Consider the following 56,299-nt stretch of genomic DNA (forward strand, 5'->3'; position numbering starts at 1 on the left):
GCGCCACGCCAATGCGCAGCGCTTGCGGCAGGATCACATAGCGCAGTTGCTCGTAACGGCTCAGCGCCAGGCTCGAACTGGCTTCCCACTGGCCACGGGGAATCGACTCCACGCAGCCGCGCCAGATCTCGGCGAGAAAGGCGCTGGTGAACAAGGTCAGCGCCACCGCCGCGGCCACCCAGGCCGAGACATCGATGCCGAACAGGGCGATGCCGAAAAACACCATGAACAGTTGCATCAGCAGCGGCGTGCCCTGGAACAGCTCGATATAGCCGCGGCTCAGCACCCGCAGCGTGGTGTTCTGCGAAATCCGGCCGACCAGCATCAGCAACCCGACCGCGCCGCCACAGACAAAGGCCACCAGCGACAACAGCAGGGTCCACTGCAAACCGGTGAGCAGGTTGCGCACGATGTCCCACAGAGTGAAATCCATCAGCCTCTCCTCACGATCAGGCGGCGGCCCAGCAGGTTGAGCAACTGCCGCACGCCGATGGCCATCAGCAGGTAGATCAGGGTGGTCAGCAGGTAGGTTTCGAAGGCGCGGAAGTTGCGCGACTGAATGAAGTTGGCGGCGAACGACAACTCCTCGGTGGCGATCTGCGAACACACCGCCGAGCCGAGCATGACGATCACGACCTGGCTCGACAGCGCAGGCCAGACCTTGGCCAAGGACGGGCGCAGGATCACGTAGCGGAACGTCTCGAAGCGACTCATGGCCAGCGCCGCCGCCGCTTCCAGTTGCCCGCGCGGGATCGCCTGGATGCCGGCGCGGATGATCTCGGTGGAGTAGGCGCCGAGGTTGATCACCATCGCCAGCACCGCGGCCTGCCATTCGCTCATGCGCACGCCGAGGGCCGGCAGGCCGAAGAAGATGAAGAACAACTGGACGATGAACGGGGTGTTGCGGATCAGTTCCACATACACCGCGAACAGCCAGTTGAACGGTCGCAGGTTCCAGGCGCGGACCGCCGCGCCGACGATGCCCAGGGCAACGCCGAACACGGTGCCAATCAGCGTCAGCTCCAGGGTGAACGCCGCGCCCTTGAGCAGCAGGTCACCCTGGGCCAGTACCGCGGCGAAATCGAATTGATAGGCCATGCGCAGGGGCTCACTGGAAATCGGCGGGCAGCGGCTGTTTCAGCCATTTCTCGGCGTTGCGGTTGAGGCTGCCGTCGGCGACGGCTTCGGCGAGGATGCCGTTGACCTTCTCCAGCAGCGCCGGCTGTTCCTTGGCCATGCCGACGTAGACCGGGGAGTCCTTGAGCTTGACCTTGAGCACCGGGACTTTCTTCGGGTTCTTCTCGGCGATGGCCGCCATCACCACGCTGCCGCTGGCGATCAGGTCGACCTGGCCGGAGAGGTAGGCGGCGATGGTCGAGTTGTTGTCCTCGAAACGCTTGATGGTGGTGCCTTGCGGGGCCACGGCGCTCAGTTCCATGTCCTCGATGGCGCCGCGGGTGACGCTGATGGTCTTGCCGGCCAGTGCCTCGACGTTGTCGACGCTGCTGTCTTGCGGGCCGAACACGGCGAGGTAGAAGGGCGCGTAGGGTTTGGAGAAGTCCACGACCTTCTCGCGCTCGGGGTTCTTGCCGAGGCTGGAGATCACCAGGTCGACCTTGCCGGTGGTGAGGAAGGGGATGCGGTTGGTGCTGTTGACCGGGGTCAGGGCCAGCTTCACGCCGAGCTTGTCGGCCAGCAGTTGCGCGGTGTCGATGTCCAGGCCGCGCGGCTTGAGGTCGGGGCCGACCGAGCCGAACGGCGGGAAGTCCTGGGGCACGGCGACTTTCAGGACGCCGCGCTGGGCGATGTCGCCCAGCACATCGGCCTGGGCGCCGACGGCGCTGCCGCACAGGAGGGTGGCCAGCAGAAGGGTGCGCAGTTTACTCATGGTCAGTACCTCAGGGCGGATCAATGGGCTGAATCGTTTCGAGCCCATTGCAGCCGGCGTGCCATGCGCGGAAAAATCTTGAAAAATTACCTGGAAGCCCGGTTCTGCGCGGTATTACTGGTCTGAACAGTTGGCCCACCGGCGACCGCCACGCAAACGCATTTTGCCCCGAGAAAAGGCAATGTTTACGGGCTTGCGCCAGGATGGGGCCAAACTTGCGTGGTACAGGGAAAAGGACGTAAAACAGCGCATTCTTCGTTCTGACCGGTCTGAACACATGCTCGACATTCCTACCCGCAGTGCCGTTCCCGAGCAGGCCTTGCAGGCCATCCAGCGACTGATCCGCGAGGGCGACTACCAGCCCGGCGATGCCTTGCCCTCGCAGCGCGACCTGGCCGAACAACTGGGGGTGAGCCGCGCGTCATTGCGTGAAGCCTTGTCGTCGCTGAGCGCTTTGGGCGTGGTCAGCGTGCAGCCGGGCAAGGGCGTGTTCGTGCAGGGCGCCAAGAGCGAACAGGCGCCGGAATCGTCGTGGTTTTCCTGGCCGTTCGCCCAGCAGATCGGCGCGGCGGACACGTTCCAGCTGCGCTATGTGCTCGAAGGCTTCGCAGCAGGGCAGGCGGCCAACGCCCTGACCGCCGACGACCTGGACGAACTGGCGGTGAATGTCGAAGCCATGCGCGAGCAATTGCGTGCCGGCCACTTCGAGGCGGCGGCGAAGCTGGACTTCGCCTTCCACCGGCGCCTGCTCGAAGCCAGCGGCAACCGGGCAATGCTGCACATCGTCACCGCCAGCGAAGCAATCTTCGCCGAGAGCCAGAAGCTGCCGTTCATCCGCCCGGAGCGGGCGATGGAGACCTGGCAGGAACACCGCAAGATCCTTCGCGCACTGAGTCGCCATTCAGCGAGCGCGGCACAGAAGGCGATGCAGGAACATATCCGCAATGCGGCGGCGCGGACCGGGATTGTGTTTGGCGGCTGATCTGTGCGATTACCGGCGAGTGTGTTGCACGACATGTCTGAAAAGGTGCGACAATCGCGCCCGCTTTCGTGCGTGACTCCATCGAGCGTTGCCGGCGTCAAGGCTACGTTCGTCGTGCATTCGCATGCTGAGCGATTGATCCCGTGCAATCCCACTTGAGGTAGCAAGCAAGATGGCCAAGGCCGCCGATGTCGTTGTGCAATGCCTGGAAAACGAAGGTGTCGAGTATGTGTTCGGCATTCCCGGTGAGGAAAACCTCGACCTGCTGGAATCCCTGCGCAAGTCGAAGATCAAGCTGGTTCTGACCCGCCACGAGCAGTCCGCGGGCTTCATGGCCGCGACCTATGGCCGCCTGACCGGCAAGACCGGCGTCAGCCTGGCGACCCTCGGCCCTGGTGCGACCAACCTGGTGACCGCCGGCGCCTACGCCTACCTGGGCGGCATGCCGATGCTGATGATTACCGGCCAGAAGCCGATCAAGAAATCCAAGCAGGGCCGTTTCCAGATCATCGACGTGTGCGGAATGATGGACCCCATCACCAAGTACACCCACCAGCTCGCTTCCGCCGACAACATTCCTTCGCGCATGCGTGAAGCCTTCCGTCTGGCCGAGGAAGAGAAACCGGGCGCGGTGCACCTGGAACTGCCGGAAGACATCGCCGCCGAGCAGACCGACGCCATGCCGATCCCGCCGAGCCTGCACCGTCGCCCGCTGGCCGAGCACGTCGCCATCGACGCCGCGATCGACAAGCTGCGCACCGCCCGCAGCCCGATCCTGGTGATCGGCGCCGGCGCCAACCGCAAGATGACCGCCAAGGTCCTCAAGCAACTGATCGACCAGACCGGCATCCCGTTCGTCACCACCCAACTGGGTAAAGGCGTGGTCGACGAGCGCGATCCGCGCTTCCTCGGCAACGCCGCGCTGTCCTCCGGTGACTTCGTGCACCGCGCGGTGGAAGCGGCCGACCTGATCATCAACATCGGCCACGACGTGATCGAGAAGCCGCCGTTCTTCATGGTCCGTGGCGGCACCGAAGTCATCCACATCAACTTCCGCTCCGCCGAAGTCGATGCCGTGTACTTCCCGCAGATCGAAGTGATCGGCGACATCGCCAACGCCGTCTGGCAGATCGCCGAAGGCCTGGGCGACACCTCGCACTGGGACTTCACCCGCCTGCTGGCGATCCGCGAAGCCAACGAACTGCAGATCGCCGAAGGCAAGGACGACGACCGCTTCCCGGTCTACCCGCAGCGCCTGGTCGCCGACATCCGTCGCGCCCTGCCGTCCGAAGGCATCGTTGCCCTGGACAACGGCATCTACAAAATCTGGTTCGCCCGCAACTACAAGGCGCACAAGCCCAACACCGTGCTGCTGGACAACGCCCTGGCGACCATGGGCGCCGGCCTGCCGTCGGCCATGGCTTCGCACCTGGTGTACCCGGACCGTCCGGTGATCGCCGTGTGTGGCGATGGCGGCTTCATGATGAACAGCCAGGAGCTGGAAACCGCGGTACGCCTGGGCATGCACGTCACCGTGGTGATCCTGCGTGACGACGGCTACGGCATGATCCGCTGGAAGCAGGCCAACATGGGCTTCACCGATTTCGGCCTCGACTACGGCAACCCGGACTTCGTCAAATACGCCGAAGCCTACGGTGCCAACGGCCACCGTGTGGAAAGCGCCGAAGGCCTGCTGCCGCTGCTGGAGCACTGCATCAAGACCCCGGGCGTGCACGTGATCGACTGCCCGGTCGACTACAGCGAGAACGATCGCATCCTCAACATCGAACTGCGTGAGCGCGCCCTGGCGGTCTAAGGGTTCGTCGTTGTTTTGCTGTTGATGAAGAACCGCCGCGTTCCGGGTTTTCCGGAACGCGGCGGTTTTTTTATGGGCTGGAGAAACGGGCTAAGCGCTTGATGAAGCTCGCACCCCGGCCCAAGCGTCGTCGCTGGCAAGCCAGGTTCTGCGGCTGCCACCAACCCTGTGGAAGCTGGCTTGCCAGCGATAGCGTCCTCAAGAACACCCGAATCTCGCGTTCCATAGGCCCAGGTTCGGGTGAGATCAGCCGGCTTTTTGAGCTGTCTTGCGGGCCTTCGCGAGCAAGCTCGCTCCTACAATCAGCGGGTTTGCTTCACTCCAGCACCGGCCGCAACAACGCCTGCGCCTCATACAACGGTGTCAAAAACCGTTTCCTCATGTCTTCGACGCTGATCCGCGACGCATGGCTGGTGATCGCCAGCGTCGAGCGCAGCACGCCGTGCCGGTCCTGCAGCGGCACACCAAGCACGCGCATGCCCACTTCGAATTCCTGATCCACCTCGGCGTAGCCGTGGCGCGCAATAACCCGCAATTCCTCGCGCAATGCCTGCTCGTCAACGCAGGTGTAGGGCGTCAACGCGCGTAATGGGGTGCGGGCGAAATAGGCATCCAGCGCCTCGGCGCCCAACGCCGCCAGCCACAGCCGGCCGCTGGCGGTGCAGTACATCGGCACCCGCGAGCCGGGGCGGATCGACAGCGAGGCGACGTGGCTGTAGCGGCTGCGGACGATATGCACCATCTCGTCGCCGTCGCGGGTGCCCACCGAGACGTGCTCCTGGGTGGTCCGCGCTACCTGTTCCACCACCGGGCGCAGCATGCGCGGCAGTTGCGCCGAATCGACGTAGGCCTGGCCGATGCGCAGCGCCTTGGGGGTCAGCCAGTAATGGCGGCCATCGGTCTCGATGAACGCTTCGTGCACCAGCGTCAGCAAAAAGCGCCGCGCGGCGCTCTGGGTCATGCCCGACAGCGCGGCGGCCTGGGGCACGGTGAGTTTCGGCTGATCGACGCTGAACAGTTGCATCAGCGCCAGACCCTTTTGCAGGCCGGCGATCAGGTCGCGTGGGTGGATGGTGGGGTGGGCCATGGCGATTCCGGGGAATATCGACGAAGAGTGCGATTATCGCAGTCATGCTGCGAATAACAACCAGAAAGCCGATCGCCGCGATTGGCCCGTCTGGCGCCAGGACGCACCCTTGGCGCACAACAAAACGGACCCTTCTGGAGGTCAGCATGCTGCACGGATCCACGGAACTGGTGGCGATCGTCGGGTCGCCCATCACCCAGGTCAAATCCCCGGAAAACTTCAATCGCTGGTTCCAGGACAACAGCCGGAACCTGGCGATGCTGCCCATCGATATCCGCGAGGACGCCCTCGACGCCTTTATCGACACCCTGCGTGGCTGGCAGAACCTGCGCGGCGTGGTGGTGACCGTGCCGTACAAGCAGGTGCTGGCCGGGCGTCTCGATGAGGTCAGCGAGCGCGCCGGCGCGCTGGGCTCGGTGAACGTCATCCGCCGCCAGGCCGACGGCCGTCTGCTGGGCGATAACGTCGATGGCGAGGGCTTTCTCAATGCCGCTTGCCTCAACGGTTTCCAGGCCCGCGGCAAGCGTGCGCTGGTGATCGGTGCCGGGGGTGTCGGCAGCGCCATCGCCTGGTCGCTGTGCCAGGCCGGGGTGGCATCATTGGTGCTCAGCGATGCCAGCCTGTCGCGCTGCGAGACGCTGGCCGCGCTGCTGCGCAAGGCGTTCGGCGAGGTCCGCATCGACATCGGTTACGACACGCTCGCCGGCTTCGACCTGTTGGTCAACGCCACCCCGGCCGGCATGGGCGGCACCGGTGAACTGCCGTTGCCCGCGGCGCAACTGGACGGGCTGCAGGCCTCGACCCTGGTCGCCGACGTGGTCACTTCGCCGGAAATCACGCCGTTGCTGGCCGCCGCCCGCGCACACGGTTGCCGCATCCAGACCGGGCCGCAGATGGCCTTCGCCCAACTCGGCAACCTTGGCCATTTCATGGGCGTCACGCCCTTGCAGTTGTGAGGGGCGGGCGATGAATACGGCAACCCGTTTTCCCGCTGACGGCGATGCGCTTGTCGACCTGATCGTGCTCGGCAGTGGCGCCGCCGGTTTCGCCGCCGCCGCGACTGCCGCACGCAAGGGCCTGAAGGTCGTGCTGGTGGAAAAGGCCGCGCAGTTCGGCGGCACCTCGGCGATTTCCGGTGGCGCGGTGTGGCTGCACGGCACCGACCAGGCCCGCGCCACGGGCATCGAAGACAGCCCGGAAGCCATGCGCCGCTACCTGCAAAAAACCATCGGCCCCGGCTACAACGCCGCGCTGGTGGACGCCTATATCCGTCACGGCCATGAAGCGCTGCGCTGGCTCGAAGCCCAGACCGAACTCAAATACGCGCTGCGTCCGCTGTCGCCGGATTACTACCCGGATGAAGAGGGCGGCACCGACCGCGGCCGCGCGCTGGAAATGCTCGAATACGATGGCCGTCGCCTCGGCGCGCACTTCAAGGACCTGAAGATGCCGCCGGCGGGCATGCTGCTGTTCGGCGGGATGATGGTCAACCGCGTCGATATCCAGCATTTCCTCAGTTTCCGCCGCTCGCCGCGTTCGTTGTTGCACTGCCTGAAACTCATGGGCCGCTACGCCATCGACCGTCTGGGACACCCGCGTGGCACGCGGCTGACCACCGGCAACGCACTGATCGCCCGGCTGGCGACGAGCGCGTTCGCTAATGGTGTGCAGGTCTGGCTGAACAGTCGCACCGACTCGCTGATCGTCGAGAACGGCGCGGTGGTCGGCGCAATGATCACCCGCGACGGTCGCCAGCAGCGGGTGCTGTCCCGTGGCGGCGTGGTCTGCGCCACCGGTGGTTTTGCTGCGGGGCCGGATGCGGCGGCGCAGCGTCCGCACAGCGATGCAGCGCATTTGACGATGTCGCCGGAGACCAACGTCGGCGACGGCCTGCGCCTGGGTCAGGCGGCCGGCGCGGTGGCGGGCGAGAAGCTCGCCGCCAACTTCTTCTGGGCACCGGTCTCCGAGGTGCTGCACAAGAACGGCGTGCGCGAGCGGTTTCCGCACCTGGTGACCGATCGCGCCAAGCCCGGTGTGATTGCGGTCAACCGGGCCGGCGAGCGCTTCGTCAATGAATCCAACTCCTATCACCACTTCGTCCAGACCATGTTCGCAACCGGCAACACACCGTGCTGGCTGATCTGCGATGCCGAAGCGCTGAACAAATACGGCCTCGGCCTGGCCCGGCCAAAGCCGGTGGACAACCGCGCGCTGATCGACGCCGGCTACCTCTACCGCGCCGACACCGCCGAGCAGTTGGCCACGCGCATTGGCGTCGATCCCCAAGGCCTGCGCCGCACCCTCGAACGCTACAACGGCGATGCCCGCGACGGCCTCGACCGCGAATTCGGCAAGGGCGGCAACAGCTACAACCGCTACATGGGCGACCCCGACCACCAGCCCAACCCGTGCAACGCGCCGCTGCTCAAGGCGCCGTGGTACGCGGTCCGCCTGCACACCGGCGACCTCGGCTCGGCCCGCGGCCTGGCCACCGATGGCCAGGCGCGGGTGCTGGACGCCAGCGGCGCGCCGATTCCCGGCCTGTATGCCGCTGGCAACGACATGAACTCGCTGATGGACGGCACCTATCCCGGCCCCGGCATCACCATCGGCCCCGGCCTGACTTTCGGCTGGCTCGCGGCCTGCCACGCCGCCGAGCGGCTGGCGAATCTTCCCTCACCTGTCCTGGAGCAATAACCATGTACTACGAACTGCGCACCTACACCCTGAGCCCGACCCGTATGGCCGACTGGCTGGCCCTGTACCAGAGCGATGCGCTGGCGGTGCAGACCGAGCATCTGGGCAACCTGGTGGGGTTCTTCACCACTGAATTCGGCGAGGCTAATCAGGTCGTGCACATCTGGGCCTACGAGAGCCTCGACGACCGCGCTGCCCGCCGCGCCAGCATGGCCGCCGACCCGCGCTGGGCCGAGTTCGGTCGCAAGAACAAAGAACTCGGCGCGGTGCTCAAGCTGGAATCGCGGCTGATGCGCCCGACCGCTTTCTCGCCCCTGAAGTGACCCCGCGAGCCGGCCTCGCCTCAACAAAGGCAATACGCAATGCAACAGCTTGAATGCGACGTGCTGGTGATCGGTTCCGGGGCTTCAGGCCTGGCGGCGGCGGTTACCGCGGCGCACTGCGGACTGAAAGTGATCGTCGCGGAAAAAACCGCGCTGCTCGGCGGCACCAGCGCCTGGTCTGGTGGCTGGTTGTGGGTGCCGCGCAATCCGCTGGCGCTGGCCGAAGGCACGGTTGAAGCGGAGCAGGGGGCCGAGCGTTATCTGCTGGAGCAGGTGCGCGGCGAAGCATTGACCGCGCAGCAGCAGGTCTACCTGCGCCGTGGCCCGGAAATGGTCGAGTTCTTCCAGCGTCACACCGCCGTGCAGTTCTACTCCGGCAGCACAATGCCGGACATGCGCGACGGTGACGGCGCGGCGAAGGGCGGGCGTTCTTTGTGTGCGCAGCCGTTCGATGGGCGAGCGCTCGGGGCGTGGATCGACACGCTGCGCCCGCCGCTGGATATCGTCAGCCTGTTCGGCATGGGCATTGCGGGCGGCGCCGATATGAGCGCGTTCTTCAATGCCCGGCGTTCGGTGAAAGCCGCGTGGCATGTGGGCAAGCGCCTGCTGCGACATGGCGCTGACCTGCTGCGCTATCGGCGCGGCATGCACCTGGTCAACGGCAATGCGCTGGTGGCGCGTCTGCTGAAGAGCGCGCTCGACCTGCAGGTCAACCTGCTGACCGACAGCCCGGCGCTGCGCCTGCTGCGTGAAGGTGGCCGGGTGAGCGGGGCGGTGCTGCAGCGTGATGGCGTGGCGTGCGAGGTGCGCGCCCGGCGGGGTGTGGTCCTCGCCTGTGGTGGTTTCGCCCACGACTCGCAGCGCCTGCAACAACGCCTTGGTCATGATCATCACTGCGCGGCGCCCTTGAGCAACAGCGGCGACGGCTTGCGCCTTGGCGAACAAGTGGGCGGCCTGATGGCCGACGACCTCGCCCACGACGCCGCCTGGGCACCGGTATCGCTGGTGCCGCGGCGCAAGGGGCCACCCGGACGTTTTCCGCATCTGATCGACCGGGGCAAGCCCGGCTTTATCGCCGTGGGGGCTGATGGCCGGCGTTTCACCAACGAGGCTGACTGCTACCACGACTTCATGAACGACCTGTTCGCCCGCACTCCGGCCGGGCAGGCGCCCGAAGCCTGGATGATCTGCGACCACCAGGCGCAGCGCCGCTTCGGTATCGGCTGGGCCAAGCCGTTTCCGTTTCCGACCGGGTATTACCAGCGTCGTGGCTACCTCATCAAAGGGCGCGACCTTGTCGAACTGGCGCAGCGTTGTGGCATCGATGCGCCGCAACTGAAATCCACCGTCGACCGCTTCAACCAGCATGCGCGGGTGGGGCATGACCCCGAATTCGGCCGCGGGCAGTCGGCGTACAACCGTGCTTCGGGGGATCCCTCGAACCAGCCCAACCCGTCATTGCGACCGCTCAGCGGGCCGTTCTATGCGGTGCGACTGGTGCCGGGCAGCCTTGGGACTTTTGCCGGGTTGAAGACGGATGAACAGGCGCGGGTGCTGGATGGCGCCGGTGCGGTGATTCTGGGGCTGCATGCTGTGGGCAATGATATGAACAGCATCATGGGCGGGTACTACCCCAGTGGTGGGATCACGTTGGGGCCGGGAATGACCTTTGGGTATCTGGCGGGGGTGGCGTTGGCTGGGGGGGAGTGATTGGAGAGAAGGGGGTTGGCAGAGGATCTGGTCATGGCCGGCAGGTGCTAGCCGACAAGTTTCTCGCGTTCTTGAGACCGAGCGCCGCCCGCGCGGCGCATCGCGACGGTTCGGCGCCCCGACAAGCTCGCTCCTACATTTGTTGCAACGTGCCTATGTCTGTCAGGCCATGGTTTACCGCCTTGTTTGTACGACGCGATATCGAGTCGGCCTCAACAGCCTCCACGCGATCTATCGCGAAACACCAAGGGCTGGCGGCCTAACTCTCATAGGCCATGGCACGTTGCAACAAATGTAGGAGCGAGCTTGCTCGCGATGCGCCGCGCGGGCGGCGCTCGATCTCAAGGACGCTAGAGATCTGTCGACTAGCACCTGGTGGCCATGACCGAATCCTCTGACAGGCACTCATGGTCTTTGCCCAATATCTCTCCCACCCAAACACCTTTCCTAACCCCCACAAACCTCATCTAAACTGCCCACCCCACCGCCGCCCACGGACCCCGCGCAATGCTCGAAGAAGGACTTTCCCGCCTCAGCGCCTACCTGCTCTACCTCACGCCCGGTTTCCTGCTCTGCGCCCTGTGGTTCTGGCTAACGCCAAAGCACCAGGCCGGCATGCGCATCCTTGTCCTGCTGCTGACCTTCGTACTGCTTCGCGACGCAATGACGCCGCAAGGCCTGTGGTCGCTGTCGGATCAGGTCCAGATCGCCTTCATTGCCAACCCGCTGGTGCTGGCCGCGCTGGGCCTGCTGTCACTGGTGCTGATCGCTCTGCTGGCGAGGGTGGCGCCGGAGTTGTGGGCGCTGTTGGTCTGGCGCAGGGGCAATGTTGGCCTCGGGTTGTTCCTCGGCCTGCTGGCCGGGCTCGCCATCGGTCTGCCGTTGCGGCTGTATCAGGGCAACGGACTCGACGTCAGCGGCCTCTGGCTCGGCGGACTGCTGGTACTCGCCTACGGCGGCAACGCGCTGGAAGAGGTGCTGTTTCGCGGGATGCTGCAAGGTCACCTCGAGCAGCACACCAGCGCCCTGCGCGCCGCTCTCGGCGGCGCCGTCGCCTTTGCTGCCTGCCACGCGTTCCTGGCCTTGAGCGTCACGCAAGTGGGCTGGCCGATTCTTGCGTTCACCTTGATCGAGGGGCTGGTGTGCGCGCTGCTGCGGATGCGCTACGGCATCTTCGCGGCCATCGCGGCGCACGGCACGGCGATCCTGTTGATCGCGGTACCCATGAGTCAGGGCTGAATCGCCTCCCGCAACCACTGGCTGAACGCCCGGGTCATCGCGCTTTTTTCGCTGTCCTGATGAATCAGGCACGCCCAGATCGCGCCGGCCACGCTGCGTTCGCTCAGCGGTTGCAGCAAGCCTTTTTCCCGCGCCCGCGCCGCCAGCAACTGGCTGACCAGGGCGATCCCATGACCCTCGCAGGCGGCATCCAGCAGCAACCCCGGATCGGAGAAGTTCAGGCCGTTGCCGCGCTGGCCGACATCCTCGCCGCCCAATACCTGCCAGCGGCTCCAGTCCATGTTGCGTTCGCCATGCAGGGTGGTGCGCTGCGCTGGCGGCTGGTCGATCAGGTCCGGGTGGCAGGCCGGATACAGCCGGTCGTCGAACAGCGGCTGATAGCTGCATTCCACCTGCGGTTCGAGGTCATCGCGCAGGCTCAGGTCGATGGTCTGGGTGGCCATGTCCGGCGCTTCGAAGGTGGTGAACAGCCACAAATCCACCTCCGGGTGCTGGCGATGGAAATCACCCAGGCGCGGCAGCAGCCAGTGGCGGGCGAAGGCCGGGGTGGTGTTGACCACCAGTTGGTTGGGTTTGCGGTATTGCTCCAGCCGGCGGATGCCCACCGACAGATCCTGCAGCAGCGCCTGGGTGGTGCTGAGCAGGTCGTGGCCGGCATCGGTCAGGCTGACGCTGCGCCCGATGCGGAAGAACAGCGGTTGTTCGAGGAAGGTTTCCAGGCTGCGGATCTGCTGACTGATCGCCGACTGGGTCAGGTGCAGTTCGTCCGCGGCCTTGTGGAAGCTGCCGAGGCGGGCAGCGGCTTCGAAGCCGCGCAGGGCGTTCAGCGGGGGCCAGTGTTTCAGCATTATCGATAAGCTCGGCTAATCAGTTGTGCGCTAAATCTATCGTTTGTTGCGCCGTAGTTGAAGCCATAGCATGAACTCCATTCCGCACTCAGCGGATTTCAGTCATAAAAAATACTTAACTGAAAGGTGACAGACATGCTGTGCAATGGCGTTGGAACGAGCGGCTGGACGATGCCCGCGGAGTGGGCCCCCCATGCGGCGACCTGGATGGTCTGGCCGCACAACCAGGCTCTGTGGGAAGGCATCTGGGGTGTGACCCTGGCCGATGTGCAGGCGGACTTCGCCCGGGTCGCCAATGCCATTGCCCGTTTCGAACCGGTGAAGCTGGTGGTGGACCCGAGTGGCCGGGCCAGCGCCGCCGATCTCTGCGGACCTAACGTCGAGCTGATCGAGCACGCGGTCAACGACAGTTGGTGCCGGGATTCCGGGCCAAGCTTCGTCTGCCACCCGACACACGGCCTGGCCGGGGTCAGTTGGCGCTTCAATGCCTGGGGCGGCAAGTCGGCCCATGACCTCGACGAAAGCCTCGCCCGGCGCGTGCTCAACCCGCTCGGCCTGGACTGTTTCGGCACGCCGCTGGCCAACGAAGGCGGCGCCATTCATGTCGATGGCGAAGGCACCCTGATCACCACCGAGTCGGTGCTGCTCAACCCCAACCGTAACCCTGGGGTGAGCAAGGCCGAGATGGAAGAGATCTTCAGCCGCCTGCTGGGGATCACCAAGACTATCTGGCTACCGGGCGATCCCGACTACGTGACCGGCGACATGACCGACGGCCATGTCGATGGCGTCTGCGCCTTTGCCCGCCCAGGCGTGCTGCTGGTGGACGCGACCCGCGAGCAGGATTCGGTGTACGCCGAGGTGGTGCGGGAAAACCGCCGCGCCCTGGAGCTGGCGCGGGATGCCAAAGGTCGCCCGTTCGAACTGATCGAGCTGTACGAAGCCAGCGCCGCGGTGGATCCGAAGGCCGAGGTGTTCTGCGCCTCGTACACCAATTTCTACATCGCCAACGGCGCGATCATCATGCCGGCCTACGGTATCGACGCCGACCGCGAAGCCGCCCAAGTACTGGCCGCCGCATTCCCGGGGCGCGAAGTGGTGCCGGTGCAGATCAACCACCTGGCCCACGGCGGCGGCGGGGTGCACTGCATCACCCAGCAGCAGCCGGCCTGGCCGGTAGCGGGGGTGAAACCATGAGCCTGTTGACCGTCGCCACCACCCAGATGCCCTGCACCTGGAACCTGCAGGACAACCTCGACCGCGCCGAACAACGGGTCCGCGAAGCCGCGGCGCAAGGCGCGCAGGTCATCCTGTTGCAGGAGCTGTTCGCCACGCCGTATTTCTGCATCGAGCAGGACCACAAGCACCTCGCCCTGGCCGAGGAGTACCGCGACAGCCGCGTGCTCCAGCGCTTCGCCGCGCTGGCCCGGGAGCTGGGGGTGGTGCTGCCGTTGAGCTGGTTCGAGAAGGCCGGCAACGCGTTCTTCAATTCGCTGAGCGTGGCCGATGCCGATGGCCGCCTGCTGGGGGTCTACCGCAAGACCCATATTCCCAACGCTGTCGGCTATCAGGAGAAGGAATATTTCAGCCCCGGCGATACTGGCTTCCGCGTCTGGGACACCGCTTTCGGCCGCCTCGGCGTGGGCATCTGCTGGGACCAGTGGTTCCCCGAAACGGCGCGTTGCCTGGCGTTGATGGGCGCCGAGGTGCTGCTGTTTCCCACCGCCATCGGCTCCGAGCCCGGCGCCGCCGCGCTGGACTCCCGCGACCACTGGCAGATGACCATGCGCGGCCACGCGGCGGCCAACCTGCTGCCGGTGGTGGCGGCCAACCGGGTCGGGCGCGAAGTGGCGACCGGTGACCCGGAACTGCACATGGATTTCTACGGCTCGTCCTTTATCAGCGACCACAAAGGCAAGCTGCTGAGCGAAGCCGATCGCCAGACCTCCGGTGTCTGGGTGCAGACCCTCGACCTCGCCGCCATGCGCGACGAGCGCCTGACCTGGGGCATCTTCCGCGACCGTCGCCCGGAAATGTACGGCACCTTGCTGGGCCTCGACGGCCGCCAGAACAGCGTCTGGGGTCAGGGAGGTGCGCGATGAATCGCCACTGGCTATGCGCCGCGTTTCTGGGTCTGGCGGTTGGCACTGCCCAGGCTGACGACCCGGGCAAGACCCTGCGTCTGTACAACTGGGCCGACTACTTTGCCGAAGACACGCTGTCGCGCTTCACCGCCGAAACCGGCATCAAGGTGATCTACGACGTGATGGACGGCAGTGAGGTGCTGGAGGCCAAGCTGATGACCGCCGGCAGCGGCTACGACCTGATCTTCCCCGGCGACACCGTGGCCGAGCGACTGATGCGCGCCGGCAGCCTGCAGGCCCTCGACCCTGCGCGGATCACCGCGCTGGCGGATATCGAGCCGGGCCTGCAGCAACTGCGCAAGCACTATCCTCATTCCGCCAGCGCCACCGTGCCCTACACCTGGGGCACCATCGGCCTGACCTACAACGAGGAGATGGTCCGCCAGCGCCTCGCCGACGCGCCGGTGAACAGCCTCGATCTGCTGTTCAAGCCGGAGCTGGCGGCGAAGTTCGCCGACTGCGGGATTTCCATCATCGATTCGCCCGACGAAGTGCTGGCGGTGGTGCTCAATTACCTGGGCCGCGAGCCGCGCAGCGCCAAACCGGAAGACCTGGCCGCGGCCAGCGAACTGCTGCTGAAGCTGCGACCGTATATCCGCAAGTTCCAGTCGCAGCCGGTCACCGACCTGGTCAACGGCAACCTGTGCCTGTCCCTAGGCTACAGCGGCGACATGACCCAGGCCCAGCGCGCCGCCGATGCCGCCGGCAAGCCGGTGCGTTTCCAGTACCGCATCCCGCGCGAGGGCACCACGGTGTGGATGGACAACATGGCGATCCCGGTGGATGCCAAACACCCGGAGTACGCCTACGCCTTCATCAACTTCGTCATGCGCCCGGACAACATGGCGGCCATCAGCAACTTCACCGGCTACCCGACCTCCAGCGCCAAGGCGCGACCGCAGGTCGATCCGGCGATGCGCGACAACCCGGATATCTATCCTGATGAAGCGGGCTTCCAGCGCCTGATTCCCGGCAAGGACATCGCGCAGTCGGCGATGCGTGCACGGATGCGCACCTGGACCAAGTTCAAGACCGCCAGCGGCGGTTAGCCCCACGTACCCCCAACTCGAAGTGAGAGACAAAGAAATGCCGACACGCCGCCAGTTCATCCGGCAGGTTTCCGTGGCCAGCAGCCTGGGACTGATCGCCAGCAGCGGTTTGCTGCCGTTGCGGGCCTTTGCCGCAGGAGACGACGACTGGTTCATGCCCGACGAGGGCGAACGCCAGCGTCACGCCTTCATCGCCTTTGGTGCGCATGAGGCGATCTGGGAAGACTTCACCGCCGATGTGCAGGCGGCCCTCGGCCGTATCGCCCGCGCCATCGCCCGTTACCAGCCGGTGACCGTGCTGTGCCGTGAAGACGAGCGCGAACTGGCCGAGGAACTGTGCGGCAGCGACAACACCCGGTTCCTGGTCACCGAACTGGATGACATCTGGATGCGCGACATCGGCGCCAACTTTCTCACCACCGGGGAGGGCGGCCTGACCGCGCTGGACTTCAACTTCAACGGCTGGGGCAACAAACAACGGCATTCCAAGGACGCGCGGATCGCCGCGTTATTGGCCGGGCAAAGCGGGGCGCGGCATCTGCGCAGCGAACTGGTGGGCGAGGGCGGCGGGATCGAAGTGGACGGCCACGGCACCGGGATCATGACCGAGAGCTGCTGGGTCAACGGCAACCGCAACCCCGGCTGGAGCCGGGACGACGTGGAAGCGGAACTGAAAGCCTGCCTGGGCCTGCGCAAGATCATCTGGCTGCCGGGTATTCGCGGCAAGGACATCACCGATGCCCATGTGGATTTCTACGCCCGCTTCGTCAGCCCCGGCGTGGTGATCGCCAACCTTGATACCGACCCGGAGTCCTATGACCACGAGGTGACCCGCGCGCACCTGGAGATTCTGCGCAACGCGACGGATGCGGAGGGCCGCAAGCTCACCGTGCACACCGTGTCGCCACCGCTGAAACCGCGCAAGAGCCCGTTCAGCCGCAACAACCCGGATTTCGCTGCGGGTTACATCAACTACTTCGTCATCAACGGCGCGGTGATCGCGCCGCAGTTTGGGGATCGTGAGGCGGACAGGGCGGCGTTTGAATTGTTGTCGGGGCTGTACCCGGGCCGGGACATCGTGCAGGTGGAGATCGACGCGATTGCTGCGGGTGGCGGGGGGGTTCATTGTGTGACGCATCAGATGCCTTGGGTGTAGGTTAACGTATCGATGCGCTATCCACCCTGCTCCAACAACCACTCCAACAACGCCCCCACCCGCGCCGGCAACACCCGGCAAGGCGGATGCAGCAGGTAATAACCCAACGCCCCCGGCTGCGCAAAACCACCAAAAGGCGTCACCAGCAACCCCTCATCCAGATAACGCTGCACCAGACGCTGGCGCCCCATGGCGATGCCGGTGTGATGGATCGCGGCATTGGCGCAGAGGTCGGAACGGTCGAAGGTCATGCGCCGTTCCGGCAGGCAATGCACCAGGTCGCGGGCCTCGGCCCAGCGGCGCCATTCGGCATCGAACGGCGCGTGTTCCCAGGCCAGCGCATCGTGCAGCAAGGTGCACTGGCGCAGGTTGTGCGGGGCGTCGTGCAATCCGTGCTCTTCGGCATAGCGCGGGCTGCACACCGGGGTGACGGCCTCGTCCATCAGGTGATGATTGACCAGCCCGGCCGTCTCGCCGCGGGCGTAAACCAGCGCGAGGTCGAGGTTCTGCGTGCGGAAGTCCACCGGGTCATTGCCGACCCGTACATCCAGGGCGATGCGCGGGTAACGCCGGTGGAAGTCCGCCAGTCGCGGCACCAGCCAGTCATTGGCGATGGACGGGCGGGCGTAGAGCGCCAGCGGGCCGCTGAGGTCCGCGTCGGGGCTGTGCAGGGCGGTGTCCAGGGCTTCGACGGCGTCATCGAGGATGGCGAAGATTCGCTCGCCCTCGGCGGTCAGGCGGATGCGTCGGGTCAGGCGCTCGAACAGGCGCAGTTCCAGCGCCTGTTCGAGCCGGGCGATGCGGTGGCTCACGGCGCTGGGCGTCAGGCACAGTTCTTCCGCCGCCAAGGCGAAACTCAGGTGCCGGGCGGCGACGAGGAAGGTGTGCAGGTTGGCGAACTGGCTGCTGCCCAGTCGCGTCGCCAGCCGCGGCGGAAGGTTGAGCATCAGTGCGCGCCCAGGTACTGGCGGCCGGTGGCGAGGTAGGTGGCCATTTCTGCCTCCGGCACCATGCTGCCGCCGGTGCCCCAGACCAGGTGGGTGGCGTTGGCCAGGTGCCGCGCAGTCAGCCCGAGGCGTTCGCGATAACCCTGTTGCTCATGCAGCACCCGCAGGATGCCCGGCACCCCGGCCAGGGCCGAGGGTTCCAGGCGCCGGCCTTCGCTGGCGTGCAGTTGTGCCAGCAGGCGGTAGAGGTTTTCGTCGCTGACGGTGTAGTAGCCGTCGATCAGGCGCTGCATGGCCCGGCCGACGAAGCCCGAAGGGCGGCCCACCGCGAGGCCGTCGGCGGCGGTGACGTTGTCGATGCCGAAGTCGTACACCGACACCGCGTCATGCAGCCCGGTGTAGATCCCCAGCAGCATGCACGGCGAATGGGTCGGTTCGGCGAACAGGCAGTGCACGGCGTCGCCGAACACCTGCTTGAGGCCGAACGCCACGCCGCCAGGACCACCGCCCACCCCGCACGGCAGGTAGACGAACAACGGATGCTCGGCATCGACGCGGATCCCGGCCTGTTGCAGTTGCCCGTGCAGGCGCAGGGCGGCCACCGCATAGCCGAGGAAGAGCTGATGGGAATTCTCGTCATCGACGAAGTGGCAGTACGGATCGCCCTCGGCCTGGCGGCGGCCTTCGGCGACGGCGACGCTGTAGTCGGTGGGGTACTCCACCACGGTCACGCCGTGGGCGCGGAGTTTGTCCTTCTTCCACTGGCGGGCGTCGGCGGACATGTGCACCGTGGCCTGAAAGCCCAGCCGCGCGCTGATGATGCCGATCGACAGGCCGAGGTTGCCGGTGGAGCCGACGGCGATGCGGTACTGGCCGAAGAAGGCCCGGGCGGCGTCGCTGTCGAGCTTCGCGTAGTCGTCGCCCGGTTGCAGGAAACCGGCCGCCAGGGCCAGGCGCTCGGCATGGGCCAGCACCTCGTAGATGCCGCCGCGGGCCTTGATCGAGCCGGAGATCGGCAGTTCGTTATCGGCTTTCAGCCAGAGCTGGCCCTGGTCGGCGCCCAGCAGTTTCTGCAGGGCGGGCAGTGGATACAGCGGTGATTCGATCAGGCCGCCGGCTTCGCGGGTCTGCGGAAAGGCGGACTGGATAAAGGCGGCGAAGCGTTGCAGACGTGCGCTGGCGTCATCCATGTCGGCGCGGGTCAGCGGCACATCGCCCAGCGCTTCGGCGCTCGGGGCGATGGCGGGATTGAACCAGGTGCTTTCCTTGAGGGCGACCAGGTCGGCGAGCAGGGGGTGTTCGTTGCACCAGTCTTGAGCGGGTTTTTCCAGGGGCATCAGTGGCTCTCCGGGCTGGGTGTCGGGGCGGCAGCGGGCCTTATCGCTGGCAAGGCAGCTCCCACAGAGCTGCGGGGCTGGCGGGTGGGAGCCGGTCTTGCCGGCGATGGCGCCGGTCAGAACAACGCTGTCTGTGAGGGCTTCAGGGTTGCCATTTAGCGCCAGTGCGCCGCCAGAGAACAAGGGATATCCCGGCCGCGGACAGGTGATTTCAAATCATCTGTCCGTCGCAAAACACCCTCAGGCCAGTTCCGCCTTCGGCACCGGCGCCGAGCGCGGTGCACACAGTGGTTTCAGCCGCGAGCCGCTGTATTGGGTATTTCGGAACAGCTTCCAGCGTCCGAACAGTCCGTACACGTGCACCACGCGTCCCTGTTCGTGGTAGCCCATGCGCAGGTGCAGCTTGAGCGCCGGCACGTTGTGGGTTTCCACCACGTCCACCACCCGGGTGCAGCCTTTGGCCTGCATGGCGTTCCACAGGTTGACCTGGGCATCCACCGACAGCCGGCTGCCGAAGAATGCCGGGATCATTTCGCCGCCGAATTCGAAGAAATCCCCCGGCGCCACGGGAAAGGTGCAGCCGTAGTAATGCCGGTCGTGATAATCGCGGGTGCTGGCCCAGATGAACGCGATCGCGTCGCCGGCCTGGTCCAGGTACATGTGCCCGGTGTGGCCTTCGCGGGCCAGCTCGCGCATGGTCTCGACGCGGTCGCCGAAATGCCGGGCGAAGGCGTCGGCGTTGGCTTCGGTGATCAGCGCAAGGTTTACCGGCGGGTGGTCCTTGAGGTTGTGCGGGCCGACCGGGGTGGTCAGGTCGCGCTCCATCCACAACAGTTCCCAGTGAAAGAACACGTAGCGTTGCCACAGGGTGGCAAGGGTCCGGCGCAGGCCTTTTCGTTTGATGTGGTTCAGTGCACGCATGTTGCCTCCTGTCCTGCTCTAGGGCGGTTCGGGTGTGTCGATGCGGGCAATGGCGGCGTGCTGGCAAGTCAGCGTTGGCGGTGGCCCGGCAAGTGAACGCGGCGAAGATGAAACTTTTTTCATGGTATAGCGCAGCGTTTTGCCATCGTGTCAAAAAGCCAGCGTGGTAGTTGTATCAAATTATGTAAATTGTTATTAACCGCTCTGTTTAGCGGGTTGCGGTAGCGTTACAGGTGATCGGAAAGTGATGGCGGTTTTTTGACGAGATTCTGGCGCCTGTTTTCCCTCGCCACTGACGGATCGCACCGCAAGCGTTTGCGACGCGGGTTCGGCTCACGTAGACTGCCGCCTATTCACTTTTCCTTACAAAGCCCGCTTGGCACACCCGAACCACCGGTTCATGGGTGCTTTTGTCACGTCCGTGTTTTGCCCAGCTTTCAGGAGTTCCAGTCACCGCATGAATAGCCCCGTTGAACCCCGTAACGGCAGTTGGCTCAGCGTTTTCGCGCTGGCCCTGGGTGCCTTTATTTTCAATACCACCGAGTTTGTCCCGGTCGCGCTGCTCAGCGATATCGGCCGCAGTTTCGACATGCCCAGCGCCCAGGTCGGGCTGATGCTCACGGTGTATGCCTGGGTGGTGTCGCTGACGTCGCTGCCAATGATGCTGCTGACCCGCAATATCGAGCGCCGCCGGCTGCTGGGCTTTCTCTTTGTGTTGTTCATCCTCAGCCATGTGATGTCGGGCCTGGCCACCAGCTTCGGCATGTTGCTGGTCAGCCGGGTGGGGATTGCCCTGGCGCATGCGGTGTTCTGGTCGATCACTGCGTCGCTGGCGGTGCGCGTCGCGCCGCCGGGCCAGCAGGCCAAGGCGCTGGGGCTGCTGGCCACCGGCACCACGCTGGCGATGGTGCTGGGTATTCCGCTGGGACGGGTGGTCGGTGAGGCGCTGGGCTGGCGCACGACGTTCTACGGTATCGCCGGCGTGTCCGTGCTGACCCTGCTCTGGCTGCTGCGCTCGTTGCCGCTGCTGCCGAGCCAGAATTCCGGCTCGCTGCGCAGCCTGCCGGTGCTGCTCAAGCGTCCGGCGCTGATGTCGGTGTATGCGTTGGTGGTGCTGGTGATCACCGCGCAGTTCACCGCCTACAGCTACATCGAGCCGTTCACCCAGCAGGTGGCGGCCATGAGCGGCGAGATGACCACGGTGCTGCTGCTGGTGTTCGGCGGTGCCGGGGTGTTCGGTTCGATCCTGTTCAGCCATTTCAGCGAGCGTTTCCCCCACGGCTTCCTGATCGCTTCGATCGCCGCGCTGGGTTTCTGCCTGCTGATGCTGCTGCCGCTGGCCGGCGTGCCATGGCTGTTGTGCGCGCTGAGTGCGCTGTGGGGCATGGGCATCATGTGTTTCAGCCTGGCGTTGCAGTCGAAAGTGCTGAAGTTGGCGTCGGATGCCACCGACGTGGCGATGGCGATGTTTTCCGGGCTGTACAACGTCGGCATCGGCGGCGGCGCGCTGCTGGGCAGCATGGTCGCGACCCATGTTGCTCTCGGCGATATCGGCCTCTTCGGCGGCGCGCTGGCGGTGGCCGGGCTGCTGCTGTGCCTGTATGCCACCCGGCGTTATTTCGTCGTGGCGGGCGCGCCGGCTCAGCAGGGCCTTAGCGAGCGCTCGGCGAAGTAACGCTCCAGCACCGCGGTGGACGATGACGTCTCGGCCAGCGCCACGTAGCTGTCCGGGCGCAGCAGGTACAGCGCGTTGCGAGCCAGCCCGGCGGCTTCATGCGCCGGGCTCCAGGCGAACACCTGCAACGGGATCTGCCGCGCCGCGCACCAGCCCACCAGGTCCTTGCTGGCCAGCCCGTAAACCTGCACCTGCCAGCATGGCCGTCGCAGTTCGGCGAAGTTGTCTCCCGTCTCGTTACTCACCCAGGGCATGCGGTCGCCGCCATGCACATGGCCGGCGCTGCCGAAACTCAGCGGCATCAGCCGGTAGTTCAGGCCGATTTGCGAGACGGTGCGGAACATGAAGTTGCGCACCGTGGCCATTGCGGTCAACCGCGACAGCAGCGCCGGCGCGAAGCGGGTGCGCAGCAGCGTGGCCAGGCGGCTGTCGGCGGTGATGAAGTTGAAGACCTGGTCGGTGGTCGCCACCAGCCGTTCGGCGAAGGCCTTGCGTTCGATCTCGTAGCTCCCCAGCAGTTCTTCGGTGGCCTTGCCGTGCAGCACGCTGGCCAGTTTCCAGGCCAGGTTGATGGCGTCGCCGATGCCGGTGTTCATGCCCTGGCCGCCGGCCGGGCTGTGGACATGGGCGGCATCGCCGAGCAGGAAGGCGTTGTGGCGGCGGAATTGCTGGGCGACGCGGTGATGGACGCGGTAGGTGGAAAACCAGTTGACCTGCTCGACCGTGACTTGCATGTGCTCGATGGCGCGGCGGCTGATGTCTTCGAAACGCAGCTCTTCAGGCTGTTCGGCGCGCTCGTCGCGCACCGTGCCGATCAACCGCACGCGCCCGTTGTCGGCCAGCGGGAACACCGCCAGAAAGTCCGCTTCGTCCAGGTCGACATGCAGCTCGCCATTGATCGCCGGCCCCGACGCCTGCACATCCGCGACATAAAACACCTGCTCGTAGGTGCCGCCGGGAAAACCGATGCCCAGCGCCTTGCGCACCGTCGAACGGGCGCCGTCGCAGCCGCTCAGGTAACGCGCTTCGCAGTCTTCTTCGCGGCCGTCGGCCAGGCGCAGGCGGGCGCGGACCCGCTGCTCATCCTGGTTCAGTTCGAGCAACTCGGTCTGCCACTGCACTTGCACGCCGAAGCCCTGCAGGCGCTCGATCAGCAGGCGTTCGTGTTCGTCCTGGGGGAAGATTTCGAGGAACGGATAGGGCGTCTGCCCGGCGCCGATGTCCTGCAACGACAGGCGGGTGGCCTGCTGGCCCTTGACCCAGAGATTGGCGGCCGGCACCTGATGGCCGCGCTCGACCACCGCGTCGGCGAGGTCGAGCTGGCGGTACAGCTCCAGGGTTCGCGCCTGCACCGCCAGCGCCCGGGAGGTGGTGCCGGGGCCGCTGGCCTGGTCGATGATGCGGATGTTCACGCCCAGCTTGCTCAACCACAGGGCCAATGCCAGCCCGGTAGGACCGGCTCCGATGATCAGGACTTCAGTGCTGCTCATGCCACACCCTCCGCGCTGGGATCGTCAGATGAGTGTAGAGCGGCGGTGGGATTGTGCCGTTGCGATGGGTAGGAAACGACGCGATCAGGTGGGCTGCGCGGGTGCCTCGCTGTCGCCGCCGAAGCTGTCGAGCAGAAAGCGCTGCACGGTCGAGAGGATTTCCAGCGACAGTGCCTCGTCGGCCGCGCCGCGTGCCAGCCCCAGGGCGCCGACCATGGCGCTGAAGGCGACGATCGCTTGCGCGCGTTTTTCAGTGTCCTGGGCATCGCCCAGCAGGGTGGCGATGCCGCTGAAATTCGCCCGCAGCTTGCGCGTGTACAGCTCGCGCGCCTCGCCTTGCACCCGGCCGATATCGCTGACCAGTGCGCCGACCGCGCAGCCTGTGCCGACGCCGTCACGGTGTTCGGGGCTCAGGTACTCGTCGACCAGGCTGGTGAAGTCCGCCCGATGGCTGCGCTGCGGATCTTCCGAGCGGCGGAACGCCGCCGCCAGCGCCTCGGCCACCAGTTGGTCGCGGGATTCGAAGTGTTTGTAGAAACCGCCGTGGGTCAGGCCGGCCTCCTTCATCAGGTTGGCGATGCTCAGGCCGTCGATCCCCAGCTCGCAGAAGCGTTCGGCCGCGATGCTGACGAGGCGGTCATGGGTGGTCTGTTTGCTGGCTTGGGAATGGCCCATTGTCGCTGTCCTTCAAGCGTGATCCGGGGGCGGGATGATAACACCCGTCCCCGGCGCCCGGTTTACCTCACCAGGTCTCGCCGTATGGGCGGACTTCGGTCAGGAACGACCAGGCACTGCGCGGTTGCTGGATGAGGTGGCCGACTTCGGCGGCGATGTCCGCCGGCTGGATGAAGAAACTGTCCGGCGCGGTGGGGTGCAGCTTGCGCGTCCAGGCCACGTCGATCACCGCGTCGATGACCACATAAGCGACGTGCACGCCTTTGGGGCCCAGCTCGCGGGCAATCGACTCGCTGAGGATGCGCTGCGCCGCCTTGGTCGGGGCGAAGCCGGCGAAGTGACCTTTGCCGCGCAGCGCCGAGGTGTTGCCGGTGACGATGATCGCGCCCTGGCCTTTTTCGACCATGGCCGGCGAGAGCTTGCGGGCAAGGTGCAACAGCGCGAGGACGTTGGTCTGGAAATTGACCTCGAGCGCCTGCGGATCGATCTCCATGAAGGTGCCGAAGGTGGCGCCCACGGCGTTGTGTACCAGCACATCGGCGTGGCCGAGGCGGGCTTCGATCTGCTCCAGGGTCTGCTCCAGTTTCGGCGTGTCGGTCACGTCGACGGGGAAGGCGTGGGTGCCCGGCAGCTCACGGGCCAGGTCGTCGAGGCGCTGGGCATCGCGGGCGATCATCGCCACTTGGTAACCGTCCGACACCAGGCGACGAACGATGGACGCGCCGGTGCCTGGGCCGACGCCGGTGACGATGGCGGTTTTCTGGGTGGTCATGGTCAAGCTCCTGTTGCTTGTTGGAGGGCGGCGCGGACGAAGTCGAGGCGGTCGTTGCCGAAAAACATCTCGTCATTACAGAAGAAGGTCGGCACGCCGAACACGCCGCGTTGTGCGGCGGCGTCATTGTTGGCGGCCAGTTGCTCGCGGATCGCGGCGCTGTCGGCGAGTTGCCAGATATCCGCGTCCACGCCGTGGGCGCGGAGGAAATCCGTGCGGCCTTGGGCGCTCGCCAGATCGTCATTGCCGGCCCACACGGCCTTGAACAGCGCTGGGTGCAACACGTCGAACACCCCGGCCTCGGTCGCGGCGAGCGCGGCGCGAACCAGCCACGCGCCGTCGAACTGGCCGTCACGCATCGCCTGGAACAGCGCGCCGTTGGGCGCGAACGGCACCTGATAAAGCGCCGCCCAGCGTCCGGCATCGATCCCCGAATAACGGGCTTTCGGGGGGCAGGCGGGGGAAGGCTGGTTATTCACCTGTTTCATCACGGCGAGGATATCGATGGGGAGGTAGCTGACCGGATGATTCAGGCCCGGCAGGCGGGTGTTGGCGAGGTACGCGTAGGGGCTGCGGTAATCGAAGACAGACTGGAGATTCATGGATCTCTTCCTGTGGGAGTGAGGGGGTGTTGCTGGTGGTGGATGTTAGTTGTCATCCTGATTGGATGTCAACTGACATCCTGATGGGCAAGGGTGTGGGTTTTATGGATGGGGGGTGTGAGATTGAGTGAGGCGCGGCAGGCGATTGTTGCCGCTGGGGTGCGGCGCCGCTTGTGCGGCGCTTCGCGAGCAAGCTCGCTCCTACGGGAGGCGCGCTAAACGGTAGGGCGAGCGTGCTCGCGATGGGTTAACCCGGAAACAAGAACGGACTCACGCCACTGCGCCCAAACCCTTCACGCTCCACCTCGGCATCCAGCCCCAGCGAAGCCAGGTCGTCGGCGAGCACTTCCAGGTCTTTGTCATGTTCCGGGTAGAACACTTTCAGGTAGCTCTGGCATTCGCCGCAGCTCTCGGCCTTGACCGGTGCTTTCTCGCTGTCCAGCGACCAGTAGTCCAGCGCGCCGGTCGCTTCGCAGTTGCTGCATTTGAGCCGGACCATGTGCCAGCGGCTTTCGCACAAGCCGCAATGCAGGTAGCGCAGCCCGGAGTGGGCGCCGGTGAGGATGCTGCTGGCCACCGGCGCGCTGGCGCACACCGGGCAATGCTGGCGTTGTTCGCCGTGGGCCTTGCCGCTGGCCGGCAAATGCGCCGCCATCTGGCTGAAGTACAGCGACAGCGCGCTCCACAGGAACAACGCTTGGCCGCTGTCGACCTGCTCGTAGTCGCCGGCGAGCAACGCATCGGCGGCGGCTTCCAGGCTCAGCGCATTCTGTTGCAGCAGACCTTGCAGGGTCGGATGCTCCAGGTGCTCGCCCAGTTGCCGCAGCACGGCCAGCCAGTAAGCATCCCGCGGGAAGGTGCTGCACTCCAGCGGCGGATGGTCCTGGCCAAGCCGGTCGGGCAAGGCGTCGATCAGCGCGGACGGCAGCGGCAACGAATCCAGCACTCGCTGTTGCGCCTCCACCAGCCCGGCCACGAAACCCAGGTAGTCGGCCATCGGGTGGCCTTCAGCCAACTGGCGCAGGCGCGCGGCCCGCGCGGTGTAGCGTCCGGCATTGAGCGGCAGGAACACCGGCGGGATTTCGCCCACCGCGGCCTTGACCGGTTCCACCGGGGTCATCTGGATACTGCTCATGGGTTTTTCCCGCTTCCGCTCTGCTTGTTGCTGATCTGCCGATACCAGCGGTCATGGTGGGTTTTCGCCCAGCGATGGGACACGTAGCCGGTGACCATGCCGCGGATCGAGCCCTTGACCCAGAACGCCAGGTACGCGTGGCCGATCACCAGCAGGATCAAGCCGATGCCGGCCATGGCGTGCACCAGCAGGCCGATGCGGATGGTCGGAATCGAGAACAGCGGCGCGAAGTACGGCCGCCAGATCACTACGCCGCTGAGCAGCAGCAGGCTGATCAGCCCCATGATTCCCCAGAACAGCACCTTCTGCCCGGCGTTGTACTTGCCGATCTGCAGCGCCGGTTCATGCTTGCCGGACAGCACCTGCGGCAGGTTCTTGAACCAGATGCGGTCTTCGGCCTCGGGCAGGTTGTAGCGCACGAAACGCACGAACAGGAACATCAGCAGCACGAACACCACCACGCCGAAGAACGGATGGAGGATGCGCGCCATCTGCGGCGTGCCGAACACCGCGTTGAGGCCGTTGAGCGACGGGAAGAACCACGACAGCCCGGACAGCGCCACGGTGAAGAAGCAGATCACCATCAGCCAGTGGCTCGCGCGTTCGATGAAGCGCGTGCGCAGGATCAGTTTGTCCTTGTTCATGCGGGGGTCTCCTCGTCGTGTTTTTCTTCCTCGTCCACTTCATTGGGACCGACGCCGACATAGTGGAAGATGGTCCCGGCCAGGGTGGCGAAGAAGGCCGCCGCCGCCACGGGTTTGAGCCAACCTTTCCAGCCTTGCACCGCGCCGCTGATGCGCGGGTCGGTGGGCAGCTTGTGGTACAGGTGCGGTTTGTCGGCGTGTTGCAGCACATACATGACGTGGGTGCCGCCGACGCCTTGCGGGTCATACAGGCCGGCCCCGGCGAAGCCGCGACCGTGCAGCTCCTCGACACGCTCGGCGGCCAGGTGCTTCATGTCGTCCTTGCTGCCGAAATTGATCGCGCCGGTGGGGCAGGTCTTGACGCAGGCCGGCTCCTGGCCGACCGACACGCGATCCACGCACAGGGTGCACTTGTAGGCCTTGTTGTCCTTCTTGTTGATCCGCGGCACGTCGAACGGGCAGCCGGCGATGCAGTAGCCGCAGCCGATGCAGTGCTCGGACTGGAAGTCGACGATGCCGTTGGCGTACTGGATGATCGCCCCCGGTTGCGGGCAGGCTTTCAGGCAGCCGGGGTCGGCGCAGTGCATGCAGCCGTCCTTGCGGATCAGCCATTCGAGCTTGCCGCTTTCGCTCTCGACTTCGTCGAAGCGCATCAGCGTCCAGGTCTCCGCCGTCAGGTCGGCGGGGTTGTCGTAGACGCCGACGTTGTGGCCAACCTCGTCACGCAGGTCGTTCCACTCGTTGCACGCGACCTGGCAGGCCTTGCAGCCGATGCAGATGCTCACGTCGATCAGCTTGGCCACTTCGGCCTGGTGACTGCGCGCCTGGGGTGGCGGCGTCAGCGCGCTGGTGGCGGAGCGTTTGATGATGTCCTGGGATTGGTATGACATGAGTGCTCCCTCAGACCTTTTCCACGTTCACGAGAAACGCCTTGTATTCCGGCGTATGGGTATTGGAGTCGCCGACGCCCGGGGTCAGGGTGTTGGCCAGGAAACCCTTGCGCGCCGCACCTTCGTAGCCCCAGTGGCAGGGGATACCGATGGTGTCCACGGGCTGGCCGTCGATGGTCAGGCGCTGGATGCGCTTGGTCACCACGGCCTTGGCCTTGATGTAGCCGCGCTGGGTGCTGACCTTGACCCGATCGCCCTGCTTGATGCCTTTTTCCGCCGCGAGCTTTTCGCCGATCTCGACGAACTGCTCGGGCTGGATGATCGCGTTCAGGCGAGAGTGCTTGGTCCAGTGCCGGAACAACTCGGTGATCGAGTAGGTGGTGGCGACGTATGGGAACTGCTCGCGTTTGCCCATCCGTGAGCGGTCGTGGTCGTAGATCCGCGCGGTCGGGCTGTAGGTCACGGCCGGGTGCAGCGGGTTGCTCGCCAGCGGGCTTTCGGTCGGCTCGTAGTGCTCGGGGAACGGCCCGTCGTTGAGCGCGCCCACCGAGAACAGCCGGCCCACGCCTTCGGGCAGCATGATGAACGGGCAGGTGCCAGTGCCGGGGGCAATGGTCGGGGCGAAGTCCGGGACATCGACGCCGCTCCAGCGCGTGCCGTCCCAGCCGATCAGCTTGCGCTTCGGGTCCCACGGGTTGCCGGCCGGGTCCGCCGAGGCGCGGTTGTACAGCACGCGGCGGTTCTGCGGCCAGGCCCAGGCCCAGCCCGGCGTGTTGCCCAGGCCCGAGTCGGTGTTGTCGCGACGGGCCATCTGGTTGCCTTGCTCGGTCCAGCAGCCGGCGAAGATCCAGTTGAAGCACACGGTGCTGCCGTCATCGCGCAGTTGGCCGAAGTCGTTGAGCAACTGGCCCTTGCGCAGGATCAGCGCGCCCTTGTCGTCGAACAGGTCGACCAGCGCGCGGCCGTTGGATTCCTTGGCCACTTCCTCGGGCTTGGGGTCCAGCGGGTCGGCGTAGTCCCAGGCCATGTTGAGCAGCGGCGCAGGGTTGGCGCCGCCTTCCTTCTGGTAGAGCTCGCGCAGCTTCATGAACAGGTGGCCGAGGATCTTGCCGTCGTGCCAGGCCTCGCCGGGTGGCGCGGCGCCCGCCCAGTGCCATTGCAGCCAGCGCGAGGAGTTGACGATCGAACCGTCTTCCTCGGCGAAGCAGGAGGAGGGCAGGCGGAACACTTCGGTCTGGATCGCCGCAGTGTCGACGTTGTGCTCTTCGCCGTGGTTCTTCCAGAAGCTCGAGGTTTCGGTCGCCAGCGGGTCGATGATCACCAGGAACTTGAGCTTGGCCAGGGCTTCCTGGGCCTTGTTCTTGTCCGGGAACGCCGCCACCGGGTTGAAGCCCTGGGCGATGTAGCCGTTGACCTTGCCTTCGTACATGCGGTTGGTGAAGTTGATGACATCGTAGCTGTCATCCCACTTCGGCAGCCAGTCGAAGCCCCAGTCGTTTTCCTTGGTCGCCTTGTCGCCCCAGAAGCTCTTCATCAGGCTGACGAAGAATTTCGGGGTGTTCTTGTAGTAGTTGACCTGGTCGGGCAGCACCGCGCTCGGCGTGGTCTGCTTGAGGTAGGTGGCAAGGTCGGTCTGGGCGTCGGAGGGCAGGTTCATGTAGCCCGGCAGGCGCAGCGACAGCAGGCCGAGGTCGGTGTAGCCCTGGATGTTGGAGTGGCCGCGCAGGGCGTTGACGCCGCCGCCGGCCATGCCGATGTTGCCCAGCAGCAACTGGAGCATGCCCGAGCCGCGGATCATCTGCGCGCCGTTGGTGTGGTGGGTCCAGCCCAGCGCATAGAGGAAGGTGGCGGTCTTGTCCGGGGCGCTGGTCTCGCCGAGGATTTCGCAGATCTTCAGGAAATCTTCCTGCGCGGTGCCGCAGACATTGCTGACCATTTCCGGGGTATAGCGGGCGACGTGGGCCTTGAGCAGGTTCCACACGCAGCGCGGGTGGCTCAGGCTCATGTCGCGCTTGGCGAAGCCGTTTTCGTCCAGCTCGTAGTTCCACGAGGCGCGGTCGTAGCTGCGCTTGTTGGCGTCATAGCCGCTGAACAGACCCTCGTCGAAGTGGTAGTCCTCGCGCACGATCAGGCTGGCGTTGGTGTAGGCGCGGACGTATTCGTGCTGGATTTTGTCGTGGGTGATCAGGTAATTGACCATGCCCATCAGGAAGGTCACGTCGGAGCCTGCGCGCACCGGCGCGTAGATATCCGCCACCGCAGCGCTGCGGTTGAAGCGCGGATCGACCACGATGACCTTGGCGCCGTTGCGAATCTTCGCCTCGATCACCCACTTGAAGCCCACCGGGTGCGCTTCGGCGGGGTTGCCGCCCATGATCATCACGACGTTGGCGTTCTTGATGTCGACCCAACTGTTGGTCATCGCACCGCGGCCGAAGGTCGGCGCCAGCGCGGCTACGGTCGGCGCGTGGCAGACCCGGGCCTGGCTGTCGGTGCCGAGGATGCCCAGGGCGCGGGTGAAGCGCTGGTCCAGCGAGCCGGTCTCGCTGCTGGCCGCCGAAGAGCAGAGCATGCCGGTGCTGAGCCAGCGGTTGACCGTAGTGCCCTTGGCGTTCTTCTCGATGAAGTTGGCGTCGCGGTCGTCCTTCATCAGGCGCGCGATGCGCTCGATGGCGTAGTCCCAGCTGACCCGCTGCCATTTGTCCGAACCCGGCGCGCGGTACTCGGGGAACAACAGGCGCTGGTCGCTGTGGATGTAGTCCACCAGCCCCGCGCCTTTCGGGCACAGCGAGCCGCGGCTGACCGGATGATCCGGGTCGCCTTCGATGTGGAAGATACGCGCCTTGGCGTTCTTCGCGCCGTCGCCGAGGCTGTACATCAGCAGGCCGCAGCCCACCGAGCAATAGGTGCAGTTGTTGCGGGTTTCCTTGGCGCGCAGCAGTTTGTACTGCCGCGATTGGGTGGCTTGGGCCATACCCGGCGCAAATCCCAGGGTGGCGCAGGTCGCGGTGGCCGCGCCGACGGTGCACAGTTTGAAGAACTGTCGTCTACCCAGTCCCATGATTATCTCCTTATTACGGACGACCTCACGAAACGGCCGTGCACAGGAGTGCCCGCCGGGAAAAGCGTCAGGATCGGTAAGTGGTCTTCAGGCAAAAGCATGCAGGGAATACGCCGCTGTCCCTTCTCTAGGGAGGACTATTTGTCGCATTCGCGGGGGAGTGTATTCCCGCGTTTTTTGTGTGACTAATCGACCTTGTTGATGGCGTGATCGATCCTGTCTATTGGCGCACAAAAAACAGGGTTTTCGGGGCTGGCCCGGCCAGTGCTACAGTCGCTCCCTTTTGCGTTCACAGAGGTGAAACATGCGCACTGTATTGGCGATCGTCGCCGCGACCCTGCTGGCGGGCTGCGCCTCGTCGGCCATGAACCAGGCTCGGGTTGGCCAACCGGACAGGATTTTCAATTCGACCAAAGACGTAGCCAAGGTCGCCGAGTGCGTCCAGTTCACCTGGCAGGACGAGGCTTCGTTCGGTGTCGATGCCAGCGGCTACCAGGAGCAGGTCAGCGGCGTGGTCACGGTTTCCACCCGGGGCGGCGAGTACTTTGCCGATATCACCGCGGCCGGCGGCGGCAGCCTGGTCAAGTTCTACGCGCAAAAGGATGACGCCCTGGCCCAGCGCCGTATGGCGGCCCTGGCCACCTGTCTCTGAGCACGGGCATATACTGAAGTAACGATACCGGCGTTGTGCCGGTATCGACCGCCTTTGGCCGCATTGGCCGGGTGCGTTGATCATCCTCGCTGTACGTGGGGGCGCGAGCGGACAACCCGTTTGGAGGTGTCTCATGAGCCAGTATCAACGAATCTTCATGATCGCCGCGCCGAGCCTGCGGCATACCCCGGCCCTGGAACGTGCCGTGGCCATTGCCAAAGCCACCGACGCGGCCCTGCACATCGCGGTTTTCATCGAAGAAGGTGACCTGCTCGGGCGCATGTCCAGCGGTTCGGCGCTGCGCCAGTCGATGGAGCAGGAGGCCTGGACCTGGCTGCGCGACGAAGCCGGGCAATTGCGCCACGATGGCCTGGAAGTGACCTGCGAGGTGCAGGTGAGCCGCGAGGTGCTGAAAGACATCATCGAACACGTCGAAGAGATGCAGCCGGACCTGGTGGTCAAGGACGTGCATCACGAATCCGCCCTGCGCCGGGTTTTCCTCACCCCGCCGGACTGGCACTTGCTGCGCGATTGCCCGGTGCCGCTGCACCTGGTCAGCGAAGTGCGTTGCCCGTTGCCACGGGTAATCATCGCCGCCGTCGACACCCTGCACCCGGACAGCCAGCACACCCGCATCAACGAACGGGTGATCCGCGCCGCCAACGCCATGGCCGTGCAATGCGATGCCGACCTGCACCTGCTGCATGCCTGGGACGTGGCCCAGACCCACATCGCCGATTTCGGTGCCGGCGCCGTGACCATGCCCGGCTTCAACAGCGAAGTGCGGCGCTCGGCGCAACTGGCGTTCGAACACCTGGCCGACAGCCACGGCGTACCCGAGGCCAACCGGCATTTCGTCAGCGGGCCGGCGAGCCATGCGATTGGCGAATATGCCGGACATCATCGGGCGGATGTGATCGTCATGGGCAGCAGCCAGCGGCGTGGCGCGAGCGGTTTGTTGGGCAGTACCACCGAGCATGTGTTGCAGCATTTGCCGTGCAATGTGCTGGCGGTGCGGGGGGAGGAATAGAGCGGCGCATGTCGCATCGCTGCATGGGTATCTACAGATCTTTTGGCTGTATGAAGACCATGAAGCGTCAGTCAGAAAACCGGGTAATGGCGACCAGGCGCTAGCCGAAAGCTTTTCAGCGTTCTCCAGATCGAGCGCCGCCCGCGCGGCGCATCGCGAGCAAGCTCGCTCCTACATCGGTTGCAACGTGCCTATGCCTGTCAGGCCATGGTTGGCCGCCTTATTCGTACGACGCGGTCTCGAGTCGACCTCAACAGCCTCTCCGCGATTCACCGTCAAACACCAAAGGCGGGCAACTCAATTCATACAGACCATGGCACGTTGCAACCGATGTAGGAGCGAGCTTGCTCGCGATGCGCCGCGCGGGCGGCGCTCGATCTAAAGAGCGCTGGAAAACTCCCGGCATGCCCCTGCAATTAGCCATCGTTCACCACCTCACCCGCACCCCCAGATTCCCGATCAACCCATTCAAATCGTTGTCATCCACATCACTGCTGTAATCCGCGCTGACGAACAGCGCCACCTTCGGCGAGACCCGCGCCACCAGCCCCAAACCCAGTTCCACTGTGGCCGAATTACGCCCGCTGCTGATCTTGTCGACCTTGTCCAGCGTCACCGTGTCGGCGTTGGAGAAGTCGTACCAGACGTTGGTCCGCACATAGGGTTCGATCGGCATGCCGCGCACTTCATAGTGCCCGGACAGCCGCGCACCGACCCGGCCACTCCAGCTCGGCTGGCCGTCCAGCGCCTGCAAGGCATCAGCCTGCGCCGGGTTGCCGGCGAAGTATTGCTGGTTGATCAACTGCGCCTGTGGCTCGATCACCCAGTTCTTGCCCAGGCCGATGGGGAAGCCACCTTCGACCGAGAAGGTCAGCGCATGCCCGTCGCCGTCGATGCGCTCGCCTGCAGCATTGCGCCCGCTGGCGTCGAAGCGGGTCCCCATGGCCACGGCGTCGACATGCCAGCCCTGGTCATGCTGCAAACTCCAGTACATCCCCAGGCTTTCACCTTCCAGACGGACGTTGTTCTGCCGTTCGCCCACGCTCGGGCGCTTGCCGTCGAAGCCGCTTTGCAGGGTGCTGTGCCCGACGAAAATCCCCGCCCGGTGCGTGCTGCCGCCGGCGGTTTCGCGGATGAACAGATCAGGGCTCATGCGCAGGTCGCTGCCCGGTGCCTGCAAGCGGGCATCGGTTTGCGCTGGCTTGCTCGCGGTCGGGAAGAATTGCGCCCATTGGCTCTGCATCAGCTCCGGTTGCGCCGGGCCGCTGCGTTCGGCCATGCGCTCGGAAAACGCGCTCAGGGTGTCGCGCCCAAGCCCGGGGAAACTCACCGGTTGCAGGGACAGGGTGGGGACGTCGAGTTTGAACAGCGGGTCCTGGTCTTCCAGGCCGATTGCTTGTGATTCCACCGGGGTTGCCATGAGCAGCGACGTGGAAACCGCAAAGAAAATCGACTCAAGGCCTGTGGCCGTCGACGGTTTTTTCATGGCGGATCTCCTCTGTGTAACAGCCAAGGGTCTGGCCTGATGTCACGGCCTGCAAACCAGCACAGAGGGGCGACCCAAACCAGCAAAACGATCCCCGACCCGCGCGCGAACGCGCGGGCTAGAGGCTCGGATTGAGTTTTCACGGGTGAAGCTAAAGTGAAGTCAAGGAGATCAGGGCAGGCGCGTCAAGAATGTGTGAAGCCGGTGTGAACAGAGCGGTGAACAGCCTAAGTGGCTGAATAACCGAGCACTTGCGCGGCGCATAGTCAGAGAGTGAATTTACACGGGGCCGGCTATTTCGAATGGTTGCAGGTGGCGGGCGAATTGTGCGTGACAGGGCGGTGCGTCTGTAAAACCCACGTCACACATTGGCGTACTCAGGCGCGGTGTCACGCTGCGGTGATTGGCATTAGCGCATTAAAGGCATGCTGCTAATGACGATTCGCTTGGCAAGACTGACATTTTTGCCAGGTGTGTTTTTTCTCCTCACGTTCAGTATGGAGTTACCGCTGCGGTGAGGGAGGAAGGATGATGGCCTACGTCATTACGGATAAATGCAAAAACGACAAGTCATGCCTGAACGTGTGTCCGGTTGTCTGCATCTTCCAGGGCAAAAACACACTGGTGATAGACCCCGACACCTGTATCGATTGTGACGAGTGCGCAAAGGTGTGCCCGCATCACGCGATCTACCTCGATGAAGAGGTTCCCGATCCGAAGTTCATAAAGCTCAACCTGGACCAAAGCCGTACTCACCGTGAAGCCAAAAAGTACTGAGTAACGGTATGACCCGCCGCGCTGCCCGGCCTGTGGCAGCGCGGCGGGTCATGGCGTCAGTCTTCGTCCCGTTGCAACTCCAGCAGCAACAGGCTGCGCCCGGTGACCTGGAATTCGCTGCCGAACTCGAGCTTGTGGCCTTTGCGCAAGGTGGGCCGGTCGGTGTCGATCAGGCAGTTCCAGTATTCGCCTTGCGGCACTTCGGGCAGGGTGAAGGCGACGGTGTCGTGGTGGGCGTTGACGATCAGCAGCAGGGTCGCGTCGGCACCGGGCTTGCGAATCCCGCTGGCCTGGGCGCGGCCGTCCATCAGCATGCCGAGGCAGCGGCCCTGGCTGTCTTCCCATTGCTCCACGGTCATCTCGCTGGCATCCGGCGCCAGCCAGGTGACGTCCTTGACCCCGATGGCCTCGTTGTAGTCGCCGACCAGGAACCGCGCCCGGCGCAGGATCGGGTAGGCCTGGCGCAGACGGGTCAGGCGCTTGACGAACTTGAGCAGCGCCGTGCCGTCTTCGTCCAGGTCCCAGTTGATCCAGCCGATCTCGCTGTCCTGGCAGTAGGCGTTGTTGTTGCCGTGCTGGGTGCGGCTGAACTCGTCGCCGGCAACGATCATCGGCGTGCCCTGGGCCAGCAGCAGGGTTGCGAAGAAGTTGCGCATCTGGCGCAGGCGCAGGGCGTTGATTTCCGGGTCGTCGGTGGGGCCTTCGGCGCCGTGGTTCCAGGACAGGTTGTTGTTGCTGCCGTCCTGGTTGTTTTCGTCGTTGTCCTCGTTGTGCTTGTCGTTGTACGAGACCAGGTCGCGCAGGGTGAAGCCGTCGTGGGCGGTGATGAAGTTGACCGAAGCGTAGGGCCGCCGGCCACGGCGATTGAACAGCTCGCCGGAGGCGGTCATGCGCGCGGCGAAATCCGCGAGCTGGCCTTCGTCGCCTTTCCAGAATGCGCGCACGGTGTCGCGGAAACGGTCATTCCACTCTGCCCAGCCGGGGGCGAAATTGCCCACCTGATAGCCGCCGGGGCCGCAGTCCCAGGGCTCGGCGATCAATTTCACCTGGCTCAGCAGCGGGTCCTGGCGGCAGGCGACAAGGAAGCTGTGACGCTCGTCGAAACCTTCGTGGTAGCGCCCGAGAATGGTCGCCAGGTCGAAGCGGAAGCCGTCCACGTGCATCTCGCCGGCCCAGTAGCGCAGCGAGTCGGTGACCAGTTGCAGCACGCACGGGTGGCTGAGGTCGAGGGTGTTGCCGGTGCCGGAATCGTTGATGTAGTAGCGTTTGTCGTCGGGCATCAGGCGGTAGTAGGAGGCGTTGTCGATACCGCGCATCGACAGGGTCGGGCCCAGCTCGTTGCCCTCGGCGGTGTGGTTGTAGACCACGTCGAGGATCACCTCCAGACCGGCGTCGTGCAGGTGCGCGACCATTTCCTTGAACTCGGCGATCTTGCCCTTGGCCAGGTAGCGCGGATGTGGCGCGAAGAAGGCGATGCTGTTGTAGCCCCAATAGTTGTTCAGGCCCTTTTGCAGCAGGTGCTGGTCGTTGACGAAGGCGTGGATCGGCAGCAGCTCGATGGCGGTCACGCCCAGTTGCTTGATGTGGTCCAGCAACTCGTCATTCATCAGGCCGGCGAAGGTCCCGCGGGAGGCGTCGGGCACGGCCGGGTGCCGCATGCTGATGCCACGGGTGTGGGCTTCGTAGAGGATGGTCTTTTCCCACGGCGTGCCGACGCGGCGGTCGCGGCCCCAGGTGTAGGCGGGGTCGATGACCTTGCACTTGGGCACGAAGGGCGCGCTGTCGCGCTCATCGAAACTGAGGTCGCCGTCGGGGTGGCCGATGGTGTAGCCGAACAGCGCCTCGGACCATTTCAGGCTGCCCACCAATTGCTTGGCGTAAGGGTCGATCAGCAGTTTGTTGGGGTTGAAGCGATGGCCATTGCCCGGATCATACGGGCCGTGCACGCGGTAGCCGTAGATCAGGCCGGGGTGGGCGTCGGGCAGGTAGCCGTGGAAGATTTCGTCGGTGTATTCCGGCAGCTCGATCCGCTCGATTTCGGTTTCACCGCTGGCATCGAACAGACAGAGTTCCACCTTGGTGGCATTGGCCGAGAACAGCGCGAAGTTGACCCCCAGTCCGTCCCAGGTAGCACCCAGGGGAAAGGGCAGGCCTTCGCGAATACGCGAGGGTTCGGTGTGGACGGTTTCGGGTTTATCGGTTCGACGGCTCATTGGGCACCTGAAGCGGGTTAGCGGGAACGGCCAGCCGACGCGGTAGCAAGCGCTACCGCGGCGGGTGGTGAACGAAACGGGACCGACGCAGGGTCAGAGTGGAGCGGGTTTCTTCGGTGTACGCGGCTTTTTCGCCGGCTCGCTCTTGGTCGTGGCGGCCTTGCCCAGGGTGGGCGCGGGTTCGGCTTTAGGCTTGGTGCTGGCACTGGCCTTGGGTTTTTTCGCGGTGCTGGCCTTGGGTGCCAGCGCCTCGGCTTCGGCCAGCTTGCGCGCCATTTCCCAATGGCGTGCTTCATGGCCTTCCGGCTTACCCTCCGACTCCCAGATCTGATACGCGAATTCGCGGATACGTTTTTCCTCGACACTCATGGCTACGCTCCTGATGACTCAATGTGCTCAATGAAAAGATTCACGGGAAAGCGCTCCAGCGCGGTGTTCAGCCACAGCTCCCGGGAGCCGGGCTCCTTGATGCTTGTGACTGCGCGCTGATCGAAAAGTCCCGTGCAATTGGCAGTGGACAAGGCGAACGGCAGAACCACCCGGGTATCGCCCCAGTTCTGTGCCGGGATCAGCGGGTGTGCGGTGTTGCCGAGCAGATTGCCGGCAAGGCGGGGAACGATGACGACGGCCCGTTGCTCCTCGCCGAGACGGGCGAAGGCGAGGACGTTTCCGGCGTGTTCGCCGCGCACTTCAAGCGGCAGGTAGGCGCCACGCAGGAACAGGTCGGCGTAGTGCCGGCGCCGCTCCAGCACCTGGCCGATCAACGCCTGTTTGACGCGACCGTCGCGCCACGCGCCGAGCAGCGCCTCGGGTGCCTGGCTGTCGTCGAGGGCCTGGCGGCGTACCGCGAAATCCACCGGGCGGCGGTTGTCCGGGTCGACCAGGCTGAAATCCCAGAATTCGTTGCCCTGATACAGGTCGGGCACGCCCGGCGCGGTCATGCGCAACAGGCACTGGACCAGGCTGTTGAGTGCGCCGGGGCAGGCCAGCGCGTTGGCGGCGTCCGCCAGGGAATGACGCAGTTGCTGGGACTGACGGTCCAGCAGCAGGCCGTCGATAAAGGCGGCGCAGGCGTCTTCATAGTCGGTGTTGGGCGCGCTCCAACTGCTGCGCAACTTGGCCTCGCGCAGCGCCTTGCGTTGCCATTCGTGCAGGCGTTCGGCGTAGCGGCGCAGCCCCGGCTCATCGTCGGCGCGCAACTCCAGGGGCCAACTGCCGAGCAGGGTCTGGTAGAGCATCAGTTCATCGCCGGCGGTGGGCGCGGGGCCGTCGGCCAGTGCCTGGCGCAGCGGTTCGGCCAGCTCGCGCCAATGCTCGATACGGCTGGCGAACCAGTCAGCGCGCTCGCTGATCACCGCGAGGCGGGCACGCAGGTCTTCGCCGCGCTTGTGGTCGTGGGTGGCGGTCGCCAGCAGGTTGTCGGGGAACTCGGCGAGCCGTTGCTGGCAGTGCGCGTGGAAGTCTTCAACGGGCGCACTGAAACGCTCGGCCTCGAAGCCGACGTCATTGCGCGAAAGCAGCACCGCCGAGCGATAGAACGCGGTGTCTTCCACCGCCTTGGCGGCCGTCGGCGAGGTCAGTTGCTGGAAGCGCACGCAGGCATGGCGCAGTTGCTTGCGCGGCCGCCCCGGTGGCAGCCGGCGCCAGGCTTCGCCGCCGAGCCAGCGTTGCAGGTAGTCGAGCACGCCGGCGTCGCTGTCGCCGAGGCTGATCCGCGCCTGTTCCAGGGCGGACTGGAAAAACTTTTCGTCCTGCTCTGGCCGACCGCAGGCGGTGATGTAGGTGCGATAGACCGGGTAGTGCTCGACCAGTGCCTGCAAGGCGCGGCGGATTGCGCCGAAGGTCAGGTCGCGGCTCATCACGTCATTGCGCGCCACTTGCAACAGCGCCTGGGCCACGGATTCGAAGTCGCCGGCGAGGGAGCCTTGCAATACCAGTTGCCGGGCCTGGCGGACTTCCTCGCTGAACGGCGGGCGCTCGGTGAGCTCGTGCCACAGGTTGGCGAGCGGCGCCTCGCCGGCCGGGTCGTGTTGCAGCAGCGACACCTGATTCATGAATTCATAACCGGTGGTGCCGTCCACCTGCCAGTCGCGGTGCAGGCGTTCGCCGACACCGAGGATCTTCTCGACATAGATCGGCAGGTGCTCCAGCGCCGCGTGCAAGGGCCGTTGCGCCAGCAGGGCGCGGGTCCGGCGGCGCAGCTTGCGGCAATAACCGCGCGGATCGGCGAGGCCGTCGATATGGTCGATGCGCAGGCCGTCCACCAGACCGCGGGCGATCAGCTCGAAGACCTTGCCGTGGGTGGCTTCGAACACCGTCGGCCGCTCGACACGCAGGCCGCCCAGTTCATTGACGTCGAAGAAACGCCGCCAGTTGATGTCGTCCGCCGCCGTGCGCCAGCTCGCCAACCGATAGTGCTGGCGCTCCAGCAGCCCGTGCAGGCGGATGAAGCCGGCGTCCTGACGGCCATCGAAGCCTTCCAGCAGGCGCTCGATATCCACCGCGACCTGGGCCAGCCGGGCCAGGTCGATCAGTTCGCGGTGCAGCGGCTCGGCGTCGTCGGCGTTTTGCAGTGCGGCGAAGCGCCCGGCGAGGTCGCGCAGGCTCGACAACTGACTGGCGGCGAGGACCAGCGCATAGTCCGGCGGGCTGACCGGGAAGCGGTGTTCATGGTGGTGAATCTGGAAGCGCCCGGTGTCCGCCGAAAAACGCAGCGGCGTCTCGCCGGCCTGCAGCACCTTGCCGTAATCGTCGGCGAGGAAGGGCAGCAGCAATTGGCCTTCCAGCAGCGGGTCGGGCGAATGCCACTGGATATCGAAGAACTCCGCGTAGCGGCTGCGCCGGCCCCAGGCCAGCAGGTCTTGCCACCAGGGGTTGTGCTCGCCGCCCACGGCCATGTGGTTGGAGACGATGTCGAGGATCAGGCCCATGCCGTGTTGGCGCAGCGCCGCAACCAGGCGTTCCAGCGCGGCCTCGCCGCCCAGCTCCGGGCTGACCCGGGTCGGGTCGACCACGTCGTAGCCGTGCCGCGAACCGGGGCGCGCCTCCAGTAGCGGCGACGCATAGACGTGGCTGATGCCGAGGCGCGCGAAGTAGGGCACCAGCGGCACCGCGTCATCGAGGGTGAAGTCGGCATGGAATTGCAGGCGCAGGGTCGCGGTCAGCGGGCTCATCGGTCACGTTCCCAGGCTTGTTCGCGGGCCTGGGCCAGCAGTTCCAGACGCCGCGCGGCGTCGTAGTCGTCGAGCAGGTCGCGGGCTTGCGGGGCAAAGCGGCGGCACCAGTTGGGATGGCCTTCGGTGGTGCCGGGCAGGTTGGGTTGTTCGTCCACGCCCAGCAGGTCCTCCAGCGGCAGCAGCACCAGCGGTGCTCGGGTGTGGCCGAGCAAGCGCACGCTGGCGTCAATGACCGTGTCGTCGTTGTCCATGGGCTGGTTGTAATTGCGTTCGAGCAATTGGCGCAGGCCACGGATTTCGCCCTGGCGGGTGTCGCGCCAATGCCGTTCGGTGAGGGCGTCGATCAGTTGCAGGCGGTGGTTCCAGTCGATATCCCGCGATGACAGCCAGCCGGCCAATGGCGGCAAATCGTGGGTGCTGGTGGTGGCGAGGGCGTTGTCTGGCCAATCGAGGATCGGCTTGAAGTGCCCCGGCGGATCCTGTTCGAACAGCAACACGCGCATGCCGAGGATGCCCCGCGCCGCGAGTTTCTCCCGCAGGCCGTCGGGCACGGTGCCGAGGTCTTCGCCGAGGACGATGGCGCGGTGGCGCACCGATTCCAGGGCGAGCAGGCGCAGCAGGTCGTCCAGCGGATAGTGCAGATAGGCGCCGGCGCTGGCTGCGGCTCCGTTGGGAATCAGCCACAGCCGTTGCAGGCCCATCACGTGGTCGATGCGCAGGCCGCCGGCATGGGCGAAGTTGGCCCGGAGCATTTCGATGAAAGCGCGGTAGCCGTTGCGGCGCAGGCCTTTCGGCGAAAAGGCGCAGATGCCCCAGTTCTGCCCGGCGCGGTTGAGGATGTCCGGTGGCGCGCCGACGTGCAGGTCGGCCAGCAGTTCGTCCTGACGGCTCCAGGCCTGGCTGCCGGCGCCGTCGGCGCCGACCGCGAGGTCAGCGATCAGGCCAACCGCCATGCCCTGGCCGCGTGCCGCCTGCTGCGCCCGTTCCAAGCCGCGGGCCACCAGCCATTGGCAGAAGGCGTAGTACTCGATGGCCGCCGGGTAGTGGTCGGCGAACTGCGCGACCTCCACGCTACGCGGCTCGCGCCAGCCGTCCCACCAGCGCCGCCAGTCCTGGCTGCTGCCCTTGGTGGCGGCGGCGTCGAGCAGGGCTTCGTAGCGGCAATGGTCTTCCAGCGCCTGGCCGCCGGCCTTGCGGAAGCTGTTGAAGTCTTCGCGTTGCGGGTGGTCGCCGCGGCTGAAGTCGCGGTACAGCACGCGCAGCAGTTTCTGCTTGGCGCCGGCCGCCCGTGGCCAGTCGATCAGCGGCAACTGCTCCAGTTCGTCGAAAGGCAGTTCCAGGCTTTCCCGCGCCACGCGCACGGCGCGTTCGCCGAGGAGGATTTCCGGGCTGGCGTAGAGGCTGTTGTAGAACAGCCGGCTGGAGGGCGAATAAGGGCTGTAGGTGTGGCTGTTGTTGGCGAACATGGCATGGGTCGGGCTGATCGCCAGGGCATCGGCGCCGCGTTCGGCGGCGCTGCGGGCCAGGGCTTCGAGGGCCAGGCAGTCGCCGAAGCCGCCGTCGCCCTGGCGGCGCAGGCTGTAGAGCTGGGCACTGACGCCCCAACTGCGCGGGTTCGCATGGTCGTCGGCGTCGGCCAGGGTGAAGCAGCGCAGCGGCGCCACGGCAAGGGTGAAGCCCTGGCCGTTGATGCTCAGGCGGTGATAGCCGATCGGCAGGCCCGCGGGCAGGGCCGCCTGGGCGTCCAGGCGCAGGGCCTGTTCGCTGCCGTCTTCGAGCACGGCGTGGCACAGGTTGCCGGCGTCGAACCAGTGCGCCAGCGGCAACGCTTCGCCGAGGTCGACGGTCAACAGCGGCGGCAGGTGCTGCGCATCCTCGGCCTGTTCCAGGGCTTTGATGCTGTGGGCGACGCTGTCGGCATCCTCGGCGGGATGGCCGAGGGCGGCGAGGATGGCACGCAAGTCCGGATCACTGACCTTTTGCGCCTTGCCGTTGGCGTCGATCCAGTCGACAGCCAGGCCCGCGAGGCGGGCCAGGTGGTGCAGATGCAGGTCACTCATTGGGCAGACTCCGCGGCGGAAGGAGGAATGCGGCTGACCAGGGCGCTGAAGGGGGGCAGGGTCCCGGGTTGTTGCACTGCTTCAGTGCATTGGAACAACGGTTGATGACGCTCGGTCAGGTCCGATTGCACCGGTTCCGGGCCGAGGTTGAGGTCGATGCGCAGCTCACTGCCGTCGCCCAGCCGCCAATGGGCGCTGAGTGCCTTGTCGCCGAGCACTTGGGTGCCCAGCGCCCGGGCGCCGTCGAGGTGCGGCACGATGTGACGGCGGCGCAGAGCCAAGAGCTGTCGGTAGAAGTCTTCCCAGGCGGCGCTGTGGCTGTTGCGCCGGGGGCGGGAGTCGATGAAAGTCTGCAACGCGTTGGGGTCGGGGATCTGCTCCCGGCGCTCTGGTTCGGTGAACGCGGCGAAGCCCTGGAATTCGGCGCGGCGGCCTTCGCGCACGGCATCGGCCAGCTCGTCGTGGTGATCGGTGAAGAACAGGAACGGCTGTTCGCTGGCCCATTCATCGCCCATGAACAGCAGCGGAATCATCGGCGAGAGCAGCAGCAGGGTGGTTGCGGCGCGCAGCGCGCGGGGCTCGCACAGGGTCGACAGGCGTTCGCCGAAAGCGCGGTTGCCGGTCTGGTCGTGGTTCTGCAAAAACAGCACGAAGGCGCTCGGCGGCAAGTGTCCGCTGGGCTCGCCGCGCGGCCGGCCATGGCGGTCGGCTTCGCCCTGGTAGACGAAACCTTCGCTCAGGCTGCGGGCCAGGCGCTGCGCCGGTTGCTGGCGGAAATCGGCGTAATAGCCTTCTTCCTCGCCGGTCAGCAGCACATGCAGGGTGTTGTGCCCGTCATCGTTCCACTGCGCGTCGAAATCGGCCCCGAGCAGGTGCGCCTGGTTGAACTCGTTTTCCAGCACCAGCCAGCAGTGGCGGTCCGGGGCACAGTGCTGGCGCACGGCGCCAGACAATGCGCGAAGAAAGTCCGGGTCGTCGATGGCGTGCACCGCATCCAGGCGCAGGCCGTCGAAACGGTAGTCGTTGAGCCACATCAGGGCATTTTCGATGAAGAAGTCGCGCACTTCTGTGCGGCGAAAATCGATGGCCGCGCCCCAGGGGGTCTGCCGGTCTTCGCGGAAAAATTCGCTGGCGTAGTGGTGCAGGAAGTTGCCGTCGGGGCCGAAGTGGTTGTAGACCACGTCCAGCAGCACCATCAGGCCGAGGCCGTGGGCCTGGTCGATCAGCGCTTGCAGTTGTTCCGGCGAGCCGTAGCTGTGCTGCGGGGCAAAGGGCAGAACGCCGTCGTAGCCCCAGTTGCGCTCGCCGGGGAACTGGCCGATGGGCATCAGTTCGATGGCGGTGATGCCCAGTTCGGCCAGGCGCGGCAATTCTTTCATCACCCCGGCGTAGCCGCCGAGCAGACCGACATGCAGTTCCTGGATCACCGCTTCCGACCAGGGCCGGCCGCGCCAGCCGTCTTGGCGCCAGCGGTAGCGCTGGGGTGCGATGACCTGGCTGGGGCCGTGCACGCCCTGGGGTTGGAAGCGCGAAGCGGGGTCGGGGACCGACAGGTCGCCGTCGATGCGGTAGCGATACAGGCTGCCCGGCGGACAGCGCCGTTGCAGGCGAAACCAGCCATCGGCCTCCGGGGCCATGGCGAAGGTTGCGCCGTCGAGTTCGAGTTCGACGCTGCGGGCGTCGGGCGCCCACAGGGCGAAGCGGGTGCGCTGGCCGTCCTCGACCAGCGCCCCATGGTTGAAGCACAGGGGCAGGGGCGGCATGGCTTACCCCCGCTGGCTAGTGGCGCGGACGACCAGTTCCTCGTACAGCCGGGCGTAGGGTTCCACCGCCTGGCACCAGTTGAAGGGTTGGGTCATCGCCAGGCAGCGCATGGCGTTGAGCAGCGGTTTCTTCTCGAAAACGTAGAAGGCCCGTTGCAGCGCCTCGCGGTAGCTTTCCACGGTGGATTCGTCGAACAGGAAGCCGGTGACGCCGCTCTCGATGGTGTCGGCCAGGCCGCCGGTATTGCGCGCCACCGGCAACGAACCGAAGCGCTGCGCGTACATCTGGCTCAGGCCGCAGGGCTCGTAGCGCGAAGGCATCAGCAGGAAATCGCTGCCGGCGAACATGCGCCGGGCATCGGTCTCGTTGAAGCCGATGCGCACGCCGATGCGGCCGGGGAAGCGCACTGCCAGCTCGCGCATGGCCTGTTCTTCCTCGGGTTCGCCGCGGCCGATGATGGCGAGCTGGCCGCCTTGCTCGACGATGAACTCGGCCACGCCCAAGGTCAGGTCGAGGCCTTTCTGATAGACCAGTCGCGAGACCACGGCGAACAGCGGGCCGGTGGACGGCTCAAGGCCGAACAGTTCGCGCACCTGGGTGGCGTTAGCGGCCTTGCCCTCCCAGTCATTGAGGCCGAAGCGGTGTTCCAGGTGGCTGTCGGTGGCCGAGTTCCAGCTCTCGTCGATGCCGTTCGGAATGCCGCTGAGCAGCCCTTGCTGGGCCTTGCTGTCGAGGAAACCGTCGAGCCCGCAGCCGAATGCCGGCGTGGTGATTTCGCGGGCGTAGGTGGCGCTGACCGTGGTGATGTGGCTGGAGTAGGCCAGGCCCGCCTTGAGGAACGACAGCTTGCCGTAGAACTCCATGCCTTCCTGTTGCAGGGCGTGTTCGGGAATCGCCAGTTCCGGGCAGCAGGCGCGGCTGACCACGCCCTGGTAGGCGAGGTTGTGAATGGTGAACAGGGTCGGGGTGCTCAGGCCGCGCCAGTGCATATAGGCCGGGGCCAGGCCGGCGGGCCAGTCGTGGGCGTGGACCAGGTCCGGGGTCCAGTGGACCATGCCTTCGCCTGCGGCGATTTCGGCGGCGGCCAGGCCCAGGCGGGCGAAGCGAATGTGGTTGTCGGGCCAGTCACGGCCGTTGTTGGCGCCGTAGGGCGTGCCTTCGCGCTGGTACAGCTCGGGGCAGATGAGGACGTAGATGACCAGGCCGTCCGGCAGGTCCATGCGGCCGATCTGGCAGGCGGGCAGCGCCGCGTGGCCACCCAGTTCGCCGACCACATGGATCGGGTTGTCGCTTTCCATCACTTGCGGGTAGCCGGGGATCAGCACGCGGACATCGTGCAGGTGGCTCATGGCGCGGGGCAGGGCGGCGGAGACGTCGCCCAGGCCGCCGGTCTTGACCAGGTCGGCGATTTCCGAAGTGACGAACAAGACTTTGCGTTTGTGCCGGTTCTGTCTGGCGTCGGCGGCATAGCCACGGCTCGTTGCGACGATGTCACTGCCCACGGGGGCGCTGGTGTCCGGATTGAAATGCTCGGTATGCGGTTCGACAGCGGCACTGATCATACTTCTCTCCATCCCTTGTTCTGCGGGTGAATCACCCTAATGCGATGCCTGTTCGGTCTATCTCTCTTCTGCTGTGCAGTGTTGCGTCCCTGTCACCCGTGCAAGCGCTACGCCAAATGGCGCTCCTGCCATTGGCGAACTGACGAAGTGTAGGGATGGGTGGGCCGCGCCCGGGAACGCCGGAAGCGATGACCTACTTAAATTCCTGACTGGCGCTGTGATCCGAAAGTTTCAACTTTTTTCGGTCGGGTTGTCCGGGCGGTACCACGCAGGATTTGCCAGTGTAGGAGAGGGATCGGAGAAAATGTGACCCGCTGGTCATATTTCAGATTGAAGACACATGGGTGGGGTTTTGCATAAGGGAGGAAGGGAAGGGGGTAGTTTGGTTATTGGGGGGTTGCGCCGCGCAAGCGGCGCTCGATCTCAAGGGCGCTGACAAGCTGGGTTCAACCAAGAATCCCCTTCATCTTGTCCCGCAACTGATCAATGGTGAACGGCTTGCCAATCACATGCATGCCTTCCGGCACATCCATGGTCGAGCCATAGCCGCTGGCAAACACGATCGGCAGCAGCGGGCGCAATTCGCGGGTCAGGCGGGCCAGTTCCTGGCCGTTCATGCCGGGCAGGCCGACGTCAGTGAGCATCAGCGAAAAGGGCTGTTGCGAGTCTTCGATCAGCTTGAGTGCCTCTTCGCCGTCTTGGGCCTCGGTAACCTCGTACCCCAGCTCATTGAGCACATCGACCAACAGCATGCGCACGATGTTGTCGTCTTCAACGACCAGAAGAGGGGGAATAGCGGGCATGGGTTGCTCCTGCGGCAATAGGTATTACTGACTCTGTAAACGCAACGCCGCAGGAAGTTCCCCGGCATCAGTGATGTGCAGCATAGCGGTCGACGTTGAAGCAGGGAACGATTGGCGAACCGATGCCTCAAATACTGGCTTTGTGCCCTGTCGATTGCCGTGAACATGGATAGACTGGGAGGGGCAGCGTGGTTGCGGTTTGCATGTCAGATCGAAAACCTGAACCATAAGACAAAAAAATCAACCCAATTCTGCCGCCCGGACCCTACAGATGAATCATTCAGCCTCAACAACCGACCAACAGCGCTTCCGCAAGCTGCTGGTGCGCAATATCAGCCTGCCCCTCGGGGTCGGCCTGTTGAGTGCCGTGGTGTTTGTCACGGTAATCGCCTACCTGCTCTCGGTCATCCAGTGGGTCGGTCACACCGACCGGGTGATCAACAACGCCAACGAGTCGCTGAAGCTGTCCATCGACATGGAAACCGGCATGAGGGGCTACCTGCTCACCGGCGACGAGCATTTTCTCGATCCCTACGAACTGGCCAAGCCACGGATCAGCGCGCAGATGAAGACCCTGCGCGAACTGGTGGCGGACAACCCGACACAGATCGATCGCCTCGGCCGCCTGGAAGCGCTGCAGGCCGAGTGGGACATCTTCGCACGGGAGATGATCCAGTCGCGCCGCAGTGGCGGTGACTACCGCTCGGATATCGAGGCCGGTCGCGGCAAGCGCCTGACCGACCAGACACGCAAGGAGTACGAAGACTTCGTCGCCCTGGAGCAGCAACTGCGGGCCAAGCGCAACGAACAGGTCAGTACCACCACCTGGGTGTCCATTTCCCTGTACCTGGCGTTCATCATCCTGATCAGTGGCCTGCTGGCGTGGATTGGCCGGCGCGACCTGATCAACCTCTCCACCAGCTATCAGGAAAACCTCCAGGCCCAGGAACGTGCCACCGAGCACCTTCAACAGCAGGCCTGGATCCGCAGCGGCCAGTCGCAACTGGCCGAGCGGGTGCTGGGCCAGCAGACCCTGCCGACCCTGGGCCACAACATTTTGCAGTTCTTCTCCAACTACCTGGGCAGCGTGGTCGCCGCGCTGTACGTGCGTGACGAGCAAGGCGATCTGCACCGCGTCGCCAGCTACGGTTTCTCCCGCGAGCAGGAAGCCCGGGACCAGGTGGTCGGCTCCCACGAAGGGCTGCTGGCCGAGGCTGTCAGCCAGAGCCGTCTGATGGTGCTGGACGATGTGCCGGAAGATTATTTCAAGGTCAGCTCCGGGCTCGGCGAGGGCCTGCCGCGCAGCGTGCTGGTGATGCCGTCGAGCAACGACGGCCAGGTCAATGGCGTGCTTGAACTGGGTTTCCTGCGTCCGCTGAGCCCGCGTGACGGCGAATTGCTGGAGCGGGTCGCCAACAACCTCGGCACCTCCATCGAGAGCGCGCGTTACCGCCAGCGCCTGCAGGAAGTGCTGGCCCAGACCCAGCAACTCAACGAAGAGCTGCAGGTGCAGCAGGAAGAACTGAAAACCGCCAACGAAGAGCTGGAAGAACAATCGCGGGTGCTCAAGGAGTCCCAGGCCTACCTGGAAACCCAGCGCGCCGAGCTTGAGCAGACCAACGAGCAACTGGCCGAACGCACCGACGCCCTTGCGTCCCAGCGCGATGCCCTGGACCACAAGAACACCGAGCTGAACGAAGCCCAGGTGCAGTTGCAGGAGCGCGCCGAGGAACTGCAGCGCTCCAGCAAGTACAAGTCCGAATTCCTCGCCAACATGTCCCATGAGCTGCGCACACCGCTCAACAGCTCGCTGATCCTGGCCAAGCTGCTGGCCGAGAACCCGCAGGAAAACCTCAGCGACGAGCAGGTCAAGTTCGCTGAATCGATCTACTCCGCGGGCAACGACCTGCTCAATCTGATTAACGACATCCTCGACATCGCCAAGGTCGAGGCCGGCAAACTCGACGTGCGCGCCGAAACCACCCAGGTGGCGCGCCTGGCCGAGGGCCTGCGCGGCATGTTCGAGCCGTTGGCGGCGGACAAGGGTCTGGCCTTCAGCGTCAACATCGAGCCGGATGTGCCGGCGACCCTCTACACCGACCGCCAGCGCCTGGAACAGATCCTCAAGAACCTGCTGTCCAACGCGCTGAAGTTCACCGATCGCGGCCAGGTCAGCCTGACCGTCACCCACCAGCCTGGCAGCGGCATCGTGTTCCATGTGCGCGACAGCGGCATCGGCATCGCGGCGGACCAGCAGCAACTCATCTTCGAAGCCTTCCATCAGGCCGACGGCACCACCAACCGCCGCTTTGGCGGTACCGGCCTGGGCCTGTCGATTTCCCGCGATCTGGCGCGTTTGCTTGGCGGGCAGATCCAGGTGCAGAGCGAACCGGGCAAGGGCAGCGTGTTCAGCCTGATTCTGCCGGAGGCGTACGAGCCGATCGTCGAACAGGTCGGGCCTTCGCCTATCTCGCGTCCACAGCCATTGTCCCAGCCGGTGGTGGTCGCGCCGGCGCTGATCGATCCGCTGCCGCCGACCCCGCTGGCGGCGCCGGCCAAGCGCCTGTCCTTCGAGGACGACCGGCAACTGGCACCGTTCTCCAACCGCTGCATCCTGGTGATCGAGGACGAGCCGAACTTCGCCCGCATCCTCTTCGACCTGGCCCACGAGCTGGGCTACAACTGCCTGGTGGCGCAGGCCGCCGACGACGGCTTCGAACTGGCCGCGCGGTTCATTCCCGACGCCATCCTGCTGGACATGCGCCTGCCCGACCATTCCGGGCTGACCGTGCTGCAACGGCTCAAGGAACAGGCCGCCACGCGGCACATCCCGGTGCACGTGATTTCCGTCGAGGACCGGGTCGAGACCGCCATGCACATGGGCGCCGTGGGGTATGTGGTCAAGCCCACCAGCCGCGACGAGCTGAAAACCGTGTTCGCCCGCCTGGAAGACAAGCTGACCCAGAAACTCAAGCACATCCTGCTGGTGGAAGACGACGACCTGCAGCGCGAAAGCATCGCCCGCCTGATCGGCGATGACGATGTGCAGATCACCGCCGTGGCGACCGCGCAGGAAGCGCTGGAACTGCTGCGCGAGAACATCTACGACTGCATGGTGATCGACTTCAAACTGCCAGACATGCTCGGCAACGAGCTGCTCAAGCGCATGACCATCGACGAGATCCGCGCCTTCCCGCCGGTGATCGTCTACACCGGGCGCAACCTGACCCGCGACGAAGAAACCGAACTGCTCAAGTACTCGCGCTCGATCATCATCAAGGGCGCGCGCTCGCCGGAGCGCCTGCTGGATGAAGTGACGTTGTTCCTGCACAAAGTCGAATCGACGCTGTCCCATGAACGGCAACGCATGCTCAGGACCGCGCGCAGCCGCGACAAGGTCTTCGAAGGCCGCAGGATCCTGCTGGTGGACGACGATGTGCGCAACATCTTCGCCCTGACCAGCGCCCTGGAGCACAAGGGCGCGCTGGTGGAGATCGCCCGCAACGGCCGCGAGTCCATCGAAAAACTCGAGCAGGGCGGCGATATCGACCTGGTGCTGATGGACGTGATGATGCCGGAGATGGATGGTTTCGAGGCCACCCGGCTGATCCGCAAGGACCCGCGCTGGCGCAAGCTGCCGATCATCGCGGTGACCGCCAAGGCGATGAAGGACGACCAGGAGCGTTGTCTGCAGGCCGGCGCCAATGATTACCTGGCCAAACCGATTGACCTGGACCGGCTGTTTTCCCTGATCCGTGTCTGGCTGCCGCAACTGGAGCGAATTTGACAAGCGAACGTAACACCGACATTGAAATCCGGCTGTTGATCGAGGCCATCTACCTCAAGTACAGCTACGACTTTCGCGATTACTCCGGCGCTTCGATCAAGCGCCGGATCCTGCATGCCGCGCGGCATTTCGACTGCGCGACGATCACCGCCCTGCAGGAGCGGGTGCTGCACGATCCGGGAATGTTCATGCAACTGCTGCAGTTCCTGACCATCCCGGTCAGCGAGATGTTTCGTGACCCGAGCCACTTCCTGGCCCTGCGCCGGGAGGTGGTGCCGCACCTGAAGACCTGGCCGTCGATCAAGATCTGGATCGCCGGCTGCAGCACCGGTGAAGAGGTCTATTCCATGGCCATCCTGCTGCGCGAAGAGGGCCTGCTCGAACGCACCATCATTTACGCCACCGACATCAATCCCAAGTCGCTGGAGAAGGCCAAGCAGGGCATTTACTCGATGCAGTCGATGCGCGACTACGAGCAGAACTACATCGCCGCCGGCGGCCAGCGTGCCTTCAGCGACTACTACACCTGCGCCTATGGCAACGCCATTGTCGACAGCAGCCTGCGCGATAACGTCACCTTCGCCGACCACAGCCTGGCCACCGATAGCGTGTTCTCCGAGACGCAACTGGTGTCCTGCCGCAACGTGCTGATCTACTTCAACAAGGGCCTGCAGGACCGCTCTTTCGGGCTGTTCCACGAATCGCTCTGCCACCGTGGATTCCTGGTGCTGGGCAGCAAGGAAACGCTGGACTTTTCCGCCTACGCCGACCGCTTCGAAGCGCTGGTCAAGCCGGAACGGATCTACCGCAAACTATGAACAGGGCCGAAGTGATCGTCATGGGGGCCTCGGCGGGCGGCGTCAGTGCGCTGCTCTCGGTGCTGGCGCTGCTGCCGCGGGCGTTCGCGATTCCGGTGCTCTGCGTGCTGCACCTGCCGGACGACCACGAAAGCCAACTGGCCGAGGTTTTCGCCCGCCGGCTGAAGCGGCCGGTGCGCGAGGCGCGGGACAAGGAAAGCCTCGAGGCGGGGATGATCTATGTCGCCTGCCCCGGCTATCACCTGTCGCTGGAGCGTGACCGCTCGCTGTCCCTGAGCCAGGAAGAGCGGGTGCATTACTCGCGGCCCTCGATCGACATGCTCTTCGAATCCGCCGCCGACGCCGTTGGCCCGGGGCTGGTCGGCGTGCTGCTGACCGGTGCCAACGAAGACGGTGCCAGTGGTCTGGCACGAATCAGTGAGTACGGTGGTCTTACCGTCGTCCAGGACCCGGCCCAGGCTCAGGTCGCCACCATGCCAAACGCTGCGCTGGCGCTGCACCGGCCCGACCATATACTCCCTTTGAACGGCATCGGGCATCTGCTCGCCAAGCTGGAAGCACAAGAATGCTAAGCCATATCCAAGCCAAACTGCTGATCGTCGACGATCTCCCGGAGAACCTGCTGGCGCTCGAAGCGCTGATCAAGGGCAACGATCGCACGGTGTACCAGGCGAGCTCCGCCGACCAGGCGCTGTCGCTGCTGTTGGAGCACGAATTCGCCCTGGCCATCCTCGATGTACAGATGCCGGGCATGAACGGCTTCGAGCTGGCCGAACTGATGCGCGGCACGGAAAAGACCAAGCACATTCCCATCGTCTTCGTCAGCGCCGCGGCGCGGGAGATGAACTACGCCTTCAAGGGCTACGAAAGCGGCGCGGTGGATTTCCTGCACAAACCGCTGGACACCCACGCGGTGAAAAGCAAGGTCACCGTGTTTGTCGAGCTGTACCGCCAGCGCAAGGCCCTCGACCAGCAATTGCAGGCGCTGGAGCGCGGTCGCCAGGAGCAGCAACTGCTGCTGGAACAGTTGCAGGTGGCGCGCGGCGAGCTGGAGCGCGCGGTGCGCATGCGCGATGACTTCATGTCGATCGTCTCGCATGAAGTGCGCACGCCGCTCAACGGCCTGATTCTCGAAACCCAGTTGCGCAAGCTGCACCTGGCGCGGGACAACGCCGATGCCTTCACCCTGGACAAGATGCGCGCCATGGTCGAGCGCGACGAGCGCCAGATCAACAGCCTGATCCGCCTGATCGAAGACATGCTCGATGTCTCGCGGATCCGCACCGGCAAACTGTCGATTCGGCCTTCGCGCTTCGACCTGGCGCAACTGGTGAGCGGCCTGGTGGAGAACTTCTCCGCCCAGGCCGCCGCCGCCGGATCGTCGATCGAGCTGGTGATCAACGACGGCGTGGAAGGCGTCTGGGATGAATTCCGCATCGAGCAGGTGATCGCCAACCTGCTCAGCAACGCCCTGCGTTATGGCGCCAAGCGCCCGGTGCATGTGCGGGTATCGGCGAGCGCGGGCATGGCCTGCGTCGAGGTGCGCGACGAAGGGATTGGCATCAGCCCGGAAAACCAGCAGCGGATTTTCCAGCAGTTCGAGCGGGTCAGTTCCAACCTGAGCGTCGCCGGGCTCGGCCTCGGGCTGTACATTTCCGAGCAGATCGTCCTGGCCCATGGCGGCAGCATCGTGGTGCAGAGCGCCGAAGGCGAGGGCGCGACGTTCCGCGTCAGCCTGCCGCTGGTATGCGATATGCAGGGAAATGCCGCGGAAAACGAAAGTGATCTTCAACAGGCAACCTCTGCGTAAGCCAGGGGTCTATCAACGAACGACACCACCCGAATGAACCGAATCAAGGCGTTGGCATGAGTGAAGATGCACAAGATGTAGTACTGGTCGTCGAAGACGAACCGGTTATCCGGATGGTCCTCAATGACTACCTGTCGGGCGAGGGTTACCGCGTTCTGCTGGCCGAGGACGGCGCGCAGGCGTTCGAGATCCTGGCCAGCAAGCCGCACCTGGACCTGATGGTCACCGACTTTCGCCTGCCGGGCGGCATTTCCGGGGTCGATATCGCCGAGCCCGCGGTCAAGCTGCGGCCTGACCTGAAAGTCATTTTCATCAGCGGCTACCCCGCGGAAATCCGCGAGTCAGGCAGCCCGATCGCGTTCCGCGCGCCGATCCTGGCCAAGCCGTTCGACCTGGACAGCCTGCGCGAGCAGATCCAGCGGTTGCTCCGCTAGCGTCAGGCGATTCATACGAATTAAGGGAAATTTTCCTGCATCCCGTCTTTCAGCGGGATGATCCGATCGGTTCCTTGTTTTCTCGACACAGGAACCGTCATGAATCCGTCAATACCCTCCGATCCTCACGCGATCACCCTGCACCTGGGGCTGTTTTTCGACGGCACCGGGCTCAATCTGCACAACCACGAGCAAGGCGCCGCCTCCGGCAACACCTCGGGCAGCTACGCCACCGGCAAGAGCAATGTGGCGCGGTTGTTTCAGCTTTATCCGCAACAGGCGCGGCAGTGCCTCGATCCCGGCGCGACGCGGGCGGCGATGGCGCTCTATATCGAAGGCGTTGGTACGCGGCGCGGTGAAGCGGATTCTCTGCGGGGCCAGGCGACCGGCCTTCACGAGTTGGGCGTGTGGGCGCTGCTGGAGCCGCTTGCCGCGCGGATCAGCGGGTTGCTCGACGCGTTCATCCAGCACAACCCCGGGCGCGGGATTCGCACCGTCGAACTCGATCTGTTCGGCTTCAGCCGCGGTGCGGCGGCGGCCCGGCATTTCGCCAACGGGCTCGCGGGTGTCTGCCTCGGTTATCCGCTGGCCCTCAACTTCATCGGTCTGTTCGACACCGTGGCCGCAATCTGGGCGCCGCTCAAAGGCAACTTCAGCGCCGCCAACCGCGTCTACGACGGGCTGCAGCTCGGCCTGCGCGAAGGACTCGCGCGTCAGGTGGTGCAACTGACGGCGGCCGACGAGCGCCGGGTGAATTTCCCGCTGGTGGCCAGTGACAACGACCTGCTGCTGCCGGGTTCGCACACCGACATCGGTGGCGGCTATCTGCCGGAGGAGCAGGAGTTGCTTCGCCTGGAACGCCCCTTCAGCAGCCTGGAGCCACGGCATCTACCCGAGCGCCAAAGCCGCGCGTGGATGCAGGCCAGCCAGTGCCTGGAACAGCAGTGCGGTAAATGGGAGGCGCAGGGGTTCGAACTCAGTATTGATCTCCAGAGCACCGACCAGCCTTTCTTGCCCAAGCGCGACCTCCGCCCAGAGAAGCGCGTGCGGGCGCAGATCCTCGGTGCTCGGCGGGTGCGGGGGGAATTGTCGCTGGTGTACCTGAGGCTGATGCATGCCTTGGCCGTGGGTGGCGGCGTGCCGCTGGCACCTGTGCCGGACTGCGCCGAACTTGGGCTACCCAGCGAATTGCACGAAATTGCCGCGAAACTGCAAGCCTACGCGCTCGGCCAGACGCCGACGCATGGGCTGGATACGATGGAAATGGCCTTGCTGCGGCGTCGCTACATTCACTGCTCCGCGCACTGGAACGCGCCGCTGCACTCGAACAGCCCCTTGCTCGACGGGTTGTTCGTTCATCGGCCTGACGCCGAGGGGCAGCGGGTCATTCACCCGAATCGATGACACTCACGCCGCAGAACTGATGCATTCCGGCAGCGTGCGTTCGATCGCGCCGAGCAGCATGTTCTCCATCAGCGCCAGCCGCTGGGCCTGGGGCAGGGGTGAGCTTTGCAGCCAGCCCGGCAGGCTGTTGAGCATGGAGGCGACGACATGCGCGGCGGCCTCCAACGCCGGGCCGGTGAGCCGGGTGGACGGCGCGATCGCCTGCAGCAGACGGGTTTCGTACTGCCGGCGCATCTGCGCGATGTGCGCCTGTTGCTCATCGCTCAGGCAGCAGAGGTCGCGTTCGGCGAGGCGGAAATGCAGCGGCCGTTCCGCGTGCAGCGCCCAGTGCGCCCGGATCACCGCGGACAGGCGCACGTTGATGGGCTTGCCCCGGCCGGCCGGATGCAGGGTGGCAAGCAGCTCTTCGAACAGTTCTTCGATCAGGTCGAACAACAGGTGCTGCTTGCTCGGGAAATGGTGGTAAAGCGAGCCGGCGGTGAGGCCCACATGGGCAGCCAGCTCGCGCATGCTGACCTGGCCGAACCCCTTGGCGGCGAACAGTTCGAGAGCCTTGTCGCGACGGTCTTCGTAATCGGCGCAGCGTTCGGCACAGGTCTTGGGCATGGTGGCTTACTCGTACGTGTGGAAACCGCGACCGCTCTTGCGGCCCAGGTAGCCGGCCGCGACCATCTCCTTGAGCAGCGGGGCGGGGCGGTATTTGCTGTCATTGAAGCCTTCGTGGAAGGCCTCCATGATCGCCAGCAGAGTGTCCAGGCCGATGAGGTCGGCCAGCGCCAGCGGGCCGATCGGCTGGTTGCAGCCCAGGCGCATGCCGGTGTCGATGTCCACGGCGCTGGCCAGGCCTTCCTGCAGGACGAAGATCGCTTCGTTGATCATCGGCACCAGGATGCGGTTGACCACGAAGCCCGGACGGTTGCCGGCGGTGATCGCGGTCTTGCCGACCTTGCCGGTCAGTTCCATGGCGGTGGCGTAGGTCGCGTCGCTGGTTTGCAGGCCGCGGATCACCTCGACCAGCGCCATCATCGGCACCGGGTTGAAGAAGTGCACCCCGATAAACCGCTGCGGCGCGCTGATGGCCGCGCCCAGTTGGGTCACCGACAGCGACGAGGTGTTGGTGGCGATCACGCACTGTTCACTGACGTTGGCCGCGACCTGCTGGAGGATGCGTTTTTTCAGCTCGAGGTTTTCGGTCGCCGCTTCGATCACCAACTGCGCGTCGTTGAGCGCGGCGTAGTCGGTGCTGGTGCGGATGCGGGTGACCGCGGCTTCGGCCTGGGCCGCTTCCAGGGTCTGCTTGCTGACCTGGCGATCCAGGTTCTTGCGCAGGGTCGCCACGCCACGCTCCAGCGCGGCGTCGGAGACATCGATCAGGGTGACCTGGTAACCGGCCACCGCGCAGACCTGCGCGATGCCGTTGCCCATGGTCCCGGCG

At 65.1% G+C, this 56,299-nt stretch carries 47 protein-coding genes (2 of these 47 cut by a window edge); 21 read left to right on the top strand and 26 right to left on the bottom strand.

Annotated elements, in window-relative coordinates; all coding sequences use genetic code 11:
* The 3 genes in view from NTD88_RS04020 to NTD88_RS04030 are tightly spaced (at most 10 nt apart) and all read right to left on the bottom strand, a layout consistent with a single transcriptional unit that may run on beyond the window.
* On the bottom strand, positions 1–436 hold the 5' portion of the coding sequence (locus NTD88_RS04020) for an amino acid ABC transporter permease (RefSeq protein ID WP_177454391.1). The gene continues 215 nt to the left of window position 1, outside the view; the window shows 436 of its 651 coding nt (coding positions 1–436); it begins with the start codon at positions 434–436; its stop codon lies off the left edge, out of view.
* Complete coding sequence (locus NTD88_RS04025) at positions 433–1,098, bottom strand: amino acid ABC transporter permease (protein ID WP_262156017.1); 666 nt, start codon at positions 1,096–1,098, stop codon at positions 433–435. The genes NTD88_RS04020 and NTD88_RS04025 overlap by 4 nt, the downstream gene beginning before the upstream one ends.
* A gap of 10 nt (positions 1,099–1,108) precedes the next feature.
* Complete coding sequence (locus tag NTD88_RS04030) at positions 1,109–1,888, bottom strand: transporter substrate-binding domain-containing protein (RefSeq protein ID WP_262156016.1); 780 nt, start codon at positions 1,886–1,888, stop codon at positions 1,109–1,111.
* Positions 1,889–2,165: 277 nt separating this feature from the next.
* Between NTD88_RS04030 and NTD88_RS04035 the strand changes: the two genes are divergently transcribed.
* Both NTD88_RS04035 and NTD88_RS04040 read left to right on the top strand, forming a co-directional pair.
* On the top strand, positions 2,166–2,870 hold the full coding sequence (locus tag NTD88_RS04035; protein WP_262156015.1) for a FadR/GntR family transcriptional regulator: 705 nt from the start codon (positions 2,166–2,168) through the stop codon (positions 2,868–2,870).
* A 172-nt stretch (positions 2,871–3,042) separates the two neighbouring features.
* On the top strand, positions 3,043–4,686 hold the full coding sequence (locus NTD88_RS04040; protein ID WP_095153765.1) for an acetolactate synthase large subunit: 1,644 nt from the start codon (positions 3,043–3,045) through the stop codon (positions 4,684–4,686).
* Positions 4,687–5,002: 316 nt separating this feature from the next.
* On the opposite strand, the gene NTD88_RS04045 is transcribed toward NTD88_RS04040, so the two are convergent.
* A complete protein-coding gene (locus NTD88_RS04045; RefSeq protein ID WP_262156014.1) occupies positions 5,003–5,773 on the bottom strand; it encodes an IclR family transcriptional regulator C-terminal domain-containing protein in 771 nt (256 codons plus the stop codon).
* 146 nt (positions 5,774–5,919) lie between these two features.
* Here NTD88_RS04045 and NTD88_RS04050 point away from each other — a divergent pair, with 146 nt between their 5' ends.
* From NTD88_RS04050 to NTD88_RS04070, 5 genes are all read left to right on the top strand, one after another.
* Positions 5,920–6,729: a shikimate dehydrogenase family protein gene (locus tag NTD88_RS04050; protein WP_262156013.1), complete on the top strand. Its 810-nt coding sequence runs from the start codon at positions 5,920–5,922 to the stop codon at positions 6,727–6,729.
* A gap of 10 nt (positions 6,730–6,739) precedes the next feature.
* Positions 6,740–8,470: an FAD-dependent oxidoreductase gene (locus NTD88_RS04055; RefSeq protein ID WP_262156011.1), complete on the top strand. Its 1,731-nt coding sequence runs from the start codon at positions 6,740–6,742 to the stop codon at positions 8,468–8,470.
* 2 nt (positions 8,471–8,472) lie between these two features.
* Positions 8,473–8,793, top strand: coding sequence for an NIPSNAP family protein (locus NTD88_RS04060; protein WP_175649803.1), 321 nt, complete (start codon positions 8,473–8,475; stop codon positions 8,791–8,793).
* Positions 8,794–8,832: 39 nt separating this feature from the next.
* Positions 8,833–10,503, top strand: coding sequence for an FAD-dependent oxidoreductase (locus NTD88_RS04065; protein WP_262156010.1), 1,671 nt, complete (start codon positions 8,833–8,835; stop codon positions 10,501–10,503).
* Between the two features lie 507 nt (positions 10,504–11,010).
* Positions 11,011–11,742, top strand: coding sequence for a CPBP family intramembrane glutamic endopeptidase (locus NTD88_RS04070; protein ID WP_262156009.1), 732 nt, complete (start codon positions 11,011–11,013; stop codon positions 11,740–11,742).
* On the opposite strand, the gene NTD88_RS04075 is transcribed toward NTD88_RS04070, so the two are convergent.
* Complete coding sequence (locus tag NTD88_RS04075; protein WP_262156008.1) at positions 11,733–12,590, bottom strand: LysR substrate-binding domain-containing protein; 858 nt, start codon at positions 12,588–12,590, stop codon at positions 11,733–11,735. The genes NTD88_RS04070 and NTD88_RS04075 overlap by 10 nt on opposite strands.
* A gap of 135 nt (positions 12,591–12,725) precedes the next feature.
* Between NTD88_RS04075 and NTD88_RS04080 the strand changes: the two genes are divergently transcribed.
* Genes NTD88_RS04080 through NTD88_RS04095 form a run of 4 tightly spaced genes read left to right on the top strand, consistent with a single transcriptional unit; the run spans position 12,726 to position 16,939 of the window.
* Entirely contained in the window at positions 12,726–13,787 is a 1,062-nt protein-coding gene (locus tag NTD88_RS04080; RefSeq protein ID WP_262156007.1) for an agmatine/peptidylarginine deiminase, read from the top strand.
* The gene (gene aguB, locus NTD88_RS04085) at positions 13,784–14,692 is read left to right on the top strand and encodes an N-carbamoylputrescine amidase (protein ID WP_262156006.1); all 909 of its coding nucleotides are present in this window, start codon (positions 13,784–13,786) and stop codon (positions 14,690–14,692) included. The genes NTD88_RS04080 and aguB overlap by 4 nt, the downstream gene beginning before the upstream one ends.
* A complete protein-coding gene (locus NTD88_RS04090) occupies positions 14,689–15,783 on the top strand; it encodes an extracellular solute-binding protein (protein ID WP_262130513.1) in 1,095 nt (364 codons plus the stop codon). Before aguB ends, NTD88_RS04090 begins: the two co-directional genes overlap by 4 nt.
* A 37-nt stretch (positions 15,784–15,820) precedes the next feature.
* Complete coding sequence (locus NTD88_RS04095) at positions 15,821–16,939, top strand: agmatine/peptidylarginine deiminase (protein ID WP_262156005.1); 1,119 nt, start codon at positions 15,821–15,823, stop codon at positions 16,937–16,939.
* Positions 16,940–16,956: 17 nt separating this feature from the next.
* Here NTD88_RS04095 and dsdC read toward each other — a convergent pair whose 3' ends face one another.
* From dsdC to NTD88_RS04110, 3 genes are all read right to left on the bottom strand, one after another.
* Positions 16,957–17,886, bottom strand: a complete 930-nt coding sequence (gene dsdC, locus NTD88_RS04100; protein ID WP_262156004.1) for a DNA-binding transcriptional regulator DsdC — start codon at positions 17,884–17,886, stop codon at positions 16,957–16,959.
* Positions 17,886–19,223 carry a D-serine ammonia-lyase gene (gene dsdA / locus NTD88_RS04105; RefSeq protein WP_262156003.1) on the bottom strand — a complete coding sequence of 446 codons (1,338 nt, stop codon included), beginning with the start codon at positions 19,221–19,223 and terminating at the stop codon, positions 17,886–17,888. Before dsdA ends, dsdC begins: the two co-directional genes overlap by 1 nt.
* Positions 19,224–19,463: 240 nt before the next feature.
* On the bottom strand, positions 19,464–20,144 hold the full coding sequence (locus tag NTD88_RS04110; RefSeq protein ID WP_262156002.1) for a GNAT family N-acetyltransferase: 681 nt from the start codon (positions 20,142–20,144) through the stop codon (positions 19,464–19,466).
* 457 nt (positions 20,145–20,601) lie between these two features.
* Here NTD88_RS04110 and NTD88_RS04115 point away from each other — a divergent pair, with 457 nt between their 5' ends.
* On the top strand, positions 20,602–21,819 hold the full coding sequence (locus tag NTD88_RS04115; protein ID WP_262156001.1) for a sugar transporter: 1,218 nt from the start codon (positions 20,602–20,604) through the stop codon (positions 21,817–21,819).
* Here the strand turns inward: NTD88_RS04115 and NTD88_RS04120 are convergent.
* From NTD88_RS04120 to fdnG, 8 genes are all read right to left on the bottom strand, one after another.
* On the bottom strand, positions 21,786–23,309 hold the full coding sequence (locus NTD88_RS04120) for an FAD-dependent monooxygenase (RefSeq protein ID WP_262156000.1): 1,524 nt from the start codon (positions 23,307–23,309) through the stop codon (positions 21,786–21,788). The genes NTD88_RS04115 and NTD88_RS04120 overlap by 34 nt on opposite strands.
* Before the next feature lie 84 nt (positions 23,310–23,393).
* On the bottom strand, positions 23,394–23,984 hold the full coding sequence (locus tag NTD88_RS04125) for a TetR/AcrR family transcriptional regulator (protein ID WP_262155999.1): 591 nt from the start codon (positions 23,982–23,984) through the stop codon (positions 23,394–23,396).
* A 67-nt stretch (positions 23,985–24,051) separates the two neighbouring features.
* Positions 24,052–24,756 carry an SDR family NAD(P)-dependent oxidoreductase gene (locus tag NTD88_RS04130; RefSeq protein WP_262155998.1) on the bottom strand — a complete coding sequence of 235 codons (705 nt, stop codon included), beginning with the start codon at positions 24,754–24,756 and terminating at the stop codon, positions 24,052–24,054.
* A gap of 2 nt (positions 24,757–24,758) precedes the next feature.
* On the bottom strand, positions 24,759–25,358 hold the full coding sequence (locus NTD88_RS04135; protein ID WP_262155997.1) for a 2-hydroxychromene-2-carboxylate isomerase: 600 nt from the start codon (positions 25,356–25,358) through the stop codon (positions 24,759–24,761).
* A 247-nt stretch (positions 25,359–25,605) separates the two neighbouring features.
* On the bottom strand, positions 25,606–26,493 hold the full coding sequence (fdhE, locus tag NTD88_RS04140; protein ID WP_262155996.1) for a formate dehydrogenase accessory protein FdhE: 888 nt from the start codon (positions 26,491–26,493) through the stop codon (positions 25,606–25,608).
* Positions 26,490–27,137: a formate dehydrogenase subunit gamma gene (locus NTD88_RS04145; RefSeq protein ID WP_262155995.1), complete on the bottom strand. Its 648-nt coding sequence runs from the start codon at positions 27,135–27,137 to the stop codon at positions 26,490–26,492. Before NTD88_RS04145 ends, fdhE begins: the two co-directional genes overlap by 4 nt.
* Entirely contained in the window at positions 27,134–28,027 is an 894-nt protein-coding gene (gene fdxH, locus NTD88_RS04150; protein ID WP_095153745.1) for a formate dehydrogenase subunit beta, read from the bottom strand. The genes NTD88_RS04145 and fdxH overlap by 4 nt, the downstream gene beginning before the upstream one ends.
* 10 nt (positions 28,028–28,037) lie before the next feature.
* On the bottom strand, positions 28,038–31,088 hold the full coding sequence (fdnG, locus tag NTD88_RS04155) for a formate dehydrogenase-N subunit alpha (protein ID WP_262130524.1): 3,051 nt from the start codon (positions 31,086–31,088) through the stop codon (positions 28,038–28,040).
* Between the two features lie 304 nt (positions 31,089–31,392).
* Between fdnG and NTD88_RS04160 the strand changes: the two genes are divergently transcribed.
* On the top strand, positions 31,393–31,740 hold the full coding sequence (locus NTD88_RS04160; protein ID WP_262155994.1) for a hypothetical protein: 348 nt from the start codon (positions 31,393–31,395) through the stop codon (positions 31,738–31,740).
* Positions 31,741–31,873: 133 nt separating this feature from the next.
* Positions 31,874–32,770, top strand: coding sequence for a universal stress protein (locus NTD88_RS04165; protein WP_262130526.1), 897 nt, complete (start codon positions 31,874–31,876; stop codon positions 32,768–32,770).
* A gap of 427 nt (positions 32,771–33,197) precedes the next feature.
* Here the strand turns inward: NTD88_RS04165 and NTD88_RS04170 are convergent, their stop codons facing one another.
* Complete coding sequence (locus NTD88_RS04170; protein ID WP_262130527.1) at positions 33,198–34,256, bottom strand: autotransporter outer membrane beta-barrel domain-containing protein; 1,059 nt, start codon at positions 34,254–34,256, stop codon at positions 33,198–33,200.
* A 531-nt stretch (positions 34,257–34,787) separates the two neighbouring features.
* On the opposite strand from NTD88_RS04170, the gene NTD88_RS04175 reads away from it, so the two are divergent.
* On the top strand, positions 34,788–35,033 hold the full coding sequence (locus NTD88_RS04175; RefSeq protein ID WP_262155992.1) for an indolepyruvate ferredoxin oxidoreductase subunit alpha: 246 nt from the start codon (positions 34,788–34,790) through the stop codon (positions 35,031–35,033).
* 56 nt (positions 35,034–35,089) lie between these two features.
* Here the strand turns inward: NTD88_RS04175 and glgX are convergent, their stop codons facing one another.
* The 7 genes from glgX to NTD88_RS04210 all read right to left on the bottom strand — a co-directional run bounded on the left by glgX (position 35,090) and on the right by NTD88_RS04210 (position 46,611).
* The gene (glgX, locus tag NTD88_RS04180; RefSeq protein ID WP_262155991.1) at positions 35,090–37,246 is read right to left on the bottom strand and encodes a glycogen debranching protein GlgX; all 2,157 of its coding nucleotides are present in this window, start codon (positions 37,244–37,246) and stop codon (positions 35,090–35,092) included.
* A 93-nt stretch (positions 37,247–37,339) separates the two neighbouring features.
* Positions 37,340–37,615 (bottom strand): DUF2934 domain-containing protein, encoded by a 276-nt coding sequence (locus NTD88_RS04185; protein ID WP_262155990.1) that lies wholly within the window; start codon positions 37,613–37,615, stop codon positions 37,340–37,342.
* A 2-nt stretch (positions 37,616–37,617) separates the two neighbouring features.
* Positions 37,618–40,419 carry a malto-oligosyltrehalose synthase gene (locus tag NTD88_RS04190; protein ID WP_262155989.1) on the bottom strand — a complete coding sequence of 934 codons (2,802 nt, stop codon included), beginning with the start codon at positions 40,417–40,419 and terminating at the stop codon, positions 37,618–37,620.
* Positions 40,416–42,482: a 4-alpha-glucanotransferase gene (gene malQ / locus NTD88_RS04195; protein WP_262155988.1), complete on the bottom strand. Its 2,067-nt coding sequence runs from the start codon at positions 42,480–42,482 to the stop codon at positions 40,416–40,418. Before malQ ends, NTD88_RS04190 begins: the two co-directional genes overlap by 4 nt.
* Positions 42,479–44,245, bottom strand: coding sequence for a malto-oligosyltrehalose trehalohydrolase (treZ, locus tag NTD88_RS04200; RefSeq protein WP_262155986.1), 1,767 nt, complete (start codon positions 44,243–44,245; stop codon positions 42,479–42,481). The genes malQ and treZ overlap by 4 nt, the downstream gene beginning before the upstream one ends.
* Positions 44,246–44,248: 3 nt before the next feature.
* A complete protein-coding gene (gene glgA / locus NTD88_RS04205; protein WP_262130534.1) occupies positions 44,249–45,808 on the bottom strand; it encodes a glycogen synthase GlgA in 1,560 nt (519 codons plus the stop codon).
* A 446-nt stretch (positions 45,809–46,254) separates the two neighbouring features.
* Positions 46,255–46,611: a response regulator gene (locus NTD88_RS04210; RefSeq protein WP_262155985.1), complete on the bottom strand. Its 357-nt coding sequence runs from the start codon at positions 46,609–46,611 to the stop codon at positions 46,255–46,257.
* A gap of 271 nt (positions 46,612–46,882) precedes the next feature.
* Between NTD88_RS04210 and NTD88_RS04215 the strand changes: the two genes are divergently transcribed.
* The 6 genes from NTD88_RS04215 to NTD88_RS04240 all read left to right on the top strand — a co-directional run bounded on the left by NTD88_RS04215 (position 46,883) and on the right by NTD88_RS04240 (position 54,864).
* Positions 46,883–50,398, top strand: coding sequence for a response regulator (locus NTD88_RS04215; RefSeq protein ID WP_262155984.1), 3,516 nt, complete (start codon positions 46,883–46,885; stop codon positions 50,396–50,398).
* Positions 50,395–51,216, top strand: coding sequence for a CheR family methyltransferase (locus NTD88_RS04220; protein ID WP_095153732.1), 822 nt, complete (start codon positions 50,395–50,397; stop codon positions 51,214–51,216). The genes NTD88_RS04215 and NTD88_RS04220 overlap by 4 nt, the downstream gene beginning before the upstream one ends.
* The gene (locus NTD88_RS04225) at positions 51,213–51,788 is read left to right on the top strand and encodes a chemotaxis protein CheB (RefSeq protein WP_095153731.1); all 576 of its coding nucleotides are present in this window, start codon (positions 51,213–51,215) and stop codon (positions 51,786–51,788) included. The genes NTD88_RS04220 and NTD88_RS04225 overlap by 4 nt, the downstream gene beginning before the upstream one ends.
* A complete protein-coding gene (locus tag NTD88_RS04230) occupies positions 51,782–53,026 on the top strand; it encodes a hybrid sensor histidine kinase/response regulator (RefSeq protein ID WP_262155983.1) in 1,245 nt (414 codons plus the stop codon). Before NTD88_RS04225 ends, NTD88_RS04230 begins: the two co-directional genes overlap by 7 nt.
* Before the next feature lie 56 nt (positions 53,027–53,082).
* Positions 53,083–53,460: a response regulator gene (locus tag NTD88_RS04235; protein ID WP_095153729.1), complete on the top strand. Its 378-nt coding sequence runs from the start codon at positions 53,083–53,085 to the stop codon at positions 53,458–53,460.
* A 99-nt stretch (positions 53,461–53,559) separates the two neighbouring features.
* Positions 53,560–54,864: a T6SS phospholipase effector Tle1-like catalytic domain-containing protein gene (locus NTD88_RS04240; protein ID WP_262155982.1), complete on the top strand. Its 1,305-nt coding sequence runs from the start codon at positions 53,560–53,562 to the stop codon at positions 54,862–54,864.
* Positions 54,865–54,867: 3 nt separating this feature from the next.
* Here NTD88_RS04240 and NTD88_RS04245 read toward each other — a convergent pair whose 3' ends face one another.
* Complete coding sequence (locus tag NTD88_RS04245; protein ID WP_262155981.1) at positions 54,868–55,470, bottom strand: TetR/AcrR family transcriptional regulator; 603 nt, start codon at positions 55,468–55,470, stop codon at positions 54,868–54,870.
* 6 nt (positions 55,471–55,476) lie between these two features.
* A protein-coding gene (locus NTD88_RS04250) for a 3-hydroxybutyryl-CoA dehydrogenase (RefSeq protein WP_262155980.1) crosses the window boundary here: on the bottom strand, positions 55,477–56,299 show its 3' portion. It continues 29 nt past the right edge of the window; 823 of the gene's 852 nt are visible here — the last part of the coding sequence; the start codon falls outside the window, past its right edge; its stop codon occupies positions 55,477–55,479.

It is taken from the genome of Pseudomonas sp. 20P_3.2_Bac5, from assembly GCF_025466035.1.
Classification (GTDB): Bacteria; Pseudomonadota; Gammaproteobacteria; order Pseudomonadales; family Pseudomonadaceae; genus Aquipseudomonas.

What these genes read in the sequence shown, in the direction of transcription:
- NTD88_RS04025 (WP_262156017.1), bottom strand. Translation starts at nt 1,098, where the DNA reads ATGGCCTATCAATTCGATTTCGCCGCGGTACTGGCCCAGGGTGACCTG.
- NTD88_RS04030 (WP_262156016.1), bottom strand. Translation starts at nt 1,888, where the DNA reads ATGAGTAAACTGCGCACCCTTCTGCTGGCCACCCTCCTGTGCGGCAGC.
- NTD88_RS04035 (WP_262156015.1), top strand. Translation starts at nt 2,166, where the DNA reads ATGCTCGACATTCCTACCCGCAGTGCCGTTCCCGAGCAGGCCTTGCAG.
- NTD88_RS04040 (WP_095153765.1), top strand. Translation starts at nt 3,043, where the DNA reads ATGGCCAAGGCCGCCGATGTCGTTGTGCAATGCCTGGAAAACGAAGGT.
- NTD88_RS04045 (WP_262156014.1), bottom strand. Translation starts at nt 5,773, where the DNA reads ATGGCCCACCCCACCATCCACCCACGCGACCTGATCGCCGGCCTGCAA.
- NTD88_RS04050 (WP_262156013.1), top strand. Translation starts at nt 5,920, where the DNA reads ATGCTGCACGGATCCACGGAACTGGTGGCGATCGTCGGGTCGCCCATC.
- NTD88_RS04055 (WP_262156011.1), top strand. Translation starts at nt 6,740, where the DNA reads ATGAATACGGCAACCCGTTTTCCCGCTGACGGCGATGCGCTTGTCGAC.
- NTD88_RS04060 (WP_175649803.1), top strand. Translation starts at nt 8,473, where the DNA reads ATGTACTACGAACTGCGCACCTACACCCTGAGCCCGACCCGTATGGCC.
- NTD88_RS04065 (WP_262156010.1), top strand. Translation starts at nt 8,833, where the DNA reads ATGCAACAGCTTGAATGCGACGTGCTGGTGATCGGTTCCGGGGCTTCA.
- NTD88_RS04070 (WP_262156009.1), top strand. Translation starts at nt 11,011, where the DNA reads ATGCTCGAAGAAGGACTTTCCCGCCTCAGCGCCTACCTGCTCTACCTC.
- NTD88_RS04075 (WP_262156008.1), bottom strand. Translation starts at nt 12,590, where the DNA reads ATGCTGAAACACTGGCCCCCGCTGAACGCCCTGCGCGGCTTCGAAGCC.
- NTD88_RS04080 (WP_262156007.1), top strand. Translation starts at nt 12,726, where the DNA reads ATGCTGTGCAATGGCGTTGGAACGAGCGGCTGGACGATGCCCGCGGAG.
- aguB (WP_262156006.1), top strand. Translation starts at nt 13,784, where the DNA reads ATGAGCCTGTTGACCGTCGCCACCACCCAGATGCCCTGCACCTGGAAC.
- NTD88_RS04090 (WP_262130513.1), top strand. Translation starts at nt 14,689, where the DNA reads ATGAATCGCCACTGGCTATGCGCCGCGTTTCTGGGTCTGGCGGTTGGC.
- NTD88_RS04095 (WP_262156005.1), top strand. Translation starts at nt 15,821, where the DNA reads ATGCCGACACGCCGCCAGTTCATCCGGCAGGTTTCCGTGGCCAGCAGC.
- dsdC (WP_262156004.1), bottom strand. Translation starts at nt 17,886, where the DNA reads ATGCTCAACCTTCCGCCGCGGCTGGCGACGCGACTGGGCAGCAGCCAG.
- dsdA (WP_262156003.1), bottom strand. Translation starts at nt 19,223, where the DNA reads ATGCCCCTGGAAAAACCCGCTCAAGACTGGTGCAACGAACACCCCCTG.
- NTD88_RS04110 (WP_262156002.1), bottom strand. Translation starts at nt 20,144, where the DNA reads ATGCGTGCACTGAACCACATCAAACGAAAAGGCCTGCGCCGGACCCTT.
- NTD88_RS04115 (WP_262156001.1), top strand. Translation starts at nt 20,602, where the DNA reads ATGAATAGCCCCGTTGAACCCCGTAACGGCAGTTGGCTCAGCGTTTTC.
- NTD88_RS04120 (WP_262156000.1), bottom strand. Translation starts at nt 23,309, where the DNA reads ATGAGCAGCACTGAAGTCCTGATCATCGGAGCCGGTCCTACCGGGCTG.
- NTD88_RS04125 (WP_262155999.1), bottom strand. Translation starts at nt 23,984, where the DNA reads ATGGGCCATTCCCAAGCCAGCAAACAGACCACCCATGACCGCCTCGTC.
- NTD88_RS04130 (WP_262155998.1), bottom strand. Translation starts at nt 24,756, where the DNA reads ATGACCACCCAGAAAACCGCCATCGTCACCGGCGTCGGCCCAGGCACC.
- NTD88_RS04135 (WP_262155997.1), bottom strand. Translation starts at nt 25,358, where the DNA reads ATGAATCTCCAGTCTGTCTTCGATTACCGCAGCCCCTACGCGTACCTC.
- fdhE (WP_262155996.1), bottom strand. Translation starts at nt 26,493, where the DNA reads ATGAGCAGTATCCAGATGACCCCGGTGGAACCGGTCAAGGCCGCGGTG.
- NTD88_RS04145 (WP_262155995.1), bottom strand. Translation starts at nt 27,137, where the DNA reads ATGAACAAGGACAAACTGATCCTGCGCACGCGCTTCATCGAACGCGCG.
- fdxH (WP_095153745.1), bottom strand. Translation starts at nt 28,027, where the DNA reads ATGTCATACCAATCCCAGGACATCATCAAACGCTCCGCCACCAGCGCG.
- fdnG (WP_262130524.1), bottom strand. Translation starts at nt 31,088, where the DNA reads ATGGGACTGGGTAGACGACAGTTCTTCAAACTGTGCACCGTCGGCGCG.
- NTD88_RS04160 (WP_262155994.1), top strand. Translation starts at nt 31,393, where the DNA reads ATGCGCACTGTATTGGCGATCGTCGCCGCGACCCTGCTGGCGGGCTGC.
- NTD88_RS04165 (WP_262130526.1), top strand. Translation starts at nt 31,874, where the DNA reads ATGAGCCAGTATCAACGAATCTTCATGATCGCCGCGCCGAGCCTGCGG.
- NTD88_RS04170 (WP_262130527.1), bottom strand. Translation starts at nt 34,256, where the DNA reads ATGAAAAAACCGTCGACGGCCACAGGCCTTGAGTCGATTTTCTTTGCG.
- NTD88_RS04175 (WP_262155992.1), top strand. Translation starts at nt 34,788, where the DNA reads ATGGCCTACGTCATTACGGATAAATGCAAAAACGACAAGTCATGCCTG.
- glgX (WP_262155991.1), bottom strand. Translation starts at nt 37,246, where the DNA reads ATGAGCCGTCGAACCGATAAACCCGAAACCGTCCACACCGAACCCTCG.
- NTD88_RS04185 (WP_262155990.1), bottom strand. Translation starts at nt 37,615, where the DNA reads ATGAGTGTCGAGGAAAAACGTATCCGCGAATTCGCGTATCAGATCTGG.
- NTD88_RS04190 (WP_262155989.1), bottom strand. Translation starts at nt 40,419, where the DNA reads ATGAGCCCGCTGACCGCGACCCTGCGCCTGCAATTCCATGCCGACTTC.
- malQ (WP_262155988.1), bottom strand. Translation starts at nt 42,482, where the DNA reads ATGAGTGACCTGCATCTGCACCACCTGGCCCGCCTCGCGGGCCTGGCT.
- treZ (WP_262155986.1), bottom strand. Translation starts at nt 44,245, where the DNA reads ATGCCGCCCCTGCCCCTGTGCTTCAACCATGGGGCGCTGGTCGAGGAC.
- glgA (WP_262130534.1), bottom strand. Translation starts at nt 45,808, where the DNA reads ATGATCAGTGCCGCTGTCGAACCGCATACCGAGCATTTCAATCCGGAC.
- NTD88_RS04210 (WP_262155985.1), bottom strand. Translation starts at nt 46,611, where the DNA reads ATGCCCGCTATTCCCCCTCTTCTGGTCGTTGAAGACGACAACATCGTG.
- NTD88_RS04215 (WP_262155984.1), top strand. Translation starts at nt 46,883, where the DNA reads ATGAATCATTCAGCCTCAACAACCGACCAACAGCGCTTCCGCAAGCTG.
- NTD88_RS04225 (WP_095153731.1), top strand. Translation starts at nt 51,213, where the DNA reads ATGAACAGGGCCGAAGTGATCGTCATGGGGGCCTCGGCGGGCGGCGTC.
- NTD88_RS04230 (WP_262155983.1), top strand. Translation starts at nt 51,782, where the DNA reads ATGCTAAGCCATATCCAAGCCAAACTGCTGATCGTCGACGATCTCCCG.
- NTD88_RS04235 (WP_095153729.1), top strand. Translation starts at nt 53,083, where the DNA reads ATGAGTGAAGATGCACAAGATGTAGTACTGGTCGTCGAAGACGAACCG.
- NTD88_RS04240 (WP_262155982.1), top strand. Translation starts at nt 53,560, where the DNA reads ATGAATCCGTCAATACCCTCCGATCCTCACGCGATCACCCTGCACCTG.
- NTD88_RS04245 (WP_262155981.1), bottom strand. Translation starts at nt 55,470, where the DNA reads ATGCCCAAGACCTGTGCCGAACGCTGCGCCGATTACGAAGACCGTCGC.